Origin of the sequence: Chelativorans salis (assembly GCF_025336525.1) — a bacterium.
In the GTDB taxonomy this organism is placed as follows: Bacteria; Pseudomonadota; Alphaproteobacteria; order Rhizobiales; family Rhizobiaceae; genus Chelativorans; species Chelativorans salis.
The window spans coordinates 286,989-343,694 of sequence record NZ_JAOCZP010000005.1 but is presented as its reverse complement, the minus strand read 5'-3'; the positions used below and the strand labels follow the sequence as shown (position 1 = coordinate 343,694).

53 protein-coding genes and 2 pseudogenes (1 of these 55 cut by a window edge) are annotated in these 56,706 nt (G+C 60.8%); 36 read left to right on the top strand and 19 right to left on the bottom strand.

Translation table 11 applies throughout. From position 1 onward, the window contains the following. A protein-coding gene (locus N5A92_RS18010) for a GDSL-type esterase/lipase family protein (protein ID WP_260905170.1) crosses the window boundary here: on the bottom strand, positions 1-1,089 show its 5' portion. The gene continues 333 nt to the left of window position 1, outside the view; the window shows 1,089 of its 1,422 coding nt (coding positions 1-1,089); the start codon lies at positions 1,087-1,089; its stop codon lies off the left edge, out of view. Positions 1,090-1,139: 50 nt separating this feature from the next. After that, on the bottom strand, positions 1,140-2,639 hold the full coding sequence (locus N5A92_RS18005; protein WP_260905168.1) for a pectate lyase: 1,500 nt from the start codon (positions 2,637-2,639) through the stop codon (positions 1,140-1,142). Between the two features lie 254 nt (positions 2,640-2,893). Between N5A92_RS18005 and N5A92_RS18000 the strand changes: the two genes are divergently transcribed. The 8 genes from N5A92_RS18000 to N5A92_RS17965 all read left to right on the top strand — a co-directional run bounded on the left by N5A92_RS18000 (position 2,894) and on the right by N5A92_RS17965 (position 12,958). Beyond that, positions 2,894-3,388, top strand: coding sequence for a hypothetical protein (locus N5A92_RS18000; RefSeq protein ID WP_260905166.1), 495 nt, complete (start codon positions 2,894-2,896; stop codon positions 3,386-3,388). A 308-nt stretch (positions 3,389-3,696) separates the two neighbouring features. Further along, positions 3,697-4,989, top strand: a complete 1,293-nt coding sequence (locus N5A92_RS17995; protein ID WP_260905164.1) for a DegT/DnrJ/EryC1/StrS family aminotransferase — start codon at positions 3,697-3,699, stop codon at positions 4,987-4,989. A 30-nt stretch (positions 4,990-5,019) separates the two neighbouring features. After that, the gene (locus tag N5A92_RS17990) at positions 5,020-5,982 is read left to right on the top strand and encodes an ATP-grasp domain-containing protein (RefSeq protein WP_341850071.1); all 963 of its coding nucleotides are present in this window, start codon (positions 5,020-5,022) and stop codon (positions 5,980-5,982) included. 6 nt (positions 5,983-5,988) lie between these two features. Continuing rightward, on the top strand, positions 5,989-6,714 hold the full coding sequence (locus N5A92_RS17985; RefSeq protein ID WP_260905160.1) for an HAD family hydrolase: 726 nt from the start codon (positions 5,989-5,991) through the stop codon (positions 6,712-6,714). A 201-nt stretch (positions 6,715-6,915) separates the two neighbouring features. Then, positions 6,916-8,325 carry a lipopolysaccharide biosynthesis protein gene (locus N5A92_RS17980; RefSeq protein WP_260905158.1) on the top strand — a complete coding sequence of 470 codons (1,410 nt, stop codon included), beginning with the start codon at positions 6,916-6,918 and terminating at the stop codon, positions 8,323-8,325. A 166-nt stretch (positions 8,326-8,491) separates the two neighbouring features. Beyond that, positions 8,492-9,703, top strand: coding sequence for a glycosyltransferase family 4 protein (locus N5A92_RS17975; RefSeq protein ID WP_260905156.1), 1,212 nt, complete (start codon positions 8,492-8,494; stop codon positions 9,701-9,703). Further along, positions 9,700-10,539 (top strand): sulfotransferase family protein, encoded by an 840-nt coding sequence (locus tag N5A92_RS17970; protein WP_260905155.1) that lies wholly within the window; start codon positions 9,700-9,702, stop codon positions 10,537-10,539. Before N5A92_RS17975 ends, N5A92_RS17970 begins: the two co-directional genes overlap by 4 nt. 442 nt (positions 10,540-10,981) lie before the next feature. Continuing rightward, the gene (locus N5A92_RS17965) at positions 10,982-12,958 is read left to right on the top strand and encodes a polysaccharide biosynthesis protein (protein WP_260905153.1); all 1,977 of its coding nucleotides are present in this window, start codon (positions 10,982-10,984) and stop codon (positions 12,956-12,958) included. A gap of 194 nt (positions 12,959-13,152) precedes the next feature. On the opposite strand, the gene N5A92_RS17960 is transcribed toward N5A92_RS17965, so the two are convergent. Next, positions 13,153-14,520, bottom strand: a complete 1,368-nt coding sequence (locus tag N5A92_RS17960; RefSeq protein ID WP_260905151.1) for a UDP-glucose dehydrogenase family protein — start codon at positions 14,518-14,520, stop codon at positions 13,153-13,155. A 346-nt stretch (positions 14,521-14,866) separates the two neighbouring features. Between N5A92_RS17960 and N5A92_RS17955 the strand changes: the two genes are divergently transcribed. Genes N5A92_RS17955 through N5A92_RS17930 form a run of 6 tightly spaced genes read left to right on the top strand, consistent with a single transcriptional unit; the run spans position 14,867 to position 20,569 of the window. Further along, entirely contained in the window at positions 14,867-15,892 is a 1,026-nt protein-coding gene (locus N5A92_RS17955; protein WP_260905150.1) for a LacI family DNA-binding transcriptional regulator, read from the top strand. 31 nt (positions 15,893-15,923) lie between these two features. Further along, entirely contained in the window at positions 15,924-16,877 is a 954-nt protein-coding gene (locus N5A92_RS17950) for a substrate-binding domain-containing protein (protein ID WP_425248602.1), read from the top strand. Further along, entirely contained in the window at positions 16,874-17,692 is an 819-nt protein-coding gene (locus N5A92_RS17945) for an ATP-binding cassette domain-containing protein (protein ID WP_260905148.1), read from the top strand. Before N5A92_RS17950 ends, N5A92_RS17945 begins: the two co-directional genes overlap by 4 nt. Next, positions 17,689-18,693 (top strand): ABC transporter permease, encoded by a 1,005-nt coding sequence (locus tag N5A92_RS17940; protein ID WP_260905146.1) that lies wholly within the window; start codon positions 17,689-17,691, stop codon positions 18,691-18,693. The genes N5A92_RS17945 and N5A92_RS17940 overlap by 4 nt, the downstream gene beginning before the upstream one ends. A gap of 3 nt (positions 18,694-18,696) precedes the next feature. Continuing rightward, positions 18,697-19,761 carry a phosphotriesterase family protein gene (locus N5A92_RS17935; RefSeq protein ID WP_260905144.1) on the top strand — a complete coding sequence of 355 codons (1,065 nt, stop codon included), beginning with the start codon at positions 18,697-18,699 and terminating at the stop codon, positions 19,759-19,761. 31 nt (positions 19,762-19,792) lie between these two features. After that, positions 19,793-20,569, top strand: coding sequence for a glutamine amidotransferase (locus tag N5A92_RS17930; RefSeq protein ID WP_260905142.1), 777 nt, complete (start codon positions 19,793-19,795; stop codon positions 20,567-20,569). A 20-nt stretch (positions 20,570-20,589) separates the two neighbouring features. Here the strand turns inward: N5A92_RS17930 and N5A92_RS17925 are convergent, their stop codons facing one another. After that, a complete protein-coding gene (locus N5A92_RS17925) occupies positions 20,590-21,489 on the bottom strand; it encodes a ribokinase (protein ID WP_260905140.1) in 900 nt (299 codons plus the stop codon). Between the two features lie 26 nt (positions 21,490-21,515). Between N5A92_RS17925 and N5A92_RS17920 the strand changes: the two genes are divergently transcribed. From N5A92_RS17920 to N5A92_RS17895, 6 genes and pseudogenes are all read left to right on the top strand, one after another. Next, complete coding sequence (locus tag N5A92_RS17920; protein WP_260905139.1) at positions 21,516-22,358, top strand: BtpA/SgcQ family protein; 843 nt, start codon at positions 21,516-21,518, stop codon at positions 22,356-22,358. A 3-nt stretch (positions 22,359-22,361) separates the two neighbouring features. Then, positions 22,362-22,863, top strand: a pseudogene (locus tag N5A92_RS17915) (TenA family protein); the annotation flags it as partial. 427 nt (positions 22,864-23,290) lie between these two features. Further along, positions 23,291-23,461 (top strand): hypothetical protein, encoded by a 171-nt coding sequence (locus N5A92_RS17910; RefSeq protein WP_260905138.1) that lies wholly within the window; start codon positions 23,291-23,293, stop codon positions 23,459-23,461. 11 nt (positions 23,462-23,472) lie between these two features. Continuing rightward, positions 23,473-23,847, top strand: a pseudogene (locus N5A92_RS17905) (DUF6985 domain-containing protein); the annotation flags it as partial. An 88-nt stretch (positions 23,848-23,935) separates the two neighbouring features. Further along, the gene (locus tag N5A92_RS17900; protein WP_260905134.1) at positions 23,936-24,307 is read left to right on the top strand and encodes a hypothetical protein; all 372 of its coding nucleotides are present in this window, start codon (positions 23,936-23,938) and stop codon (positions 24,305-24,307) included. Beyond that, positions 24,304-24,636: a hypothetical protein gene (locus N5A92_RS17895; RefSeq protein ID WP_260905132.1), complete on the top strand. Its 333-nt coding sequence runs from the start codon at positions 24,304-24,306 to the stop codon at positions 24,634-24,636. The genes N5A92_RS17900 and N5A92_RS17895 overlap by 4 nt, the downstream gene beginning before the upstream one ends. A 131-nt stretch (positions 24,637-24,767) precedes the next feature. Here N5A92_RS17895 and N5A92_RS17890 read toward each other — a convergent pair whose 3' ends face one another. Next, entirely contained in the window at positions 24,768-25,163 is a 396-nt protein-coding gene (locus N5A92_RS17890; RefSeq protein WP_260905130.1) for a hypothetical protein, read from the bottom strand. A 289-nt stretch (positions 25,164-25,452) separates the two neighbouring features. On the opposite strand from N5A92_RS17890, the gene N5A92_RS17885 reads away from it, so the two are divergent. The 3 genes from N5A92_RS17885 to N5A92_RS17875 all read left to right on the top strand — a co-directional run bounded on the left by N5A92_RS17885 (position 25,453) and on the right by N5A92_RS17875 (position 30,193). Next, on the top strand, positions 25,453-26,859 hold the full coding sequence (locus tag N5A92_RS17885; RefSeq protein WP_260905128.1) for an alpha-L-fucosidase: 1,407 nt from the start codon (positions 25,453-25,455) through the stop codon (positions 26,857-26,859). Between the two features lie 281 nt (positions 26,860-27,140). Next, complete coding sequence (locus N5A92_RS17880) at positions 27,141-27,533, top strand: VOC family protein (RefSeq protein WP_260905126.1); 393 nt, start codon at positions 27,141-27,143, stop codon at positions 27,531-27,533. 560 nt (positions 27,534-28,093) lie between these two features. Continuing rightward, positions 28,094-30,193, top strand: coding sequence for a CHAT domain-containing protein (locus tag N5A92_RS17875; protein ID WP_260905125.1), 2,100 nt, complete (start codon positions 28,094-28,096; stop codon positions 30,191-30,193). Between the two features lie 345 nt (positions 30,194-30,538). On the opposite strand, the gene N5A92_RS17870 is transcribed toward N5A92_RS17875, so the two are convergent. After that, positions 30,539-30,991: an Lrp/AsnC family transcriptional regulator gene (locus N5A92_RS17870; RefSeq protein WP_260905123.1), complete on the bottom strand. Its 453-nt coding sequence runs from the start codon at positions 30,989-30,991 to the stop codon at positions 30,539-30,541. Positions 30,992-31,111: 120 nt separating this feature from the next. Between N5A92_RS17870 and N5A92_RS17865 the strand changes: the two genes are divergently transcribed. Next, positions 31,112-32,092 (top strand): nucleoside recognition protein, encoded by a 981-nt coding sequence (locus tag N5A92_RS17865; RefSeq protein WP_260905121.1) that lies wholly within the window; start codon positions 31,112-31,114, stop codon positions 32,090-32,092. Between the two features lie 347 nt (positions 32,093-32,439). Here N5A92_RS17865 and N5A92_RS17860 read toward each other — a convergent pair whose 3' ends face one another. The 6 genes from N5A92_RS17860 to N5A92_RS17835 form a co-directional block, all read right to left on the bottom strand. Continuing rightward, complete coding sequence (locus N5A92_RS17860; RefSeq protein ID WP_260905119.1) at positions 32,440-33,153, bottom strand: DUF899 domain-containing protein; 714 nt, start codon at positions 33,151-33,153, stop codon at positions 32,440-32,442. A gap of 640 nt (positions 33,154-33,793) precedes the next feature. Beyond that, positions 33,794-34,882, bottom strand: coding sequence for an ABC transporter ATP-binding protein (locus N5A92_RS17855; protein ID WP_260905117.1), 1,089 nt, complete (start codon positions 34,880-34,882; stop codon positions 33,794-33,796). A gap of 8 nt (positions 34,883-34,890) precedes the next feature. Then, positions 34,891-35,310 carry a RidA family protein gene (locus tag N5A92_RS17850; protein WP_260905115.1) on the bottom strand — a complete coding sequence of 140 codons (420 nt, stop codon included), beginning with the start codon at positions 35,308-35,310 and terminating at the stop codon, positions 34,891-34,893. A 6-nt stretch (positions 35,311-35,316) separates the two neighbouring features. Next, complete coding sequence (locus N5A92_RS17845; protein ID WP_260905113.1) at positions 35,317-36,207, bottom strand: carbohydrate ABC transporter permease; 891 nt, start codon at positions 36,205-36,207, stop codon at positions 35,317-35,319. Beyond that, on the bottom strand, positions 36,204-37,085 hold the full coding sequence (locus N5A92_RS17840; protein WP_260905112.1) for a carbohydrate ABC transporter permease: 882 nt from the start codon (positions 37,083-37,085) through the stop codon (positions 36,204-36,206). Before N5A92_RS17840 ends, N5A92_RS17845 begins: the two co-directional genes overlap by 4 nt. 76 nt (positions 37,086-37,161) lie before the next feature. Then, positions 37,162-38,442 carry an ABC transporter substrate-binding protein gene (locus tag N5A92_RS17835; RefSeq protein ID WP_260905111.1) on the bottom strand — a complete coding sequence of 427 codons (1,281 nt, stop codon included), beginning with the start codon at positions 38,440-38,442 and terminating at the stop codon, positions 37,162-37,164. Between the two features lie 146 nt (positions 38,443-38,588). On the opposite strand from N5A92_RS17835, the gene N5A92_RS17830 reads away from it, so the two are divergent. The 5 genes from N5A92_RS17830 (at position 38,589) to N5A92_RS17810 (ending at position 45,000) form a co-directional block, all read left to right on the top strand. After that, the gene (locus N5A92_RS17830) at positions 38,589-40,040 is read left to right on the top strand and encodes an aldehyde dehydrogenase family protein (protein WP_260905110.1); all 1,452 of its coding nucleotides are present in this window, start codon (positions 38,589-38,591) and stop codon (positions 40,038-40,040) included. 11 nt (positions 40,041-40,051) lie between these two features. After that, positions 40,052-40,837: a creatininase family protein gene (locus N5A92_RS17825; protein ID WP_260905109.1), complete on the top strand. Its 786-nt coding sequence runs from the start codon at positions 40,052-40,054 to the stop codon at positions 40,835-40,837. Then, on the top strand, positions 40,834-41,832 hold the full coding sequence (locus N5A92_RS17820; RefSeq protein ID WP_260905108.1) for a Gfo/Idh/MocA family protein: 999 nt from the start codon (positions 40,834-40,836) through the stop codon (positions 41,830-41,832). The genes N5A92_RS17825 and N5A92_RS17820 overlap by 4 nt, the downstream gene beginning before the upstream one ends. A gap of 83 nt (positions 41,833-41,915) precedes the next feature. Further along, positions 41,916-42,653, top strand: coding sequence for a FadR/GntR family transcriptional regulator (locus N5A92_RS17815; protein ID WP_260905107.1), 738 nt, complete (start codon positions 41,916-41,918; stop codon positions 42,651-42,653). A 1,117-nt stretch (positions 42,654-43,770) separates the two neighbouring features. After that, positions 43,771-45,000 (top strand): hypothetical protein, encoded by a 1,230-nt coding sequence (locus N5A92_RS17810; protein WP_260905106.1) that lies wholly within the window; start codon positions 43,771-43,773, stop codon positions 44,998-45,000. A 229-nt stretch (positions 45,001-45,229) separates the two neighbouring features. Here N5A92_RS17810 and N5A92_RS17805 read toward each other — a convergent pair whose 3' ends face one another. From N5A92_RS17805 to N5A92_RS17795, 3 genes are all read right to left on the bottom strand, one after another. Then, the gene (locus N5A92_RS17805) at positions 45,230-45,616 is read right to left on the bottom strand and encodes a cupin domain-containing protein (protein WP_260905105.1); all 387 of its coding nucleotides are present in this window, start codon (positions 45,614-45,616) and stop codon (positions 45,230-45,232) included. Between the two features lie 725 nt (positions 45,617-46,341). Further along, complete coding sequence (locus tag N5A92_RS17800; RefSeq protein WP_260905104.1) at positions 46,342-46,788, bottom strand: VOC family protein; 447 nt, start codon at positions 46,786-46,788, stop codon at positions 46,342-46,344. Between the two features lie 34 nt (positions 46,789-46,822). Then, complete coding sequence (locus N5A92_RS17795) at positions 46,823-46,981, bottom strand: VOC family protein (protein WP_260905103.1); 159 nt, start codon at positions 46,979-46,981, stop codon at positions 46,823-46,825. Positions 46,982-47,086: 105 nt separating this feature from the next. On the opposite strand from N5A92_RS17795, the gene N5A92_RS17790 reads away from it, so the two are divergent. Together N5A92_RS17790 and N5A92_RS17785 are read left to right on the top strand one after the other, a co-directional pair. Next, positions 47,087-47,539 (top strand): MarR family winged helix-turn-helix transcriptional regulator, encoded by a 453-nt coding sequence (locus N5A92_RS17790; RefSeq protein WP_260905278.1) that lies wholly within the window; start codon positions 47,087-47,089, stop codon positions 47,537-47,539. A gap of 278 nt (positions 47,540-47,817) precedes the next feature. Beyond that, positions 47,818-48,141 (top strand): YciI family protein, encoded by a 324-nt coding sequence (locus N5A92_RS17785; protein WP_260905102.1) that lies wholly within the window; start codon positions 47,818-47,820, stop codon positions 48,139-48,141. A gap of 298 nt (positions 48,142-48,439) precedes the next feature. On the opposite strand, the gene N5A92_RS17780 is transcribed toward N5A92_RS17785, so the two are convergent. Beyond that, positions 48,440-48,871 carry a winged helix-turn-helix transcriptional regulator gene (locus tag N5A92_RS17780; RefSeq protein WP_210328580.1) on the bottom strand — a complete coding sequence of 144 codons (432 nt, stop codon included), beginning with the start codon at positions 48,869-48,871 and terminating at the stop codon, positions 48,440-48,442. A 90-nt stretch (positions 48,872-48,961) separates the two neighbouring features. On the opposite strand from N5A92_RS17780, the gene N5A92_RS17775 reads away from it, so the two are divergent. After that, the gene (locus N5A92_RS17775) at positions 48,962-49,777 is read left to right on the top strand and encodes an oxidoreductase (RefSeq protein ID WP_260905101.1); all 816 of its coding nucleotides are present in this window, start codon (positions 48,962-48,964) and stop codon (positions 49,775-49,777) included. Between the two features lie 92 nt (positions 49,778-49,869). After that, on the top strand, positions 49,870-50,871 hold the full coding sequence (locus N5A92_RS17770; RefSeq protein WP_260905100.1) for an NADP-dependent oxidoreductase: 1,002 nt from the start codon (positions 49,870-49,872) through the stop codon (positions 50,869-50,871). Between the two features lie 457 nt (positions 50,872-51,328). Here N5A92_RS17770 and N5A92_RS17765 read toward each other — a convergent pair whose 3' ends face one another. Then, positions 51,329-51,751, bottom strand: a complete 423-nt coding sequence (locus N5A92_RS17765; RefSeq protein ID WP_260905099.1) for a RidA family protein — start codon at positions 51,749-51,751, stop codon at positions 51,329-51,331. A 121-nt stretch (positions 51,752-51,872) separates the two neighbouring features. After that, positions 51,873-52,721 (bottom strand): SDR family oxidoreductase, encoded by an 849-nt coding sequence (locus N5A92_RS17760; protein WP_260905098.1) that lies wholly within the window; start codon positions 52,719-52,721, stop codon positions 51,873-51,875. A gap of 98 nt (positions 52,722-52,819) precedes the next feature. Here N5A92_RS17760 and N5A92_RS17755 point away from each other — a divergent pair, with 98 nt between their 5' ends. The 3 genes from N5A92_RS17755 to N5A92_RS17745 all read left to right on the top strand — a co-directional run bounded on the left by N5A92_RS17755 (position 52,820) and on the right by N5A92_RS17745 (position 55,235). Continuing rightward, complete coding sequence (locus N5A92_RS17755) at positions 52,820-53,722, top strand: LysR family transcriptional regulator (RefSeq protein WP_260905097.1); 903 nt, start codon at positions 52,820-52,822, stop codon at positions 53,720-53,722. Positions 53,723-53,850: 128 nt separating this feature from the next. Then, complete coding sequence (locus N5A92_RS17750; protein ID WP_260905096.1) at positions 53,851-54,801, top strand: NAD(P)/FAD-dependent oxidoreductase; 951 nt, start codon at positions 53,851-53,853, stop codon at positions 54,799-54,801. Beyond that, positions 54,798-55,235: an Rrf2 family transcriptional regulator gene (locus N5A92_RS17745; RefSeq protein WP_260905095.1), complete on the top strand. Its 438-nt coding sequence runs from the start codon at positions 54,798-54,800 to the stop codon at positions 55,233-55,235. The genes N5A92_RS17750 and N5A92_RS17745 overlap by 4 nt, the downstream gene beginning before the upstream one ends. A gap of 271 nt (positions 55,236-55,506) precedes the next feature. Here N5A92_RS17745 and N5A92_RS17740 read toward each other — a convergent pair whose 3' ends face one another. Next, positions 55,507-56,526, bottom strand: a complete 1,020-nt coding sequence (locus N5A92_RS17740; protein ID WP_260905094.1) for a nucleotidyltransferase family protein — start codon at positions 56,524-56,526, stop codon at positions 55,507-55,509. Between the last annotated feature and the right edge of the window lie 180 nt (positions 56,527-56,706).

The following is a 56,706-nucleotide window of genomic DNA, read 5'->3' as shown; positions in this document are numbered from 1 at the left end:
TATGTACAGGAGGGAGAAACATCCGCCCCAGCTTTCGGTGAGTTCCCTGGCACGCCTCAATGCCTGCTGGAATTCTGGGATCTCCACAGAGATCTTCGGATACAGGAGTCCGAGCGAGGTTCCCGTCATCTGGAGAGCGGCGAAATTGCGCAGGAACGATCTCCGTGCGACCAGGTCCGCCATCGTCACATCATCCTTGTTGATCTGTTCCATGACGGAGCGGGCTTTATCAACAGTCTGAGCCGCGCCTTCCGGTGAGCCGAATCTGGCGTTTGCCCGGAGCGCTGCGCGAAGCCAGGGCTCGTTCAGCGAACGCTCAAGATTTTCCCAGTCGTTCCCTTCGAAAAAGGCCATCACCACATGCGCAGGCTTGAGCAACGGGCCATAGCGTCCGACCGTGGCAAGTTCGATCAGTGGACCGTTGCCGCGTATCCCCATGCTCACGGTGTTCGGGCCGCGCTGCCGCAGCCGCGACGCCAAATCCTCACCTGATTTGAGACAGAAGCCTTCCACGAACGAGTCGCCGAGAAGCATGAGATCGACAGGAGCTTCATAGACAGTGTTCGGATTGTTGAAGCCGTACCGATCGGCCTTGTAGGTGATGGCCTGCCCAGGCGGTGAACATAGCAGCGTTGTTGAACCTGGAAAGCCAGCCAGCATCGATTCCGGCAAGTCCTCCACGCCGGCAAGAAGATTGAGCCGTCGCAGAGTGAACCCGCGAACAAAATCCTCTTCGTGCGCCAGTATGGCGCGCTGATGTTGATCGAGCCGGCCGAGCGAGGCGAAGTGCACCGACAGCTGGCGGATTGTCAGAAATCCCTCAAAAAGGAAGAGCCCTATCAAAAGGCTCAGCCCGTATATGCCGATCGGTCTCGACCACCGTGGCTTTGCCAAAAGACCGATCACTAGGAAACTCGCTCCCACCAGGGCAGGTGCAAGCACATAGCGCAGAAACTGCGGTTTGGCGGAGGCGAACGCATCGAGGTTCACCAATGCATAAAGCGTGCTTGCCAGGAAATAGAGCGCAACAGTTGTGCAGGCGGCAAGGGCAAGCCGTTTCCCTCCTTCCCGTTCCTCTTTTCCGGGCACTCTCCCCTCCTTGGACACCGGCTCCCGTGGCGAAGCCCGAACTTGCCTGGCTACGGCTCCGCAGTTGGCAGCGGCAAAAGCTTCGTTGGGTCCGGTATCGGGCGGCCCCTTGCGTGAGCGATAAACTGGGCGAGGCGGCCGAGATTGCCGACAAACGTCTCGGACCTTATTTTCCCGTCCTCCACCCACCGGCCTTGGCGATCGGTCGTTGCCAGGATTTCTTCTATCTCGGCTTCTGGGATGCCATGCCGAGCGTTAGGCGACTTGCCGGTATCCACGTCGTCACGGCCGACATCCTCCATGCGCTCCAGTACGTGCGCGATGTCGAATCCTCCTTTGAAGCTGTAGTGGTCCGGGGCCTCCCGTGCCGAATAGGAAAGGTTGTATTCGGCATCGAAATAGAGCGGGGCGCCGGAGCCAAGCTCGTAAAAGCGTGCCCAATCTTCGTCCGGAAGTTGCACGTTGCTCAGCCACTTGGCCGCACTCTGGGCGCCCTCCAGGTAGCGGCGTTTGCCTGTCAGCTCGTAAAGTTCGAGCAGTGCATCAACAGCACCCGCAGTCTCGTTCGAGGCTATGGAAGGCGGTTCGAACTTGCGTCCCCAGATCGGCTCGAGATCGGCGTTATAGGTTTGAGCCCAGCCCGGCTGTGCGCCCGGCATCTGAGCCCGCAAGAGAAACTCTCCGCCGCGCCGCGCGGCTGCGAGGTACTCCGGCTCTCCATAGAGGCGATACGCAAGGATGAACAGTCTGATCGCGTCCCGCTGCAGATTATCGTTGAGAATGTAAACTTCTCCCTCAGGTTCTACATATTTGCGCGACCACCTGTCAGGCATGCGTGCGCGCCAGGCCGATACCGTGAGCGCGTCCGCTGTCCTGCGGTCGGATCGCACGGGCCAGGCACCATTGGGATGCTGCATATCGAGGAGGGCCCCAAGCCCGTAGACGACAGCCTCACGTACACCCTCGTGCCCTCCTTTCAGCGTTCCGTCGACAAGCATCAGGAACGCCAATGCGCTCTGGGACATATTGTCGTCGAGGATCGTCGCGTTGCGTTCCTTGTTGCCCTCGATTTCGTCGCAGGGCGGACGTTCTGCACGGTTTTCGCGATAGCACCAGGACAGACGGGACACCGGATCGAATTCGAGCAGCGCCCACCAGCCGCCGGATTCGAGCTGTGTTGCGCGTAGCGCTTCGGCGGTTTCGATTGCTGCCTTTAGATAACGCCGGTCTCCCGTCGCGTGGAATGCGGCAAGGTACGCCCGGCCCACAGCCGGCGTGCCCGGCGGCTGGAGCCAGCCCTGCGTGTCCGCCGTCACGCCTTCGCCAGACCGCCACTCAAGATCACTCGAGACTTCCCAGACATAACTGCCGTAGCGCGCAACCCGTTCGGAAAAATAGAGGGCCGCCCTCCGCATCTGATCTTCTGCGCGCGCAACAAGGTTATCCGTGGTGCTCGTTTGAGACCAGGAAGGCTGTGTCAGACCAGCCAAGACAATCGGAACCAACACCCATCGCATGACACACTGCCGGTGAGATTTTTCCTCCGCCAAAACCCGCACAGCCTCGCCCCGGCCGACCCTATGGGATGCGTGGCGAAAGGCCCCTTCATCAGGCGAAGTCTAGTGGAGCTGTCCGCGCGCTTGCAGGGAGAAAAAACCTGACATAGTGCGCCGCTGATCCCATGGGTGCAGGCTTCCTTCCTTGTGGCACGCTCCGGCTGGTCTGCCGATCCTCGGCAGCGAAGGGGAAGACACAGGCGGGTATCGCGGGGTCGGATGCAGCACAACTCGATATAGAGGCGTCCATGCATATTCACGACATCGTAGAAATCAGCAGATCGAACGACTGCGTGCCGGCAAAGTTGATCGAGGTGAGCTACCGAGCCAGCCAGGACCATCTTATTGGCCTTGTCCTTCACGGCATTTCGCCACAAATGGTCAATCTCATCCTGGATCCCATTGTTCCGACATTGCCGCTGAACATCCCAGGCGTCCTTTACATCGATGCTGGCGACGAAAAGCGCGTGCGTGAAGCCGTTCTCTCCGCCGAAACGATCTTCGTGGCGACCGCGACCTTCCGCGGGCTGGTGCGCAGGTGGGGGGTCGCACCGAGGATGATCGTGCCGGTCAGCCATGTCGGCCAGCGCCGTCGCTGCGTTGCCAAGCGCATAGGGAATGGCCGTGCGGCAAAGGGTTCGGAACCTGCCGGCAATCAAAGCGCGCACGGTACCGAGCCCGCCGTTTTCCCTTCGAACTCCCAGGCAATTCACTCGGACCCGGGGCCGCCCTTCGCACTTTGATCCCGCGAAGGCAATGGTCGGCGCACTGCCGGGCTACCGGAGCGTGTTCGGTTCGCGCTGTCTGACGAAGGCACGCCCTGAACCGGTCTACCGGCAACTGCGCAAAACCGGAACCTGAGGCGGGGTTTAACTGACAAGCCCTGGGTATCACGCGCATTTGCAACACAAGTCTGCCCTCTCAGGATACTGGAGACGGGAATGCACCAAGGCTGTCTGCTTGGTCCTCGGCAACAGGGCGGGTTCTCGGCAACGGAGTAGCGTGTGAAAGCACACCTTCATCCTACCGCTGTTCGATAGAGGAGTTGGTCATGATGGACAACAACTTGGCTGCCAAGCGAGTACAGGCGCGTAAGTTCGGCGCCGGCGCGGGGCAGCCGGTGCGCGACCCGGCGGTTGGAAACCGGTGGCCTCACTATGACGAGGAGCAGATCGAGGACGTCGTGGCCGTACTGCGGTCCGGTAAGGTCAATGCGTGGACAGGTGGCAAGGTGGCCGAGTTTGAGGCTGCCTATGCTGCGCTGCTCGGCCGTCGCCACGCGATCGCCCTGGCGAACGGAACCGTGGCACTTGATGTCGCGCTCCATGCGATTGGTCTTCAGCCGGGCGAGGAGGTCATCGTCACGCCACGCAGCTTTGTCGCCTCGGCCGCCTGCGTGCCAATGGCAGGCGGCGTACCCGTATTCGCCGATGTCGACCCTGAATGCCAGGCCATAACCGCGAGCAGCATCGCGGCGGTGCTGACGCCGCGCACCCGGGCCATCATCGTGGTTCACCTGGCAGGGTGGCCCGCCGACATGCCGCCGATCATGCGCCTTGCGCGTAAGCATGGTATCGTCGTGATCGAGGATTGCGCCCAGGCGCACGGCGCTGCATATGCCGGCCATCCGGTCGGGAGCTTCGGCGATTTGTCGGCCTTTTCCTTCTGCCAGGACAAAATCCTGAGTACCGGCGGGGAAGGCGGGCTTCTGGCGATGGACGACGAAGCGATCTGGAACCGGGCCTGGAGCCGAAAGGACCACGGCAAGGCTTATGAGGCAGTGATCCACAGAGGCCATGCACCCGGCTTTCGTTGGCTTCATGAAAGTTTCGGCTCCAACTATCGGATGACGGAAGTCCAGGCGGCGATAGGCCTGAGGCAGCTCAACCGGCTGCCTGAATGGCAATCGCGGCGCGCAGCGAATGCGGCCATTCTGATCGATGCCCTGCACGACCTCCCCGGGTTGAGAACGCCGCAGCCGCCGCCGCACATCCGCCACGCGTGGTACCGCTTTTACACATTCGTGCGTCCCGAGAGGCTCAAGAATGGCTGGAACCGGGATAGGATCCTGTCGGCACTCAATGTCTCGGGTGTTGCCTGTTTCACTGGGAGCTGTCCCGAAATCTATCGGGAAAAAGCCTTCATGGATTCCGGTATGGCGCCACCCGAGCGGCTTCCGATCTCTGCCGCACTCGGTGAGACGAGCTTGGCGTTCCTGGTCGATCCGTGCCAGAGCCCCGCCGCCATGCGCAAGGCGGCCGGGATCATGCGCAAGGTGATGCAGACGGCTACGGCCGATGTGGTGCCTGGCATCGCACAACGGCGCGCGGCCCTTGCGTGGTGACCATCAACGGAGCAGGGTGGCACGAAACAGATGCATATTACGATCCTGCTTTCGTCAGCGGGGCGACGGGTCGAACTCATCAAGTGTTTCCGCAGATCCGCAGCGGCGATGGGAATCGAGCTCGAGGTGCTTGCATGCGATCGGGAGCCGCACCTTAGTGCCGCCTGCCAGGTGGCCGATCGGGCGTATACTGTGCCAAAGTGCGATGACTTCGCCTTCGTGGATGCTATGTTGGGGATTGTGCGCGAGCGCGGTGTCCAGCTTGTCGTCCCGACGATCGATCCGGAACTTGCCCCGCTTGCCGCCGCCGCGGAACGATTCGAGGCAAGCGGCGCGCGCGTGCATGTCAGCCCGCCCTGCGTCATCGACGTGGTCCGCGACAAGCTCAAGACGGCTCAGGTGATGGCAGCAGCCGGCGTCCCGGTGCCTCGGACCGTACCGCTCGAGGCGGCACACGCCTACCCCTATCCGATCGTTTGGCCGATGTTCCTGAAGCCCTCGGGTGGCAGCGCAAGCCGCAACGCCAAGGTGGCGAGCAGTTCCGCGGATCTGCCTGATGCCCCCGAGGAACCAATGATATTGCAGCAGTTGCTCATCGGCCCGGAATATACGGTCAACATATTTATCGACCAGGCAGGCGTGTTGCGCAGTGCTGTGGCGCATCGACGTTTGCGCATTCGGGCCGGAGAAGTTGAGAAGGGGCAGACGGAGCGCGATCCGATGCTGCGTCGATTAGCAGAAGACGTCGCGCGGGCGCTACCGCTGGCGCGCGGCGTCCTTTGCTTCCAGGTGATCGTGGACAACAGGATCGGGCCTTGCGTCTTCGACATAAATGCGCGCTTTGGCGGAGGTTATCCACTCGTTCACTATGCGGGTGCGGAATACACGCGCTGGCTGCTGGAGGAGGTGGCCGGCCTGCCGTCGACCGTACATGACGATTGGCGCGCCGGAGCGTTGATGCTGCGCTACGATGCAGCGATTCTATGCGGGTAGCAGGCTATGGTCACGCCAGCGCTGATCGTTTTTGACCTCGACGACACCTTGTACCTGGAGCGCGATTTCGTGATAAGCGGTTTTGCCGCCGCAGATGCTTGGTTCCGCGCGACGGCCGGAGTGGAGGGGCTTGGCGAGGTGTGCCTTAGGCTGTTTGCGGCCGGAGAACGGTCCCGCGTTTTCGACCAAGGACTGAAGACCCTTGGCCTGGCCCCAGATCACCGGCTGGTTGTCCAACTCATCGAAGTTTACCAATCGCATCGACCGAGCATCAACCTGACCGCTGACGCAGCGCGCTATTTCGGTTCGCGCTCCCGCGAGATTCCATGCGCGATGATAACTGATGGCCGGAGCACCGTGCAACGGGCGAAAACGCAAGCATTGGGGATCGAGGAATTCATCAGCTGCATCATCTGCACCGGGGCGCTGGGCCAGGGCTTCCACAAGCCGCATCCGCGCGCCTTCGCCCGCATCGAGACGTGGGCAGCACCTATGGGCCTCCCACTCGCTTACGTTGCGGACAATCCGGTCAAGGATTTCGTCACTCCTCGCGCTCGTGGGTGGTGCACCGTACAGATTGTACGTCCGGAGCGGATTCATCATCTCCCAGCTCCCAGTGCCGCTCATGAGCCTCATGCACGTATCACTAGTCTGGACGCACTTGACGAGTGCTTGGCTTGGCTGCAGCGCGATCGCGATAATCGGTCCAGCCATGCTTCGACGGGAATGTAGGGTTTTTCCTGTCGAGGAAGTGCCGTCATCCGGCTTCAGCGGACGTGCAGCGCGCCATACGGCTGCTACAGTGTCTCACAGGCCGGGAGCCATCCCAGCCGAGCAGCGAGCGGGGTTGCCCGTACCAGGCGGTCGCCACGTTGCTATTTTGTCGCGTCGCTCAGCCGCAATAGGGCTGCGCGCTTTGGTGGAGGGCATTGCTTGTCCTTACCGGCCACCGTTCAAACTCTTGGCCGGCGTGCCTGCAGGTTTTGGCACGACGAAGCCTCGCTGCGCGCGCGGCTCATCAGCATCGGTCATTTGATTACCGGCAACATGATGGGCTCCATGGTGGGCCTCCTGGCCTTTGTGGTGACTGCCCGTGCCCTCGGTCCCCACGACTTCGGCATCCTCGCCCTCACGCTCAGCTATGCCCGGTCCGTTCAACTCCTGATCGCGTTTCAGATTTGGCAACCGCTCATCAAATATGGCGCCGAGGTGCGCGGAAAGGAAGATGGCGGCGCCTACCGGGCCTTGATGAAATTTGGCCTTCTTATCGACCTCTCGGCGGCACTGACGGCATATGTGACGGCGGTCGGCTTTGCTCTTGTCTTTGGTCCGCTCGTCGGCGTCAGCCAGAGCGGTATTCAGCAGGTATTCATCTACTCGACCGTCCTGTTGTTTCAGATCGAAGGGTTTCCGACAGCTGTTCTGCGTCTGGCTGGCCGGTTCAGGCTCGTGGCATACAGTTCGCTGATCAGCACGACACTTCGACTCGCGCTCTGTACCGCAGGTCTTCTGGCGGGCGCCGATCTTGTTTATTTCGTGGTCGCATGGGCGGTGAGCCAAGTTACCGGTTCGCTGATCTTTCTGACCTTGGCCCTGATCGAACTGCGTCGCCAGGGGGTCCGGCGCCTGTTGATGGCGCCACTGGCCGGGGTGACGAGGCGTTTCAAAGGCCTGTGGGCTTTCACCCTAGGCAGCAAGGTCGAACTGATGGTACGTTCCAGCACAACGGAGTTCGACACGCTGCTCGTCGGGGCGCTTGCCGGGGCGCCTGCCGCCGGACTTTATCACGTCGCCAAACGTCTGGGCCGCCTCGTGCTGCATATGGGCGTTCAAGTGCAGGCGGTGGTCTATCCTGACATCGCTCGGCTGTGGGCGCAACAAGCCGTATCGGAGTTTCGCAGGATCATTCTGCAGACCGAGATTCTGCTGCTGGCTCTCGGCGTGGCGGTGTTCGCCGCTGTAGCCCTCTGGGTGGGGCCGGTGCTCTCCTGGACAGCCGGTCCCGAATTCGAGGCAGCAGCTCCCCTGATTGTGGTGCAGATGATCGCGGTGGCGATGATGTTGAGCGGCAGCGCGGTACGTTCGGCACTCCTTGCCATGGGGTGTCAACCCGTTGTGCTGAGAATCGTCATCGTTTCGACCTTGGTCTTCTATGCAGTGGCTCTTGCAACGATCCCGGTCTTGGGCGCCATGGGGGCGAATATCGCACATACGATAATGGCCGGGCTTTGGCTTGCCGGATTGCTCGTAGCCTTCCATAGAGAAATAAGATCGCATTCCAGTACGTTGCCTCCAGACACGCCTGACCCGACCCCTCCAGTAGAGGAACCGGCACGCCCCTGAGGCACGGCGGAAACTCTATCTCGAAAGTATAGCCACGAGCTGCTGATTTTCCTGACCGAGCAATGGTTTCGGCTGGAATGCATTATGGATATCTTTCAAACGCAGGCATCGGTGCGTTTGCCTCCAGAAACCGTCTGTCGGAACCCGCCGTTCCCCGCGAGGATTCATGCTTGATCGACCTATCTCCGTTTGCTTCCCATTCATTGGCGATGAGATCGGCGGCAGTCACGTGTCGGCGGTCAGGTTGATCCAGGCTCTGGATCACCGTTATGTCAGGCCGCTCGTGGTACTGCATTCCTTCGACGGGCCGTTAGCGGACTACTTGGTGGAGCGAGGCGTGCCCTTTGTCCAAGCGCCCGCTGGGCCGCTTCCCCGCCGCTATCCCCAAGCCGCCCGACGGACTATGGGCTACGCCATTCACGCACTAGCGCCATTGACCCGATTTCTGAAGGCGAACAGCATCGATCTAGTGCATACCAACGACGGTCGTATCCATGTGGTCTGGGCTCTACCGGCGCGGCTGTCCGGGACGCGTCAGGTCTGGCACCATCGTGGTGATCCGAATGCACGCGGGGTGAACTGGCTGGCGCCTCTGGTGGCAAGCCACATTGTGACGGTTTCCCGGTTCGCAAAGCCGCAACGGCCGGTGATCGACGTTACCCGAAAGCTTTCCGTCATTCACAGCCCGTTTGACGCGCCGTCCGATCGTGGTGACAGGCACGCCGCCCGAGCCATGCTGATCAAAGCGCTCGGCTGCTCTCCCGAAACTCGGGTTCTGGGCTATTTCGGCCTCCTCATCGAGCGCAAGCGGCCACTGGGTTTCGTCGAAGCCGTTGCCGCCTATGCCCGGCGCTATCCGGACGTTCCAGTCGTAGGGCTGTTGTTCGGCGCGCCCGGAACTGACACGCCCGACCTCGGGCGGGCGGTCACCCAAAGGGCCGAAGCACTCGGAATCGGTGAGCGGATCCGGCTGATGGGCTTTCGCACACCGGCGGAACCATGGATGCAGGCGATCGACGTCCTGCTGATCCCCGCCGTTCGCGAGCCCTTCGGCCGCACGGTGATCGAAGCCATGCTTCTCGGCACACCGGTCGTGGCAACCGACGACGGCGGCAATCCCGAAGCCATCGAACACGGTGTTACGGGGCTTCTCGTGCCGCCCGAGGAGCCGGAGCGCTTCGTTGACCCGGTGCACGCGCTCCTGACCGATCACGATTACCGCAATCGGATTGCCGACGCCGCCCGAAGACGCGCTTTCGCCAGTTATGGCGTTGAAACCCATGTTCGGAAGGTGATGGCTATCTATGGTGTGCTCCTCAGCGGCCAAAAACAAACTTGCAATGTTCACCATGGTTCCGATCAAAGGACGGTTCCATGAGGCTCGACGACATCGACTTTCTGATCATCGGCGCGACCAAGAGCGCTACCACTTGGCTGCAGAAATCTCTTCAGGCAGATCCTACGGTCTCGATGCCGGATCCCGAGCTGCACTATTTCAGTCGGGAATTCGCCAGGGGCGACGACTGGTATCTCGCACAGTTTCCGCCGGATGCAGACGTCCTCGTGGCTGGCGAGAAGTCGAACTCCTACCTGGAAAAGCCCGAAGCGGCCGAGCGCATCGCCCGAAAAGTACCGAACGCCAAGCTCGTGGTGCAGCTGCGCGACCCAGTCGAACGCGCCTATTCCGACTATTGCATGCTGTACCGGCGTGGGGAGGTCAGCAGCGATATTGAGCGCTATCTCGACCCTACCAGATCGCCAAATACCCGCCCGATCAGCGCTGGCCTCTACCATCGCCAGCTGCATGCCTATTTCGATCTCTTCCCGGCCGAGCGGATCTTGGTGACCTTTTACGAAGCAGTGACGGCCCGGCCCGAGGAGCAGTTCGCCAGGGTCAGCAATTTCTTAGGACTGCCCCGTGGCGAGCCACCGTCATGCCACCTGCTGCGTAGCAAGGTGAAGGACAAGTCCGTTCCGATGCTGAACCCCACCATGCGCCGCCTGCTTCGCCCGCTAAAGCCGGTCATTGCACCCTTGCGGGAGACGCCCTCGTTCCGTCGTGTGCATGCCGCGATTGCAAAGGAGATATCCTACCCGCCATTTCCAGACTCTCTGCGGCAGCGGCTGATCGACCACTACGAGCCGGACGTCGAACTATTGGGACGTCTCCTCGGCCGCGACCTGTCGCACTGGCTGCGCCGATCGGCCGTTTGAAATGACGACCCTCGTTCGAGAGGGCAAACGGAAACCGGCCGGCGACAATTGCGCAAAACCGGAAGCAGTTGCGGGGCATTAACTGACACGCTTTGGGCTTCCCGCTTCTTTGATGGCCTCCTCACTTCCCCCAAAATAGCTGCAGTTACAAAGGCTTCGAGGAACGCTGCCTTACGCAGGGCAGGTTCATCCACCTACGCAAGGCATTCCGAAAGCGAAATGGATCCAAGGCGGGACCTTCACCACCGCGCCGCTAGCTGATCGGGCGCCGAAGTCCTTTCGCTCTATGCTTCGAGGGCTGTCTACCATGGACAACGACTTGGCTGCTAAGGGGGCGCATTCGCGGAATTTCCAAAAGGTTCCGGCACCCATTCCGACGCTTGTCGTAGGTCCCGGCAAGCATATCCTCTATCGTAGGGTTCGCTGCAAATTCGACACTCTCGTGAAGTCGACCATTCGCAACCGCCTCCTTTATACAGTGGATCTGGGGTTGAGTGCGGTGGCACTCGTATTGGCGATCTGGCTCCGGCTCGGTTCGCAAGTGATCCTCGCCGACTCCACGATAGCAAGCGCCGTCGGCGCAATAACGGCACTGTTCGTGATGATTTGTGCGGTCACCTTTCCGGCCGCTGGTCTTTACAAGCGGAAATGGGAATTTGCCTCTATCCTGGACTATATCGCCCTTGTGCTGGCCATTCTCTTCGCTTCCGCGATCCTTACGGCGTGCCTGTTCTTCTACTCGGGGCTGACTCTCGTGCCTGGCTCCGTTATCGCCATTGAGGTGGTCACGCTTGTGCCGCTGCTGGCGGCGGTTCGGCTCAGTTTTCGCCAGGAGGATTTCAAGTTCCGGATATCGACTGCAAGCGGACCATCAGAGAATTCCGGTTGCATGCTGCCCGTCCTGCTCGTCGGCGCAGGACACGAAGCCGACCTCTATCTGCGCGCGCTGCAGCGCGACCGCAATTCCACATATTGGCCGGTGGGGTTTCTCGACAATTCACCGGCCGAGATCGGAACGATGCTCCGCGGCGTCCCCGTGCTCGGCACCACTGCAGATTTCGAGACCGTGATGGAGGATCTCGAGGCGCGCGGACAAAGACCACGCCACCTCATATTCACTTCCGCGCCGTCCTCCTTCAAGGGGAAGGCGGCCGAACAGCTGATCGAACAGGCCGATCGCACTGGCATGGCAATTTCCCGACTCAATCCCGTCACGGAACTGCGCAATACCTACTTCACCAAGGAGTTCGAATTGCGTCCCATTGAACTCACGGATCTGCTCGAACGGCCGCAAGCGGCACTCGACATCGCCGCGCTTCAGCGCTTCATCTGCGGCCGCCGCGTGCTCGTGACCGGCGCCGGCGGATCGATCGGCAGCGAACTGACGAAGCAGGTGGCGGCGCTCGGGCCTTCACATCTGGCCGTCATCGACAATTGCGAATTCAACCTCTACTCCATCGATCTCGAACTCTCCGAGCAGTTCGCCCGTGTCCCGAGAACGGCGCATCTGTGCGACGTGCGCGACCAACACCGGGTGAACGAAGTCTTTCTCCGGCACAGGCCCGAACTCGTCTTTCATGCTGCCGCCTTGAAACATGTGCCCATGGTGGAGCTCAACCCGTGTGAAGGGGTGCTTACCAATGTCTGCGGCACGCGGAACGTGGCTGATGCTGCGCTGCGATGGGGCGCGCTCGGCATGGTGCAAGTCTCCACCGACAAGGTGGTGAATTCGACCAGCGTCATGGGCGCGACAAAGCGGCTTGCCGAGCTTTATTGCCAGGCCCTTGATCTGGAGGGAGTGAATCGCTCTGGCGCTCCACGTTTCATGACAGTACGTTTCGGCAACGTGCTCGGTTCAAGCGGTTCCCTCATTCCCCTATTCAAGCGCCAACTGGTGCATGGTGGGCCGTTGACGGTGACCCATCCCGAAATGAAGCGCTTTTTTATGACGATCCGTGAGGCGGTGGAACTCACCCTCCAGGCCTCCGCCTACGGTCTGGAGAAGGAACTGGGGCAGGGCGAAATCTTCGTGCTCGACATGGGCGAGCCGATCAAAATCGTTGACATCGCCCGGCGCATGATCCGTCTGGCAGGTTTCACTCCGGACAAGGATGTGCACATCCAGATCATCGGCTGCCGCCCTGGGGAAAAGCTGTTCGAGGAACTCTTCGACGAGACGGAAAGGAGAGTTTCGCCGCCCGTTCCGCGAGTCCTCGGTGCAGTGCCAACCCCCGTTCCCGTTCCGGTGCTGCAGGAGATCTTCGCCAGACTAGAGGTCTGCGCCATGGAAGGCGAGACGGACGGTCTCTTCGCCTCGATCCACACGGTTCTGCCAAGCTTTCGTGGAAACCAAGTCGACAGCTTTCATCCAGTAGACGATGCTCCGGGTGCGGGATTCAAGCGCGCAGCGACTATGTGAGGCTAGTCCGGTTCGCCTCTGGTCATGAAACTGGAGCCGCGCATGCCGGACACGCACGATGCCGTTTCCAAACATTTCTTCGTTTTGGGAAAGCTTGGCCGGGTTGGCAGGTTCTTTGGGGAAGGGCTCGCGGCATCAGGCCGACATCGCCCGCAAGAGCGATGTCGGCCGTCGAGCGCACCGCCCGCTCCTGGTCACACGGCCTCGACCAATCTTTCGCGTGCGGCCGCTAAATCGGCAATGTGCGCCGGTGTCCTGGACCTCGAGCCGATCGCCGAATAGGCGAAGCCGAAGCGCTTCACTTCCTCTTCAGAGTAAACATTGCGCAGATCGACTAGAACTGGCTGTGCGACGATCTTTTCCAACCGCTGCAGATCAAGGGCGCGGAACTGCTCCCATTCGGTGAGAATGCAGATCGCGCTGGCATTCTCGGCAGCTTCATAGGGACTGGCGTGGAAAGACACGTCGGGCCACAATTCACGGGCCTGATCCATGCCTTTCGGATCATAGGCGCTGACATGGGCACCAGCATCCTGAAGCGCCTGGATAATCGAAATTGACGGAGCCTCGCGCATGTCGTCAGTGTTGGGTTTGAAGGTCAGCCCGAAAATAGCGATCCTCTTCCCGCGCACATTGCCGCCGGCGGCATAGATGATGCGGCGCGCCATGGCGCGCTTGCGGACCTCATTGATCGCGATTGTCGTTTCGATAAGACGCACCGGTGAGTTGTGGTCCTGTGCGGTCTTGACGAGAGCCACCGTATCCTTGGGAAAGCATGAGCCGCCGAACCCGGGGCCGGGATGAAGAAACTTTGGCCCTATGCGGTTATCTGCGCCCAGTCCCAGTGCCACTTCCCGAACATCCGCGTCGACCTTTTCACACAGATCTGCAATCTCGTTGATGAAGGTCACCTTCATGGCAAGAAACGCGTTGGAAGCGTACTTGATCAACTCGGCCGAGCGGCGCGAGGTGAACAGGATTGGCGACTTGTTGAGAAACAGGGGCCTGTAAATTTCAGTCATCACGGCGCGTGCGCGTTCATCCTGCACGCCGACAACGATTCTGTCGGGATGCTTGAAATCCTGAACGGCGGAGCCTTCGCGCAAGAACTCCGGGTTGGAGACAACGCTGAAGGCGCTGCCTTGCCTTGTTTCACGGACGATGCACTCGACCTCGTCTCCCGTGCCGACGGGAACGGTCGACTTCGTCACAACGATTGTGTCACCTTGGAGGGCCATAGCGATTTCGCGCGCAGCCTGGTAAACATATGAGAGATCCGCATGGCCGTCGCCACGCCTGGAGGGCGTGCCGACCGCGATGAAAACGGCATCCGCGCCCTTCACCGAACCCGTGAGATCCGTTGTGAACGATAGACGGCCGTCACGAACGTTGTGGGCAGCGATCGTTTCAAGTCCGGGCTCATAGATCGGCATTGCCCCGCGTCGCAGCGTCTCAACCCTGGATGCATCCTTATCCACACAGCTTACCATGTGGCCGAAATCAGCAAGGCACGCTCCCGTTACAAGTCCGACATAGCCGGAGCCGATCATGACCAGTCTCAAGGCGCTCCTCCAATTCCGTGATAGGGTTCAATTCTCGCGCGAACGGCAGAATTCCCGTGAATTGGTGCATTTGCGGCGACATTTCATGGCCGCCGTATGCCGGGAGCTCCATTGAAGAACAGGTTGCCCACCAACGCTGCCGGTCGCTTCATAATCCTGAGCAACTGCTTGATTTTAGCGTTAATTCGGCGACTTTGGAGGATTAAAACCCTGACGTAGTTTGCGGCAAAGCCGTAGCGACGGAGGCGGGTGGTCGGAGAGGACAGATTTCATCCTTGACTCGGAGTGATTGGTCGGCAATCTTGTAAAGCGCTTTACTAAACCGCTTTACAAGGCATGCCTGTTCATGGTGCAACCGAGCAAGCCCGGCCTGAAGGATGTGGCACAGAGGGCGGGGGTCTCCGTCACTACCGTGTCCCGGATGCTGAACGGCTCGCTCGAATTGCCGGTGCGGACCCGGCAGCGCATCGAGAACGCCATAGATGAGCTGAACTACCTGCCGAATCCGCATGCGAGACGGCTCAGCCGCGGGCGATCCGATACGGTCGGCCTTGTCGTGCCGGATATAGCCAATCCCTTCTTTGCCATGCTTGTCGCTGCAGTCGAAGAGGCTGCCGATGAACAGACGCTGGCGCTGTCGCTTTATGCCACGCTGAACCGACAGGGCAGAGAACTGGCCTACCTCGAGCTGATCGAGCGCAACCATGTGGATGGTCTCATCTTCGTAACCAACCACCCTGACGATGGACGGCTCGCGGAAGTCATCAACCGCACCGGCAATGTCGTCATCGTCGATGAAGATGTGCCCGCTGCGCGCGTGCCAAAACTCTTCTGTGACAATGAGCAGGGCGGACGGCTCGCCGGGGAATTGCTTGCGGAGAACGGCCACAGGAACGTGTTGTTCATCGGCGAGTCCGATGAGATGATCAGTGCCCGCAGGCGCTATCAGGGTCTAGCGGGCGCGCTCAGCAACCGCTTCGGGACAGAAATCCGGCCGCAGCGCTATGAGGGTGGCTACACCGAGGAATTCGGTCGCGAGGCCGCGCGAAGGTTCATTGCGGAAGGTTCGGGCGCAACCGCCATATTCGCCAGTTCTGACGAGATTGCCATCGGCTTCATCGAAGTGGTGCGCGGTCAAGGCATTTCCATCCCCGGCGACGTATCGCTCATCGGCTTCGACGATGTCGGGCCGCTTCACCTGTTCGCGCCGCCTTTGACTGCCATACGCCAGCCCGTCCGCACCATCGGCAGGCGGGCGCTGTCACTGCTCACCGAAACCGATTGGAAGGCAAGGGGCGAGGCTTCGTCAGAAGAACTGCTTCCGGTCGAAATCGTCGTGCGGGAGTCCGTTGCCCTGTGCGCGAAACCCTAACCGCAGCGGAGAACCGAAAGAGGAGAACATCATGACCACGAAATTCACGTACACATTGGCGCTCGGGCTCGGTGCCGCCATGGCCCTGCCATTCGGCATGGGGGCGGCGCAAGCGCAGGACGAAAAGACATTTGCTCTTATCCAAATCAACCAGCAGGCGTTGTTCTTCAATCAAATGAACGAAGGCGCGCAGAAGGCTGCTGACGAGGCCGGCGTGAAGCTAGTCATCTTCAATGCCAACAACGATCCGGCGGAACAGAACAGCGCCATCGAAACCTACATCCAGCAGGGGGTGGACGGGCTGGCTGTGGTGGCCATCGATGTCAATGGCATCATGCCGGCAGTAAATCAGGCCGCTGAAGCAGGCATTCCCGTCGTGGCGATCGATGCGATCCTGCCCGATGACGGCCCGCAGAAGGCGCAGATCGGTGTCGACAATGCGGCTGCCGGCGCAGGCATGGGCGCCTATTTTCTCGATTATGTAGAGGCAAATATGGACGGCAATGCCAAATACGGCGTCGTCGGCGCGCTCAACTCCTACATTCAGAACATCCGTCAGAAGGGATTCGAAGAGGTCGTCGATGCCGCCGACGGCATCGAGAAGGCGGGCGTTGTCGATGGCCAGAACGTCCAGGACACCGCGCTTTCGGCTGCCGAGAACCTGATCACCGCCAATCCCGACATGAACGCGATCTACGCAACGGGCGAACCGGCACTCATGGGCGCGATCGCTGCGGTGGAAAGCCAAGGCAAGCAGGACGATGTGAAGATCTTCGGCTGGGACCTGACCGCCCAGGCGATCGCCGGCATCGATGCAAGCTATGTCGCCGCGGTGGTTCAGCAGGATCCGGCTGCGATGGGCGCTGCGGCCGTCGACGCGCTCAACACGCTGGCTGACGGCGGCAACGTCGAGAAGAACATCTCCGTGCCGGTCACCATCGTCACCAAGGAGAACGTCGACCCCTACAGGGCGACCTTCCAGTGATGCCGAACGGGCAGCAGGAAAGCGCTGTCGCCGAACCCGGGCGGGCAAGTTCCGCCCGGGACAGTACGGGAAGCAGCAGAATGAAACCGCGCATTTCGCTCAGGAACATCCGCAAGAACTTCGGATCGCTGCAGGCGCTGCGCGGCGTCGATCTGGACATCTTTCCGGGCGAGTGCCTCGGTCTCGTTGGCGATAATGCGGCGGGAAAGTCGACGCTCACGAAAATAATATCCGGAACCTACATTCCCGACGACGGAACGATCCACCTCGACGGCGAGCCGGTTCGCTTCAGCGGTCCGGCGGACGCACGCCGGCGCAACATCGAAATGGTGTTTCAGGATCTGAGCCTGTGCGACCACATCGATGTGGCCGGTAACCTGTTTCTTGGTCGCGAGATCACCAAAGGGCCTTTCCTCGATCGCAAGACGATGCTGTCGGAAGCACGAAAGATGCTCGACGCACTGGAAATTCGCATTCCTCGGTTAGGCAGAAAGGTGGCGCAGCTTTCGGGCGGCCAGCGCCAGGCCATCGCCATCGCCCGCGCGGCTTCGTTCGATCCCAAGGTTTTGATCATGGACGAGCCGACATCGGCGCTCGCCGTGGCCGAGGTCGAAGCGGTCCTGTCGCTGATCAACCGTGTCAAGGCGACCGGGGTTTCCGTCATTCTCATCACGCACCGTCTTCAGGACCTGTTTCGCGTCTGCGACCGCATTGCCGTCATGTATGAGGGCACCAAAGTGGCGGAACGTTCGATTGTCGAAACGGATCTCGAGGATCTCGTCAAACTGATTGTCGGCGAAAAGGACGAAAAATGAGCGCCTATACCGAGCGAAGCCAGGGCTCGCCGTGGGCCGACTTCCTGTCGGAACAGGCTCAGGTGCTTTCGATCGCCTTCTTTTTTCTGCTCTGCGTCGTGTACTTCGCCGCCACGACGGACACCTTCCTGACACTGGGCAACCTGCTCAACGTGATCAGGCAGGCTGCTCCCATCCTGATCGTCGCGGTCGCCATGACCTTCGTCATCATCACCGGCGGCATCGATCTTTCGGTCGGATCGCAGGTGGCGCTGGTGAACGCCGTCGCCGCCATTGTGCTCTCCGCCGGCCTGCCATGGCCTATGGCGGTCGTGGCGATGCTCTGCTTTGGCGCTTTGATCGGTCTCGGCCAGGGCTGGTTTGTGGCTTATCAGGGTATTCCGGCCTTCATCGTCACGCTGGCCGGGCTCTCCATGTTACGGGGCGTCGCGCTTTATTTGACGCAGGGCTATTCGATCCCCATCCAGGGGGTGCCGGGTTTCTTCGCGCTCGGGCGTGGCCAGCTTCTTGGCATTCCGCTGCCGGCTCTGATCGCCATCGCCGTCGCCATCCTGGGCTATGTGGTGATCACCGCCACCCGTTATGGACGCCAGGTCGTCGCCGTGGGATCGAACATGGAAGCAGCACGGCGCGTCGGCATGCCTGCGCGTTGGACGATCGCCTCCGTCTATGTAGTGTCGGGCGTCGCTTCTGCTCTGGCAGGGCTGCTGATCGCGGCGCGCCTCGGCTCCGGCTCGTCCAATGCGGCCGTCGGCTTCGAGCTGCAGGTGATCGCCGCCGTTGTCCTTGGTGGAACGTCGCTCATGGGCGGCCGAGGCACCATCGTGGGAACCATTCTCGGCGCCCTTACCATCGCCGTGATCGGCAATGGCCTGATCCTGATGCACATCTCGCCGTTCTTTACCCAGATCGTCACCGGAGCGATCATCCTGATCGCCATCTGGTTGAACACGCGCATCTTCACGGCGAATTTCCGATTCGGATTCGGAAAGGGGAAATAGGCCATGCGTGATGAACGTTCGAAGGCCCATGTCGGCTCCGGCCTTGTTATGACGGTCGGCGGCACCACTCCGGCCGAACAGCTCGGCGTCACGCTGATGCACGAGCACATCCTGAACGACTGCCGTTGCTGGTGGAACGAGCCGAAGGAACCGGAGCGCCGCTACCTGGCCGGGCAGCCGGTCCGCATCGAGATACTGTCGGAGCTGCGCCAGGACCCGTTCGTCAATAAGCACAACATCGCGCTGGACGATGAGCCTCTGGCGATCGAAGAGCTGCGGCAGTTCGCCAAGGCGGGCGGCAACACGGTGGTCGATCCCACCTGCCGTGGCATCGGGCGGGATCCGCTTGCCCTGAAGCGGATCTCGGCGGCGACCGGTCTGCAGATCGTGATGGGCGCGGGCTACTATCTGCAGTCGTCTCACCCGCCTGAAGTGGCTGGCATGTCGGCAGATGAGATCGCCGACCAGATTGTAGGCGAGGCGCTCGAGGGGGTCGACGGCACCGGCGTTCGTATCGGTCTTATCGGCGAGATCGGCGTTTCGTCGCATTTCACCGGCGAGGAAGAGAAGTCTCTCCGTGGCGCCGCCCGGGGGCAGGTGCGTACAGGCCTGCCGTTGATGGTGCATCTGCCTGGCTGGTTTCGGCTCGGCCACAAGGTGCTCGACATCGTTGCCGAGGAGGGGGCGGATCTGCGCCATACGGTGCTTTGCCACATGAACCCTTCGCATGACGATTTCGCCTATCAGAGCGAACTGGCGGCGCGTGGCGCCTTCATCGAGTTCGACATGATCGGTATGGACTTCTTCTATGCCGACCAGCAGGCGCAATGCCCGAGCGACGACGAGGTGGCCCGCGCCATCGTGAAGCTGATCGAAGCAGGCCATCTCGACCGCATACTGCTGTCGCACGACGTGTTTCTGAAAATGATGCTGACGCACTACGGCGGCAATGGCTATGCCTTCGTGCTGCGCCATTTCCTGCCGCGCCTTGAGCGCCACGGCGTCGGCAAGGCGGCGCTGGAGACGCTGATGCGCGGCAATCCGAAACGCGTTTTTTATGCTGGCTGAGGCCGCCCATTCCTGAGAAAAGAGAAATGCAATGACGAAGAAAGTGCTGCTCGTAGGCGAGAGCTGGTTCAGCTCCGCAACCCACTACAAAGGTTTTGACCAGTTCGGAAGCGTGACCTTCCACCTTGGGGCGGAGCCGCTGGTGAAGGCGCTGGAGGGCAGCGAATACGAACTGACCTACATGCCCGCGCACGAGGCGGTGGAGAAGTTCCCGTTCGAGATGAGCGGCCTCGATACCTATGACGTGATTATCCTTTCCGACATCGGTGCCAACTCACTCCTCTTGCCGCCTGCCGTGTGGCTTCACTCGCGGACGGTTCCGAACCGTCTGAAGCTTCTCCGCAGCTGGGTGGAAAAGGGCGGCAACCTGCTGATGGTGGGCGGCTACTTCTCGTTCCAGGGCATCGATGGTAAGGCGCGTTGGCGGCGCACGCCGGTCGAGGACGTGTTGCCAGTCACCTGTCTGCCCCATGACGACCGTGTGGAAATTCCCGAAGGTGCGGTTCCCGATGTCGTCCGGCCCGATCACCCGACCATCGCTGGTCTTGAAGGCGAATGGCCCGTGCTGCTTGGAGTCAACGAAGTGGAACTGCGCGACCGCGATGATGTCGAGCTCGTCGCACGATTGCCGGAAGATCAGGGCGGACATCCGCTGCTTGTCACCGGCCGCTACGGCAAGGGGCGTACGGCGGTCTGGACCTCGGACATTGGACCGCACTGGTTGTCGCCGGCCTTCTGCGCCTGGAAGGGCTACGGTATCCTTTGGAAGAACATCCTGGGCTGGCTTTCGGAACCGGCCGGGCGGTGATGTGCGCCGGCGGGTCGGCCTTAGCGGGCCGCGAGTATCGCCTGCAACTCCCGACTGGAGGGGAAGGCGGAATGGGTGCCGCGGCGGCCGACGGTGATTGCCGCGGCCTTGCCGGCGTCGCTGATGGCGCGCCGGTCGAGCGCCGTTCCGCGCAGGGCCGCCGAGGCAAGCGCCACGGCCATGAACGTATCACCGGCTCCCGTCGTGTCTATCACGGCACATATCTCGGCGGGAACGTGCAGGGCGCCGTCGGCAACGACCAGAAGGGCGCCCTCCGCGCCGAGTGTCACCACGATGCTGCTCACGCCCTGGGCGAGCAGCCGCCTCGCGGCCTCGGCGTCGGTGGCGCCGGTCAGCGCCCGCGCCTCACCCCGGTTCATGAAGACGACATTGATCAGTGGCCACAACTGACCAAAATAGGGCCGCACGGGCGACGGGTTGAAGGCCGTCGTCATGCCTTTTTCGCGCGCCGCCTTGAGCGCGGTCGTCGAGGTTTCGCCGTTGAGATTTCCTTGGAAGACGGCGAGATCCCCGGCTGCGGCGTCATTCAGCGCAGCCTGTGTCTCCAGTGCGCTCAGGCGGCTGGCGCAGTCGGTGGTGGTGACGATCGCGTTCTCGCCGTCCGGCTTGGTGAGGATCATCGAAAGATCGCTGGCGTGGTCCTCGAGCTGGACCAGCCGGCAGGCAATGCGCTCACGGCCAAGCTGCTCGCGGATCATTGCCGCGCGAAAGTCGTCTCCAGTGGCCGCAATCAAGCTCGTCGGCAGACCGCAGCGCGCCATGACAATTGCCTGGTTGCAACCCTTGCCGCCCAGGTCGCGGGTCGTCTGCGCGCCGAGTATGGAGGTGCCCGGCTGCGGCCAGTCGTCGATAGCGATGGTTTCATCGACGGTGACATTGCCAATCACGAACGCCTGCATAACCTGCTTTCAGTAGAGGTGAGACGATGACAACGGTAGCGAACAAGTCTTCGAACGCCATAAGTGACATATTCGGCACTGGCAAGGTTCTGATCGGGATGATTCATTGCCCGGCCTTTCCCGGTGCGCCGCGCTATGCCGGCGGTGGCGTGGACGCGATCTACGATGCGTGCATGCGCGATGCGGAAGCGCTGGTCGAGGGCGGAATGCACGGCCTCATCATCGAGAATCACGGCGACATTCCATTCTCCAAACCGGAAGACATCGGGCACGATACGCCGGCCTTCATGTCGGTCGTAACCGATCGCATCAATCGCGCTTTCGGCGTGCCGGTCGGTGTGAATGTTCTGGCCAATGCCCCGATCCCGGCTTTTGCAGTCGCCATGGCAGGCGGGGCTAGGTTCATCCGGGTAAACCAGTGGGCCAACGCGTATGTCGCCAACGAAGGGTTCATGGAAGGGCGGGCTGGCGAGGCGATGCGCTATCGCTCACTCCTGCGGGCCGATCACATAAAGGTGTTCGCCGACAGCCATGTGAAGCACGGAAGCCACGCCATCGTCGCCGATCGGTCGATCGAGGAACTCACCCGCGACCTCGCCTTCTTCGACGCCGACGTGATCATCGCCACCGGGCAGCGCACCGGTAATGCGGCGACCATCGAGGAAATCGAGGACATTGGCTCAGCGATGCATCTGCCGGTGCTGGTCGGCTCCGGTGCGACCAAGCAAAATATCGTCGAGATCCTTAAGCGCACCAGCGGTGCCATCGTCGCTTCCTCCCTGAAGGAGGACGGCGTCTGGTGGAACCCGGTGGACATCGAGCGTGTGCGCGCTTTCCGGGCGGCCGCCGAACCCGCGCTGAAGGCTTGAGTCTTGATAGCCGAAACCCTCAGCGAGCAGATGCTGCGCGAGAATGCTACGGTATTCGATGCGATGGTGAACCACCGCTTCGTTCGGGACATAGAGCAGGACCGCTTGGAGCCCCGTGTCTTCGAGCGCTATCTCGTCTATGAGGCTGCATTCGTCGATATGGCGATCTCGATTTTCGCCTATGCGGTGGCGAAGGCGGAGAATATCGCGCAGAAACGCTGGCTGATTGGCGTTTCTTGACACTCTTGCGAACCAGCAGATCGCATATCTCGAGCGGACCTTCGCCGCGCGAGGCATAAATCCTTCAAGACATGTGCTGGACCGGATGGAGGTGAACGCCTTTCGCACAGGCATGCTCGATATCGCCCGGCAAGGCGGCTTCCTCGATATCGTCGCGGCGATGTTCGCGGCTGAATGGATGTACGTGACCTGGTCGAAGCGCGCTGCTGAGACGGATACCTCGGATCTGCTTGTGATGGATTGGACGGAAAGCTCAAAGGAGCCTGTCTCACATCGGCTCGCGGGTAGACTTCTGCGGCGTGCGTCTTCGTTCGGACAGATGTGCAACGATGGTAGCGCAGGTCCGCTACCACCGACAGGAAGAGCCGGTGTTTTCTCTCGAATTGGAGCGAATCCAAACGACTTGATCGTTAATCGTCTGGCCACCGAGTTGCAACTTGCCGGACTCGGCGCAGTTGATCGCCGCGGGGCAGGATACGTCCCCATTACAGCAGTCCGACTCGGCCAACGCGACGGCGCAAGTGTCCGCATTGCGATCCTTGGATACCCGAGGTACGAACGTCGTGCTTGGGGCCGGTAGCTGACCGTCTGCTCTCCGCCTCATGAGCCTGAAAGCTGACACGAGGCCGGTCAGGCTGCCCACGTTCGCTAACGCCATTTGCGGTCATTCGGAAGTATCGTGGAACACGGTCATGGATCTTTCGATTAGAGACGATCTATGGTGGGGGGCCGACCTGCGCTTGCTGTCGTGGGCTGGCTACCAGAGCCGTCTGGGGCCGTATGGTTCCAAGGACAAGCCGGCACCGTCGAATGGCACGGCGACGCTCATCTTCGCGCCCGAGGGCCGGGGTGTGGGCCACTAAGTGAGCGCGAAGGGCGCTTGATCACCTGGTTCGAAGAGAACGAGCCAATGATCTCGCAAGCCGTAAAGGCGGGCATCATCAATTGGTGCTCGCCTGAGTCGATCGAACGCAAGACGAGGTTTGATTTTTCTGACGACTTTCCGGCTATATCGGATGAGCAAAGTCTAAAGGAAAATGTCGGTCTCTATGCCGTTAACGTCCATCAGCTCGATGTCGGCGGGGTGCCATACGTCGGTTACGAGTTCGGCTGTGAATGGGATGAGGAGCACGGGCTTGGTGTCCTGATGCACGGGGCGCGGGTCGTGGAAGTCGGCTTTGCAGATACCGCCTTCAATCTCTGGATTGCGCAAAATGATGCCGATGCTTTGAGCACGAAGTCGACATGACCCCTGTTGCCGATATTATCAGGTGTGGAGGAACACACCTGCAAACCTCCCTGCACGACGGCTAATCCCGGCCAGCGAGGTACCCCAAATGCCAGAGCATTTCCAAGTCGACGAGGTAATGACCGAAAGCGGTGACCGACTCGCCCTGTCACTCGGATTCGTCTCGCCGAACGACCCGTTGGACACCTTGCATTTTGTGGCAGGGAACAACCCGGAGCGGAAAACGCCGCTTTATGTTGAGCGCACTGACCAAAGTCTGTCCTGCATTGGTCAAGTGATCCGGTTTGCCTGCGAGGGGGGCGGACTTACCCTGTCGCTGACCGAGCAAGGAGCGAGGTCGCTCGGCCTCAAGCCAATGGTCCGCTTCGGTTTCGACGCGCATCCCGAGCTCCTGGTCGTCGCAGCGCGCCAACTTGCCGCCATCGGACGCGCGGGTTACTCCGATGTCGTAGAAGTATGACTGGCCCACTGATGAACGGTCAGTCCACGCCTGCGGAGTTCGGTGCCTGGCTCCCGGCCTGCGAGGAGTATTTCCGCGATTATAGCGAGGGCTATTTCGATGAGGGCGGCCAGATGTGGTACATCCGGAAGCGAAAAGGCGTCGAAATTGCCCCACAGAGAAGCGCTCTCATCATCGGTGATGCGGGAGTCGACGGAGTGGACTTTTGCTTCCGCGTGGGAATGATGGGCGTATGGGCCTATTATCCGTACGAGGCCGAGCACCGCAGGCTTGCGCCAAGTGTACGGCAATTCCTGGATGAATGGCTGAGCGGATCGATCACGGTCTAGACGCTCTGGATTGCCGGCCCGTGCGGCATGGCGCCGAGGAACGGCAGAGCGGTATCACCGCGCTGCTGTCGGATGCGGAGTTGTCGGGGATGGAGGCGGAGCTGCGTCCCACCCGCAAGCGCGCGGGAGCTTCAGCTGCGCGGCCAGTGCCTGCGGGGCAAGGCTAAAGCCCTCGCCAATGTTGTTTCGTCTCCGCCGTCAATGTCGATCACGTGCCGGGCGGAAAAGGGAAGCTCCACACCGCTCCACAGCTCATCATTTTCGTCAATGGCATACGGATCATTATCGAGAATGCCGAGATACTGATCGCCCACGCGACCACGAACAAGCACCCACATGCGCTCGATGGCGACAGGCTTTTTCTCATTGTCCACGGAGATGCGAAAGATCAATTTGACAAGATCCCCCGGTCGAAGGGCCTCGCGCTCCTCCAGAGGTGGGATCCAGAATGTATCTGGCGCTTTCCGATTTGCTTCTTCGGCATCGTCGAGGGACCAACCATCGTTATCAAAGTCGGGCTCTCGCATCGCGGGAGCTTAACCGGTCGAATGTCAGCTTTCCACCCCCTTCCGGACCTTCCCAAGCCCATTTTGCTACCGGATAGCGGACGTTCGGGTGAACCAGCCACTTGAGCCCTAAGGAGCCTCAGATCCGGCCCGTCCATTCGTCCGTTTTGCGCGAACCTCCGGAACATGCGGTCCGAGTTCTTCGTTCCGAGGAAAGCGGCGACGATATGAGGCGGGTGCACGCGCGGCCGATGCAGCCGCTGCGGACAGTCAGCAGGGCGCGGGAAACCAAGAACAGAGGAGCGAGACAATGGGAACGATCTCGCGCGACGCGACCCGTGCGGTGCCGGCGTGGTTCGACGATGCCAAGCTGGGTATCTTCATCCATTGGACGGCGGCCGCGATCCCCGCCTTTGCGCCGGTGCCGCAGTCTCGGGCCCTGGATTCTGCGGGCGTCAACCCGGAGAATTTCGATCCCGACGATCCGGACAAGCTAGGCAGCCCACAGATGTGGCGCTCGCTGCCGTTCGCCGAGATGTACCAGAACGCGATGGCGATCCCGGATAGTGCTGCGGCCCGATATCACCAGGAGACCTACGGCGATCTGCCCTATGATGCCTTCGTCGAAAAGTTCCGCACCGAGATGATCCCAGGGTGGGATCCCCAACCTTGGGTCGATCTCTTCGCTCAGGCGGGGGCGAGATATGTGGTCCTGTGCACGAAGATCGAAGACGGGTTTCTCTTGTGGCCGAGCGACCACCGCAACCCGCACAAGGGGAACTGGCAGTCCGATCGCGACGTCGTGGGCGAATTGGCCGCCGCCGTGCGCAAACACGATCTGCGCTTCGGGACCTACTACAGTGGGGGGTTTGACTGGACCTTTGGCGGGCTACCGGTCCATGATGGTTCGTCCTACACCAAGGCGATGCCTCAGGGTGAGGATTATCGCATCTATGTCGACGCCCACTGGCGTGAACTCGTCCTTCGCTACCAGCCCAGCATCCTTTGGAACGATTACGGGAAATCGCCGCGCGGGGCCGATCTGGCCGGGCTCTTTCGCTGGTACCGGGAACAAGTGCCCGATGGGCTTGTCAACGATCGCTTCGACACGCGACGACAAGGCAAGGGGGAACTGCCCGTCGATTTCGTCACTCCGGAATACGCCACGGAAGGTCCTGCGGATCGGAAATGGGAAGCCTGCCGTGGGATGGGCAACAGCTTCGGCTACAACCGGCAAGAAACCGACGACGACTATCTCAGCGCCACCGAACTCATCCACTTGTTCGTTGATATTGTTGCCCGGGGCGGGAACCTGTTGATCAACGTCGGTCCGACAGCCACCGGCGCCATTCCCTGGGCGCAGGCCCAGCGGCTTCTCGCCTTGGGGCAATGGCTGCGTGTCCATGCAGATGCGATCTACGGTACAAGGCCCTGGGCGCAGGTCGGTGGGATGACCGACGAGAGGCTGCATATCCGCTATACCGCTGGGCGAGATGCAGCCTACGCCATTGTCCTTGGGACGCCGAGAACGGCAATGGTCGAGCTCAATGTGCAGTTGGACGACGGCGCAGAAGTTTCGCTGGTGGGCAGGCATGGGCCTCTGCGCTGGCGACGGAGTCCGAGCGGGATTCTCGTGGAGCTGCCCGAGCCGCCCGACCAGCGACCAGGCCTGAGCCTGCGACTGTCGCCCGCCCTCAGCGTGCGAGCACCGTCGTAGATATTCACGGCTCGAAGTTATGGCGTTGAAACTACGCCAAAGAACATCGAATGCCCGAACGTCGAACGGATTGACGACAGCTTCGCGGCCTCAACCAGCTGTTTGACGGACTCGTATCGAGCTTCCGCCTTGTCCGCGATGGAGGCGGCTACCCCGCTCACCCCGGCTCTACGGCCAAGACGCATTCTACGTCGTGGCTGGGTGGCGGAGCGGTCAGTCGACTTTGAGGGAACAAAGAGCGGAAGCTGCCATTATCGAACAAGGTCAGACCGGAGGCTGTTGTGATACACCATGTTTCGGTAGGGACTAATGATGTCGGGCGCTCGAAGCGTTTCTACGACGCCGTTTTGCCCATCGTCGGCATTATGCCGATGGCCGAGGACGAGGGCGGATTAGGTTACGGAAGCGGCACATTTCACTTCAGCGTACAAGTGCCGATCGACGGGAAGCCTGCGACCGTCGGCAACGGAACCCACATCGCTTTTGCAGTGGAGGATCGCGCGATGGTCGACCGCTTCTACGCGGTGGCGCTGGATCACGGTGGTAGCGGCGACGGGGACCCGGGACTCCGCCCCGAGTACGACGCGAATTATTATGGTGCGTTCGTCCGCGATCCAGACGGGCACAAGATCGAGGCTTTAACCTACTCGGCCAAATCAGCGCAATTCGGTTAGCGGACGACGCCGTGAGGGCAGCTTTCCAGATCAGCTTGGGAATTCCCGAAGGTCCGCAGCGAGGTCGACCACGTCGTACAGCGAACGGCCGCTATTGGTCAGCCGCGCGAACGACCGGTTTGTCCGCAACCACGACCTACATTTTCTTTCCGCGATGTCCGGTTCCGGGTGGAGGCAAAGTTTGCCCCAACGGCTGAAGTGGGGGCGCCTTGCCGCCTGTCAGACCGGGCCGAGATCGGAACGTCGGCAATTGATCGCCTGATTGTGAAAGCGAACATTGTCATTTTGAGCGGAACGACAACATGGTCGTAGCTGTAAATCGCCGGCACGTTACTGAAGCCGTCCCACCATCTGGGTAGACGGCGGATTCCGCTCAGCGCACTACGAAACCCGTTGCGCCCTTGTCGGCACGTCATAGGATGCACCAACACTCGTGCGACATGAGAGCCAATGGATTTTTCCGACCCGCTCAAGATCTATTACATCGTCGTTCTTGATGACGCCCCTATCGAGGATGCATCGCCGTTCCAGGGTTTTTCGCCCGGTTGGGAGGATGTACTTTGGACATTGCCGCTGATTGCCAACTTCCCGCCGATGTTTTGGAGGGCGCATCCCCGCGCGATGGCATCATTGCGCAGCGCATGGGTGGCGCGCGCCAACTGTCGTGGCTGCCGCTAAATCTCGGTGCCCTGCTTCAAACCCACGTCGAGCAGTTCGGCTATTTCCTGGTGTGCTTTTCCGGATCGGCCACTGTAGGCTCGGCAGTGCAGGATTGGGTCAATCGGCAAGTACATCCTGTCATGCATATAGCGGCAGTGGCAACGGAAGGCGCTTTGGCTGCTGCCGATTTCACCATGGACCAGCTCCGGGATTACTGCCGGATGGTCTTGGAACGTCGCGGCAACGCATTCACCCCGGATCGACAAGCAGCGGCAGCCCGGCAACTTGCGGAATGGCAGGAACATGAACCGGTCCCCAGCGGCCTGAAGGGCTGGGCACACAATGTGGTTCTTCCAAACCATATGGTTTTGACGCGCGCCGGGCGTTCGCTGGAACCGGGCGAAGCCTTTGTCGGCCGGAGCGAAGCGGACTACGCGTCTCTTATTGTCGAGAGCGCACAAGCCGTCCGCAATGTGCGCCAAAAGGTTGGGTTATGGCGATTTCACCGGGCGATGCTGCTGCATCCCGCGCTTATTCTGACGGAGCCCGCCCTCTATCGCCAGGCCTATGCGCGGCCACAAAAGCGTTCCGCACGCGAGGAACGGGAACTGTTTCGGGTCCTGCGGCTTCTCCAAACACAAACCGGACATCTCGCCACTGCTCACAGCGATTTTTTCGAAATCCTCCAGAACAGGCCGGGTGCGCGATTTCTGCTGCACCTGCGCCAGTGGGAGCTTGAAGCGCACACGCTCGGCGTCGGCCTCAAGGCAGCGCAGACCTGTTCGGCCGTCCTGCGCCTCTCGCCGGCGGTCAATCACGTATTTCCGGCACTTTCTGCCTATGCCCGCAATATCCGCTCGGCCAATGCGCAATCGCGGCGCAAGGCCCGCCGCCTGTTCGAGACCGTTCAGCAGCAGCTTGTTTCGGCTATCGGCCCCGAGCGGTTGGCGTTCATTGCCGACGCCGAGCGCCCCATGAAGATTGTCGCCGATGCGCCTATCGAGTGGCTTCCCGTCAACGGCCTGCCGTTAGGCTTGCGCTTCGATTGCTCGCGCATCAACGCGACTCCCGGCAATCTCATGATGGGCTTGCTGACGCAGCCGGACGTGGTGACAGTGCCGCCCGCCGGGCTGCAAAAGGTGCTCATTCTCTCATGCCTTACGGCGGACGATCCTTTGCGCAATGCCTTGCTGGGCTCAGTCAACGCCATCAGGCACCAATGGGAGGGGAAGGTCGAGGTTGTCGTCAAACGCGCTCTGACGAAGCAAGCCTTCATCGATGCCCTCAATGAATTCGACGGCAGCATCCTCATTTTTGACGGCCACGGCGCGATCAACAATGTCGATCCGGTCGGCTATCTCGTCGTTGGAAACGAGAAAATGGATGTTTGGAGCCTACGCGGCCATGTCAAAATCCCGCCGATCGTCATCCTGAGCGCATGCGATACGCAGGGCATCGATAGCGGCTCGCACGCCACGGTCGGCAATGGCTTCCTCGCGCTCGGCGCGCGCGCGGTCTTGGCAACGTTGTTACCCGTCGGCGGCTTGGCATCGGGCGCGTTCATCGCGCGGCTGATCTATCGTTTGGCCGACTTTCTTCCGGCAATGATCGCCACCCGCGCCCGCGTCCTCAACTGGACGGAGGTGATCGCGGGGATGCTGCGCATGCTGTTCGCATCGGAAGTGCTTGATGCCCTGGTCGGCCCGCCCGCTCCACTCGCTAGCCCGCGCGGGCAAATTCAGCGGCAGGCGAACATGGACATCAACAGCGGCGATCCGGCGTGGTTCGAGAATCTCGTTGACCACGTAAGCGCCTTTCGAAACGAGGACCGGACCATGGTCGAGGGGCGCATAAGGGATGTTATTGCGCAATGCGAAGCCATTCGCTACGTGCAACTCGGCAATCCGGAGACAATCCTGATCGATGACGGGACGATCCGCGATGCGGTGTTGGGTACTATGGGAGATAGCGCTCCTGACAGTGAAGTGACGGCTTCATGAGCTCTCACGCCTGCGGCAGAGAAAAATTTGATCTCCAGGCATAGGGGAAACGGGGCAGCAGCCCTTGTTGACGCGGTACCGGTTAGCGACATCAGGTCTAGTGGTCGACGTCGGCTTTCAAGCAGCAGCCAAGACGCCGTGGACGGTCAATTCGGGGGCGCAAAGGAGCCTCTCGCGTGGCTTGCCGGCAAACTCGCTGGAATATCATCTCCTGCGGCCATTGCGGGGCCGGGTTGCAGTCTGGCAGCTTCCTAGTTCTCAACGGCGATTTCAGACGTTCAACATGCTGGGATTGAGGTCGCGAGCCCATAGCCGTCATACGCTATTGCATCGACCCAGCGCCTTTTATAGTGGGATTGCAGTTTCATCTTTGGCGGTACGGATCACCATCATCGTCCAGTAGCGTGCAACATTCGTCCGGTCCTGGAACAGCCGATGGCAAAGTGCATCATATTCTTCCATATCGCGCAGGCGCAGCATCAAGACGGCATCAACGTCCCCTGTGACGGCATGAGCTTGGGCGACTGCATCCTCCCTGACCGCTGAATCGAGAAACTGCCGCGTATTCGGTTCACCGTGAAGCCTCAGTTCCACTGTCACCACGGCTCTCAACGTGCGCCCGGCCTTGGCAGGGTTTAAAATTGCGGCAATCCGGTCGATGACACCCGCCTGACGCAGCCGTCGAATCCGCCGCAAGCAGCTCGAAGGGGACAGGCCGACCTCATCGGCCAAGTTGGCGTTCGTTCGTGAGGCATCGTGCTGCAGCAGGTTCAGCAGTTTCCTGTCGATCCGATCCATCCGCATCTCCAAAATCGCAAAGTCCAGTATGCAATAAAAATGCACGGAGGCGCAATTTTTGACCGCAAATGCGAATGGGAGCAGGCTAGGTAATGACGGCAACAATTTGGGGAGACCGAGATGTCAGCGCTCAGATTCGCCGTCCACAAAACCCGCGAAACACTGCAAATTTACTGGGAACTCGTGCGCATCATGGTTCCGGTTACAATCGTGACCGAGGTGATGTCGCGAACCGGGTTGATCGACCTCGCCGCTCCTGCCCTTGCGCCGGTCATGGAGCTTTTTGGGCTGCCGCCGGAATTGGGCCTTGCCTGGCTGACGGGAATGCTTGTGGGGATATGGGGCGCGATTGCGATGATCTTCACGCTGGTGCCCGCCACATCGATGACCGTTGCCGATATTACCGTATTTTCGGCGCTTGTGCTGATTGCGCACGGCCTGCCGATCGAACAGAAGATCATCCAGAAGGCCGGGCCGGGATTTGCGATCACCACGATGATCCGGATTGCCGGTGCAATCGTCTACGCAATGATTCTCCACCATCTGTATGCCACAACCGGTTGGCTGGCGGAAACGCTGGATCCAACCTGGATACCGGTGGCTGCCTCCACTGATTGGATCGGTTTCTTTGGCGGGCTCATGGAGGCGCTTATCTACATGCTCGCCATTCTCCTGGCTCTTGCCTGGGGGCTGGAAGTGTTGAAGCAGACAGGCATCATGGCGCTGTTGATGAAGATCCTCGCCCCGGCACTGCGCCTCGCCGGAATAAAGAGCGAAACGGGTCAGTTTACCGCCGTCGGTTTGTTTCTTGGCATATCCTATGGTGGCGGATTGCTGATCCGCGAAGCGCGATCAGGCAACCTGCCGCCCCGCCAGGTCTTCATTTCATGCGTCTTCATGGGATTTGCACATAGCATTATTGAGGACACTCTAATCGTGATGGCTTTGGGCGCGGACGCCCTCGGCGTGCTCGCCGGGCGGCTTGTATTCGCGGTCGCAGCAACTGCTCTGACTGCGCACCTCCTGCGGTCAATCCCGGATGAGGCCTTCTTTGCACTGGCGTTTCGGCGCGCGAATTGCCAATCAGCGGCAAGCTTGTAGATTGGAATTTCGGATAATTTGAACGGTTGTATTTGTGCTCTTTAAGGCCGCTGGCCCCCTCGTGTCGGCAACTGTTCCAATGCCATCTTCTTCCGCTACTAAGCCGTTCGGCCGATCCACGCCGAACGGCGATGTTCCACGTGCGCCGCGCCAAGGCGGCGCTTCCCAGTGGGTGCAAGTCCCAGCCGGCAAACGCTCCAGCCGGAAGCAACCGGGCGGGCATTGAGGTGACAAAATGCCCGAAGCCCCCGGATAGGGGTCACAGTTTGGTGGCCGCGCGAGCATGCAGGCCGTAACGAGAGTGAACGCTGAGTGTTCTGGAGCTGCGCCTTTTGAATCCTGGCTGCTTAGCGCATGTCGTACTCGTCGTGGCGGCGCCACCAGTTTTCTTCGAGTCCGTCCTCGTTCCTGCCCCACGGGGCAAGGTCGAGGAACCGGTAAGTCCCCATGAAGGGCTCGGTGCCACGGGCGTAGGTGGAGTAAGTGTGGTGGACAGCACCGTCCTGGAGAGCAAAGACGCTTATGCCCTCCTTTTGCGGCTCGGCTTTGTCGACATGCTGGTAGTTATATTCGGCGCCATTCCTCTGCTGCTCATCGGTGAAGGCCGCGCCAAAGTCGTACTTGAAGTCGCTCCCGAGCGAGGAAACCCACGGGAATCGCCAGCCCATTTGCAGCTTGTAGTCCTGGAGTTCCTGCAACGGGGCGATCGACTCGCAAACGAGGGTGATGTCGCGGCCGTTCAAATGGGGGATGACACTGTCGAAATGATCGGCGATCAGGGAGCATCCGGTGCATCCCCGGCGCTCGTCAGTGAGCCGGAATCCGTAGCCGAACATGAAGTGATAGACGAGGAGCTGCGAGCGCCCTTGGAAGAGATCTGCCAGCGAGGCGCTTCCATCTTCGGTCTCGAAGCGGTACTCCTTGTCGATCCGCACCCACGGCAGGTCCTGCCGCTGCCGTGCCACTTCGTCACCGCGGCGCATATGCTGCTTCTCAGCCTCAAGAAGTTGGAGCCGGGCTGCAAGCCACTCTTCACGTGTTCCGGTCTTATGTGTCTTCATCGCTTCTGTCTCCTTCCTTCGGATCTTCATTTCGCCGTTCGAAGCAGTTGGTGCGTTGCAGGATAAACTTAGCGCAGCATGGCAAATCCATGGGAGTGACAAGTGTGACGTGATTGTCCGCAAATCAGGCGTTCCGCGTGCCAGCCCTAGGTGACCGTTCGTCTGCAACTGCGACCTCCAACGTCTTCGCCGGCAATGTCTGCTTTCAGGGAACGGCAAAGCTGATCTCTACGGCCGAGATGGAGGCGCGAAGCGGTCATCCGCGGGCCCGTCTGCGGAAGTCGAGTTTGGGTCAATTCGGCCGGGGGCGATGATGTTGCTCTGGCGTGCTCCAGCGTAGGAGATAAAACGAGAGGGTATTGAGTCTAGGGAGCGCATCCACCAATACAGTGCGACGACTGAATTTGCGTGCTGAGGTGCATCAAATGTCTCGCTGCTGCAGTGATATCTACAGGTCCAAATCCTGCCCCCAATTCCAGCTCGCGCTGCGGCCGCAGTCGACCTTCGCTGCCCCTTGCTTCGCAGCAATCCATCGTCGTCGAGAACGGTATCCGCGGGCTGTCGCGTAGCTTCGGTCTGAAGGTTGGCATCCTCGGCGCCAGCAGGGCAGACGCATTCATCCTTCGTCACTGGAAGCAGGCTAGCGAATCCGTAATCCCCTGTGGTCGAATAAGAGAACCCGTTTCAGATCGAAGGTGATCCAGCAGTTTGCTCCCTTTTTGAAGCGCTTGCTTCCTGGCGCGGCGACGGTGACCAGCTCGGAAATTTCCGGCAGGCGGATATGCATCAACGTTTCGCTTCCCAGATGCTCGACCAATTCAAGTTTGCCGGGGATGGCGCCTGCCGTTGCTCTGCTCGAAACGGTTATTGCGTCGGGCCGTATGCCGAGCACCGCCGCCGCGTCCGGCGTGACTTTGCCGGACAGGCCACTTGGAAGTGTCACCTCGTGTCCGTCGGAAAGGCGGAGAACGGTCGCACCCTGCTTCGCTTGCATTGTGACGTCGAGGAAGTTGATCTTGGGCTGTCCGAGGAAACTCGCCACGAACATGCTGTCGGGGCGCTCATAAAGATCGAGGGGCGCGCCTTGCTGCTCGATGCGACCCTTGTTCAGGACGACGATCCGATCGGCAAGAGTCATCGCCTCCACCTGATCATGCGTTACATAGATCATGGTGGCGTTGAATTCGGCGTGCAGGCGGGCAAGCTCGACGCGCATCTGTGCGCGCAGGCCGGCATCCAGGTTGGACAAAGGCTCGTCGAACAAGAAAACATCCGGGTTGCGGGTGATCGCCCGGCCGATGGCGACACGCTGGCGCTGGCCACCGGAAAGCGCCCTCGGCTTGCGCTCCAGCAATTCCCCGATCTGCAATATGGAAGCTGCTTGTGCGACCTTGGCCTTCACCTCTTCCCTTGGCACACCGGACATCTTCAGGCCGAAACCCATGTTTTCACCCACCGTCATATGCGGATAGAGTGCATAGGACTGGAACACCATAGCGATGCCACGATCGGCCGCCGGTATGTCATTCACGCGCCTGCCGCCGATGCTAATCTCGCCCGCGCTTATTTCTTCCAGTCCGGCGATCATCCGGAGCAGGGTGGACTTGCCGCATCCCGAGGGCCCGACGAAGACCACGAACTCGCGGTCCGGGATCGTCAGAGAGACGTCCCGTACGGCTTTCACATTGCCGAAGCTCTTGCTGACCGATTTCAATTCGACGGATGCCATGAACGATCCTATTTCCCGGCCTTTACGGCCCACATCTCGATTTCCACCAGGAAGCCTGGAAGAAGCACCGCCTGAACCGCCGTCCTGACGGGGCGGGGTTCGGGCAGAATCGCTTCGTAGACCATGTTGAAACGATCCCAATCGGCAAGGTTCAGAAGGTAGATGTTGGCCTTGAACACATCCGCCAAACCGCAGCCGACCGTGGCCAGCTGCCGCGCGCAATTGTCGAGCGTAGTACGCGTCTGCTCCTCTATATTCGCGCCGATCACATGGCCGTCCTTGTCCACCGCCACCTGGCCCGAGATCACCACCAGCCGGCGGGCATCGACTTCAAGAACCGGTGAGTAGGGACCGGCGGTCTTGTGCTGCGCAGCCCCTGCCGGCAGATGCTTGAGCGGGTGGGGACGGTTCTGGTTTCCTGACTCCATTGTCTCCTATCCTTTGACCGAGCCCGAGAGCAGACCCTCGACGACGAAGCGCCAGACCAGGACCACAAGCACGAGCGTGGGGATGATAGCGATGAAGATGCTGGTGTTGAGCAGGCTCCACGACACGTCCGTGTTGCGCGCAAGCGCGGCCATGACCACTGAGACGGGGCGCGATCGCGCCTCGCCGGACAATACCAGGGAGAAGATGTACTCAGAGTAGGAGAGCATGAAGGCAAAGAGGCCCGTCGCCCCTATGGAGGGCAGGGCCAGCGGCACGGCGATGCGGATGAAGCCCTGGAAGCCGGTGCAGCGGTCGAGCATCGCCGCCTCGAACAGTTCCGTCGGCAGCTTGCGGAAGAAAACTGACAAGATAAGCACCGTGAAAGGTAGCGCCTGCGCGGTATGCACGAGGATGATACCGTAGATGGAGCCGATCAGCCCCAGCGACTGCATCAGCATGTAGATCGGCACCACGAGCGCCGTCGTTGGCACCAGCGGCGAGAGGATGATGAACATGAAGCTCAGCTTCTTGGCCGGAAAGGCGTAGCGGGCGAAGACATAGGCTGCCGGCGCGCCAAGCAGGATGTTGAGCGCCATGGCCGAAAGCGCGATGCGCGCGCTGTTCCACAGGCTCTGCGGCACCTGCCGGGCGGCATCAGAGATCATCGACCGGTTGGCGCCCTCCACCAGATAGGAGGGCGGTAGCTCGCCGAAGAAGACATAACGATAGCTCTCGAGCGAAAGCCCGTAGTCGAAAACGGAAGTCTCCCGGCTGAGCAGGACCCGGTCGGGAACAAGGCTCCCATAGAGCGCCAGAAGCACTGGCCCGCCCGTGAACATCAGGATCAGCGTGGCGATGAGGAAGGTGGAAAGGCGGTTGCCGCGGCCGGCCATCATGGACGCTCCCCGAACAGATCCGACGGCAGGGCGCGGGTGATGAGGACGATCAGCAGGGCCGCCACGGCCACCATGACGAAGGCGAGCGCCGAACCCGCGCCGAAATCATACATCGCGAAGCTCTCGCGCCAGATCTGGAAGGCGAGCAGCGTCGTGGCCGTGCCCGGCCCGCCGCCGGTCATCGCATAGACGAGATCGTAAGTGGTGAAGGCGATGAGGGCGTTATAGATCAGAAGCACGACGATCATCGCCTTGACCTCCGGGAAGACGACATACCAGAAGCGCTTCCAGCCGTTGCGGCAGTCGATCGTTGCCGCCTCCAACGTCTCGGAATTTATGGCGGAAAGTGCGGCCATGGTGAGCACCACCGCGAAGGGAATTTGCGTCCAGACATGGGCGACCAGGACACAGGCGAAGGCCAGCCGCGGCGTGTTCAGCCATTGGATCGGCGTATCCACGGCGCCGACCCCCAGAAGTACGCCGTTTATGATGCCGAAGCTGGGGTGGAAAACCCAGATCCAAAGGACCGCACTGATCGCGCCCGGCAGCACCCATGGCAGCAACACGACGGAGCGGACCAACATCGAGCCGGCGAAGCGCCGCTGCAGGAACAAGGCCGCAGAGACCCCCAGGATCACCACAAGGGGCGCGGCCAGGAGCATGAAGACGACGGAATTGAGAAATGCGGTCCTGAAGTAGCTGGAGGTGAGCACCCGGGCGTAGTTGTCGAAGCCGACGAAAGGCTCGCCCGGAAACAGGAGCATCACCTGATGCAGGCTGGTCCAGAACGCGTAAGCCACCGGGTAGACGATGAAGGCCGCGACCGGCAGGAGCGCGGGCAGCAGCCAGAGCAGCGGATAACGTTTGATGGCCCACATCGGCGGGATGGCATCCTGGAAGTGGAGACTGAGCGGGTATGGAGGGCCTGTGAACAAGCCGCCCGTGAGCTAACCGCTAGCGGTTGGCAAACTGCTCGCGCAGCGTGTTCCAGCGCTCGGCGCCGTCGTTCATGGCCTGCTCGACGCTGATCTCGCCCACCATGGCGCTCGCCAGCAGCGGCCGGAAAAAGGCCGACCAGACGGCCGTCCACTCGGTCCAGGTGCCGGCTCTTGCGTTCTCTATCTGATTGGAAAGCACGTCCATGTCGACCCACTCGCCCCACGCTTCTCTGACCTCCTGGTCCTCCAGGAGCGGCAGTTGTCCGAAGCCCAGCCCGTGCTCGACTGCCCAGCGCTTGGCGACATCGTAGGGCTGGCCTGCCATGAACTCGATGAACTTCCAGGCAGCCTCTGCCCTTTCGGGATCGTCGGCCGTCGTGGCCGTGACGGCGTAGAACTTGGCGAAGCCCAGCGTCGAGTGTGCCTCGCCCGGCATCGGGGCCAGCGAGAACTGGCCGGCAAGCGGTTGCTCTGCCTTGTTGTTCATGGCCGCCAGCACGTAATTGTAGACGATGGTGAAGGCATGCTGGCCGGTGTTCATCGTCGTGATGATGTTGGATTCGTGGTTCTCCGGCTGCACCAACTCCTTCTCGAAGGCATCGCGCAGCCATTCGAGGTGCTGGTAGGCGGCATTGTCCGGTTGGTTGAACACCGCGTTCAGATCCTCATCGAAGAGATCGCCGCCGCGCCCATAGACCTGCGCCACGAATGCATCGAAGAAATTGGGCAGTTCCTGATTGTATTCGTAGACGATGGGGCGATTCATGCCGGCCGCCTTGAGCTTCTCGGCTGCCGCCGTCGCGTCCTCCCAGGTCTCCGGCACCTCGATGCCGTGCTCCTCGAGAATCTCGGAATTGTAGAGGAAAGAGATCGTGTCGGCGTAGTAGGGCAGGCCGTAGACCTGGTCCTCATAAGTGACATCGGAGAGGGCGAAACCGGCCATCTCGCCACTCAGCGTGTCGATCATGCCTTCCGGCGCGATCTTGTCGAGCGGCGCGATCCATCCGGCCGAGGCCCAGGCCGGCAACCAATCCTGACCGCCATAGAGCAGGTCTGTCTGCGTGCCGCCACGGAAGCGCAGCACTAGACTGTCCTGATAGTCGGGCCAGGTATAGTCGGTAACGTTGACCTTGATGCCCGGATTGGCCTCCTCGAAGCGGCGAACATTGTCCTGGATCGTGTCCAGCGCATAATTCCAGACGACGAATTCCAACGTGATATCCTGCGCGGAGGAGGGCTGGGCCGCGAGGGTCGCGCCTACCAACATGGCCGCTGCGGAAAGCTTCTTCAGTGACATTCTAGTCCTCCCTTGGCTCACCCCATTGGGCATGGCGTGCCGGCCGCAATCGCGGCCAAAGATCATTGACAGTTTACCCATCGGCTGCACTATAGAGACCATTCCAAATCAATTGCAACCTTTACTGCGAGCTTTGGAGTGCGCCCATGAGTTTCACATTCGACGGCAGGACGAACTTCATCGCCGGGCAGTGGCAGGGCGAAGCGTCGGGCGCCACCAAGGAAGCGCTAAGCCCCATCGACCGTAGGCCGATTGGCCGCATGGCGTGGAGCAGCCGCGAGACGGCACGGCAGGCGATCGCGGCAGCGCGAAACGCGCAAGCCGCGTGGGGGCGCACGTCGCTTTGGGACCGCGCGGCGCTGCTGCGCCGCATGGCAGACCGCATCGAGAAGAGCGCCGAGCCGCTTTCGGCCTTGCTGACGCTGGAGCAGGGCAAGCCCATCGCCGAAGCGCGCTTCGAAATCGGCAAAGCGGCCGACGGGTTCAACCTCGCCGCCGACCTGGTCAAATATCTCGAAGGGCACACCATCCCGACCGAGGACCCCTCGAAGAGGGTGATGACATTCTATCGCCCGCGCGGCGTCTACGCCGTCATCACGCCCTGGAATTTTCCGGTCAACATTCCCGTGGAGTATCTGGCGCCCGGCCTGGCGGCGGGCAATGCCATCATCTGGAATCCAGCGCCCACCACCGCCCTGATTGCAACCGCCCTGACGGAGGTGATCGCCGAGGCCGATCCGCCCGCCGGCATTCTCAACCTCGTCACGGGCGCCGGCCCGGAAGTGGGCGACGAGATCGTCTCCAACCCGGGCACCGAAGCTGTGGGCTTCACCGGCAGCGTGCCGACCGGCCGGAAGATCGCCGCGCGCGCCGCAGGTAAGGCGCAGCTTCTGGAGCTGGGCGGCAACGGCCCGGTGATCGTGCTCGACGATGCCGATCTCGACAAGGCCGTGCGCGCGACCGCCTCCGGCTGCTTCGTGAATGCCGGCCAGGTCTGCTCCTCCTCCGAGCGCGTCCTCGTTCACACCGCCATTTATGACGCCTTCGCCGAACGCATGGTGGAGGAAGCGGGAAAGGTCGTGCTCGGCGATCCCCGCCGGGAGGATGTGACCATGGGGCCGCTCAACAACCCAGCCGTCGCGGCAAAGGTGGCCGAGCATGTCGACGATGCGCTGAAGCGCGGGGCGCAGGCATTGGCAGGCGGCGGCCCCGCCCAGGGCTTGCCAAGCGACCTCTATTTCCAGCCCACGGTGCTCGGCAATGTTGGCCGCGACAGCCTCCTGAACCAAGAGGAAACGTTCGGTCCTGTCGCACCGCTCATCCGGGTGGAGAGCGATGAGGAAGCGCTCGCCGCGGCTCACGACAACCGGTTCGGGCTCGTCGCCTCCGTCTTTACGCGCGACATAGACCGCGCGTTCCGCTTCGTCGAAGAGGTGCAGGCGGGGATCGTGAATGTCAACGACACCAGCAATTACTGGGAGCTGCATATTCCCTTCGGTGGCGCATCCGGTAAGGAAAGCGGGGTTGGCCGCATCGGTGGGCGCTATTCGCTGGAAGCCATGTCCGACCTGAGAACCGCAACCTTCACCATCGGATAGGAGGGCCGCAGGTGCGCTTCGAGGAGATGACCTCACCCCAAATCGACGCGCTCGACAGGGACAGGACCGTGCTCGTCCTGCCGATCGGGTCGGTGGAGCAGCACGGCAACCACATGCCGCTCGGTACGGACACGATGCTCTCCGAGGGCCTGTGCCTTGCCGCCGCCGAGCGGCTGGCGCCGCATGTTCTCGTGCTGCCGCCACCCTGGTACGGTTATTCCCCGCACCATATGCAGTTTGCCGGCAGCGTCACGCTCAGGGCGGAAACGCTGATGGCGCTCGGCGCCGACATCGTGGGAAGCGTCGTGAAGCACGGCTTCCGCCGTATCGCCCTTGTCAACGGCCATGGCGGCAATGCCGATCTCATCGGCATGATGGCCACGTCCCTCGGTCATAAGCACCGTGGTAAGGCGCGCATCGCCGGTCTCACCTATTTCCAGCTCGCCGCCGCCGAGATCGCCTCCCTGCGCAAATCGCGCAAGGGAGGAATGGGCCATGCCGGCGAGTTCGAGACGGCAATGATGCAGCACCTGCGGCCGGGCCTCGTGCGCATCGACGAGGCGGCTTCGATCTATCCGGAGACCGGAACACCCTATCTCTCCACGGATCTCGTGGAAGGAAGCCGGGTCAGCACCTATCTCGACTTCGCCGACCTCTCGCCCACCGGCACATTGGGCGACCCGTCGCTCGCCAGCGCCGAACAAGGGGAACGGTTCTTCGCCGCCTGCACCGAAACGCTGGTGCAATTCCTGAAGGATTTCGCGCAGTGGCCGATCGAAGGGGGCAAACAGGCATGAAAGAGCTTGGCGTCGGCGTCATCGGGCTCGGCTATTTCGGGGCGCGGCACGCACGCCTTTATGCCCGGCACCCGGCGGCGAAGCTCGTCGCTGTCTGCGACAAGGACCCGGACGCAGCCGCGGCAGTGGCAAGCGCCACCGGCGCTGAGGCCCATGCGGAATTCACGGAACTTCTGGCGCGTGCCGATATCGAGGCGGTGAGCATCTGCCTGCCGGACCGCCTGCACGAGGAGGCGGCAGTCGCCGCGGTCCGTGCAGGCAAGGCGATCCTACTGGAAAAGCCCATGGCCCATAACACGGCCACCGCCGGCAGGATCGCGGCGGCGGTCGAAGAGAGCGGCGCCAAGCTGATGGTCGGGCACATATTGCGTTTCGACCCGCGCTACGTGCAGGTTTACGAGGCGGCTGCGCCCGAGCGCCTGGGTGAGGTGATCCATTTGCGCGCCAAGCGCAACGGCATCCGCTCCACGGCCCGGCGGCTGGGGCCGGCGAGTTCCATTCTCTTCTACATTGGCGTTCACGACATCGACGCCATGCAGTGGATCGCCCGCTCGCGGATCTCGCGGGTCTATGCCCAGAAGCGCGAGGTGCTGGGTACCGGAAATGAGGATGCGCTTTACGCCGTCGTCAATTTCGAGAACGGCGCTATCGGCAGCATCGATTACAGTTGGGCCTGGCCGGACGGGCTGATGAACGGGTTCCGCGCCGCCCTGGAAGTCGTCGGCACCAGGGCCGCCACCTATCTCGATGTTACCGACCAGGGCTTTTATGCCGTCTCCGATGCCGGCACGACTGGCGGGGACACACATCTGTGGCCGGAGATCAACGGCCGGATCACCGGCGACCTTGCCGATGAAATAGACCATTTCGTCACCGCGACCCGCAACGGAACGCCCTATCTTCAGCCATGGCAGGAAGCCTTCGACGCGATCCCGGTGCTGGATGCGCTTGCGCATTCAGCGGCGAGCGGGGAACCAGTGACGGTCCAGAGGTAGAACGATCCGGATTGAACCGGAATGGTTGACTTCACGCATAAGACAGGGTTTCTCAAGCGCATTCGACTCGTTCAGAAGAGAAAATGGACACCAGCGCCCGCCCCATCGAACTCAATGTCGTGACCTCACAGGAGAGGGCTACGCCTTCGCTCGTCTATCGCGCGCTTCTGCGGGCGATCCGCGATGGCATCATGATACCGGGCTCCAAGCTGCCCAACGAGCGCGAGCTGGCGAGCCAGCTGAGGACGAGCCGCACCGCCGTGCGCAGCGCGCTTTCGATGATGGAGCGCGAAGGGCTGGTGCGCCGCCGCGTCGGGGCAGGGACCTTCCTTACCGAAGATGCCGACCAGGTCTTCGAGCGCATGGACCAGACCGACGCTGGCACGCATGACGCCGTACCCTCCTTCGTGGAAATCGTCGAGGGGCGGCTCCTTTTCGAGCCCGCCATGATGCATTTAGTGGTCAGCCGTGCCGATGAAGGCGATGTAGCAGCCATGCGGCAGATGCTCGAAAACGTCCTCGATGCGACGACCTGGGCCGACTTCAAGGAAAGCATCTATGCGCTCCACGAGCAGATGTTCGCGGCGACCAAAAACCGGTTTCTCATGCAGATCATGGAGAGCATCCTAGCCGACCGGCGGGCCGTTGCCTTCGATGGCAGGGAAACCGAAAAACCTGCGCCGCAGCCGGTGCGCACGCAGACACACAAGGACCTTTCGGCGATTGTCGAGGCAATCGCCGCGCGAGACGCGAAACTTGCCGAGAGCCTTCTCTCCGATCACTTGATGCGGACACTGGCCACGATCAACATCTGGCAGTGAGGGTTGTTCGCTTCGCAGAAGCATCCGGTATGATGAACGACTGACCGATTATGGCTGCGGCGTCAGTTGCATTGTCGATGCGGTCAAGAGGGGTCACTCATCAATAGCGCATCAGCGTCGAGCAAAAATGCGCCGGCATCGGATCGCGTGGTCGACTTCCGCGCCCCGGCGTCAGCGCCTTCCAACCCTCATCTCGGATCCGGCAGTCACGATGGCACACTGAGCGGTAGGGAGTGGGCAAACCAAGCCGCACTCTGGGACGAACTATTGAGAGCATAATTGGACTATCTTGGCCCATCATGCCGCCACCTCGAAAAGCCCTTTCTGATATCGACGGTTGCGCGCCCCCGCAACCACTTTCGTCATAAATCACTACATATCAAGATATAACAAATGGCTTAGCGCCGCTTCCCGCCCTCGGGGAGGCGCATCACCGCACTTGCGAGCTTGTTCCGCACTGCCAAGGCTTCGCATTCTGCAGAGCCCAACGGCCGAATGATGCGATATAACGCAGACATTGAAATCTGGAAACCCATGGGCCTGCTCGTACCGGACACTGACCTGAAAGGCAGTTCGAATCTCGTCTGGCGCGCCAAAATACGCTATCGAGACTACGCTCGTGCAAAGAGCGGGAAATAGCATGTGTGTGAAAAAGCGTAGAAACGGCGGCGTTCGGCGGTGAAAAAGTTCGAATCGCATACGGTCGTATGGCGAATTTTGACCTTTTTCAGGCTATCACTTGTTCTTATTATGTTCTATGGAATATTGCTTGCATCCGTTTGTCGAGCACACACGATAGCCGCTCCGCCTGATCTCCATGGAACACCGCTTTACCCGTCAAGAACTCTATGACCGCGTCTGGTCAAGGCCGATGTCGCACCTGGTCACCGAACTCGGGACCACCACGGCGATCCTCAGCACATTGCTGCGACGTGCCGATATCCCAACGCCGTCGTCCGGGCACTGGGTGCGGAAAGAGTTCGGAAAGCCCATAGAACAGCCCCCTTTACCGCCAACACCATCTGGATGTGTTGAGCCGCTAGTGCTGGATACCGAGAAGCAGGGGGTTAGGCGCAAACCTAAACATGTCACAGCGGATCCGGCGAGCGCCCTCGGCATGGCACAGAAGACTCCAATGGACGCGCCTGAGAATCCTGTGCAGACCACGCCAAAGCCACGTCCAACACAACCGACCACAATGACACGAGAGGAGCTCCATAGCGCGGTGTGGACGACGCCGATGTCGCGATTGGCTCAGGAATATGGGATCAGCGGCAATGGTCTCGCCAAGATTTGCGATCGGGAGGATATCCCGTATCCGCCGCGTGGATATTGGGCGAAGCATGCCGTGGGCAAAGCGCCGAAACAGACGCCATTGCCGAAATCGAGCAGCGCACGCTCCATCACTATCCGTCCGACACCTTTGCCGCCGCCTCTCATCGAGTTGCCACCGGAGGTGAAGCAACAGGCGGACAGAGCCCGCGCGAGCGCATCCGCCCTTGTAGTACCCGAGCGTCTTCTGAGACCACACACGGTGATCGCGTCATGGCTTGCTGAGTATGAGGAAAAGAAGCGGCAGGCCCGCAACGAACGCGATCCATGGATGCGCAATCTGTACCGTCCGAGCGAGTTCACCGAAACGGACCGTCGCAAGCATCGCATTCTGGATGCGCTTTTCAAGGCGATTGAGCGCCAAGGCGGAAAGGTCGCGCAGGGAGAGCGAGGCGTCCTGTATGCCGAAGTCGTGGGCGAAAAGGTGGAGTTCCAGGTTCGCGAGAAGCAAAGGCAGGAACGGCGGCCTCTGACCGACGACGAGAAGCGATGGCGCTCACCCGGCGACAACGGCTGGAGGAAGGAACTGGTGCCGACGGGATGGCTGGTTTTTGAGATCAAGACCTGGCAATGGCCGGCAGGCCTTCCACGCCAATGGCTTGAATCCGAAAAGCAGCCAATGGAGAGTATGCTGCCGGACATCCTGGCCACTTTCGTGGCAGCCGGGCCATTGCTCGTTCAACAACGCAAGGATCGAGAGGCGGCAGAGCGCGAGCGCCAACTCGCCGAGCAGCGCCGCTATGAGGAGCAGCAACGACGCAAGCGAGACGCTAACCGCTGGCGAAAATTCAGGGAGCTGGCACAGGATTGGCACGAACTCGCCGCCGTGCGCGATTTCCTGACGGCATTGCGATCAATGGACACCGAGTCCGCCGCCGAGATCGATGGACGCAGCGTTGAAGAGTGGATCGCATGGGCAGAGGAGTGGCTCCAGCGGGCCGATCCGACAGCCAATGGAGTCGATGGTGTCTTCAAGCAGGTCGCCGTCGTTACCGATTGGACCTACCGAGATTGACCGCCTAGATACCCAACATTTAGACCAATATGCGCCCAAAATCGGCCGTTGAGATCAGCCTATCCCTATCCTGGACGCAGTCAGGCTAGTGGCGATGCGTGGGTCGCTGTGCGCCCCACAGTCGATACTCCCGTCGCGGCCAATGAGTTCGGACCAACACCAATAACGTCAGTCAATTTGACCCGCTGCGATTTCATCAAGATGACCCTCCAATCTCATTTCCATCGCCCTAAATATCGGCCTGGAGCCATCGGGGAGACAGATGGACGTCGATTGTCTGGAGCCGACCAGGACCGAGGTTCTCAAATCGATGCGGTACACCTTTCGGGCCGAGCACAACATCGCCGGCTTCCGCATCTATCACCTTGTCTCCCACGAAGAAGCGCGCGTGCCCCTGTACAATGATGAAAATCTCATCATAGGGGTGAACATGCAACCTTGGTCCTTCCCCAGGCGTGCCATTGCCGTACGCCAAGACCGTGTTTGATGCGCCCAGCAATTCTCCGGCAATGTGACCGCGCCACGGACCAGGAAGTAAGGGATCGAAAAGTCGTTCTTTTGCCGCCTGGCGCTCGTCCGGCATGACGGTTGCGGGGTCAAAGTCATGTCGAGCCATTAAGGTGTCCCTTGATCGCTTATTCTGTTCGCTTACTCATAAGCAGGAGCAGAGTTCGGTGCAAAATTCAGAAGTTCTGCACCTTGCACGGCGTGCAACATGAAACTGGGCCAACTGAGCGCTACTGTGGTGCCAAATGGGTTGCTCTCGACCGTTCAAGCAGTCGCTCTGCCGCTTTGGCGAATGCCTGACGCTCATCAATAGACCAGTCTTTGGTGAGCAACAAGAAACCGCTGTTCTGTATAGCGAGCGCCGTGAAGCGGCGAACATCATCCGCTCGCTGGTCACCGGTATTGAGATCGTGCCAAAGGAGGGCAGGGGACAGGTTGGGGGTAAGAGTGCATGGCGCGCTCGCAGAGCTTATCAACCTGCCAAATCGCAAATCGGGTGAGGCGCCTAAGACTGTATTGATGGTAGCGGAGGAGCTGCCGCCAATACAGTCCTGCAACCGAATTCATTTGTTGAGGCATATCCACATGCGTTCGGAATCGCGCTGCAACACGCTCTCGCGCGATCGAGTACCCAAAGATGATCTGGACTTCCAGCTAAGCTATCGAACCGTAGGCAGCGCCAGGAGCGGCTATGCGGACGTGTTCCGGAATGGCTGCAGTGGGGCCGAAACTTGCCCGTCCGCTATCGGAACGAAGTTGCCAAAAGCAGCCGGCGCGCGGCGCCACCGGCGCCGCGGACATCCGGTTGCATTCTTCTATCGGCTTGGGATGGGATCAGCCCTGCGATGGCCTCCAGTCAGCCGATGGAATGACGTTGACCATCCACGGGACCCCGAACCTGTCGATCAGAGAGCCGAAGCCGGGAGACCAGAAGGTCTCGCCGAAAGGCATGACAGCTTTGCCGCCTTCGGACAGTTGATCGAACCAGCGTTGGGCTTCGGCCTTGTCCTCGGTATGGAGGGTAACGTCGAAGCCATTTTTGGGTTTGTCGACGTTGGGTGCCCATCCGGTGTCCATGTCGGCGCCCATCAGCGCCTGGTCCCCTACATCGAGCCAACAGTGCATCAGCCAGGTCTTGTACTTCTCGTCGGTAATCGGCATGTCGGGGGGGCCATCGCCATAAGGCATGGCGGCGGTGATCTTTCCGCCCAGGACCTTGGCGTAGAACTCGAATGCCTCGCGGCACTGGCCTTGGAAACTCAGGCTGGTCACGATCTTCATTATCGTCTCCTTTTGGTTGGTGCTTCGGCGCGCGTCAGTGATTGAGCTGCCAGGACTGCACTCCGCCCTGCTCGCCCTTCCGCCAGCGCGTGACATCGAGAACCTCGCTGCCGTCGAACAGCGAGACATGGAAGTTCATCGCCCTTTCGGGATGGCCGCCCTGGAATATGAGGAATGGCTGCACCGCGGGCATGGTCCGCTTCCTTCTAGGTTAGATCTTTGGGAAAGCAGCCGTCGATTGCCTTCCTTCATCTATGTTGATATCAACGTAACAAGTTTATGGATGTCAACCTTTCAGATGCACGCTCCTGCCAACCCTGCCTTCGAAACCACCCTCCTGGTACGTGACACCTGCCTGTGCCTGCATACGCAGAGGGCAGCGCGTGCGCTGGCACGCCGTTTCGATGTCGCGTTAAAGCCCGCCGGCATAACCAGCGGGCAGTTCTCTCTCCTCATGTCGCTCAATCGGCCGAAACCACCGAACCTCGGCAGCGTGGCGGCGCTGCTGGCGATGGACAGGACGACCTTGACTGCCAATCTCAAGCCGCTGGAGCGTCGTGCCCTCGTCGAGACGGCGCCCGATCCGACGGACAGGCGAGCCCGACTGCTGCGGCTGACGCCAGCCGGTCGGGCGGTTCTGGCCGAGGCGGTGCCGATCTGGCGGCATCTCCATGCGGCGATCGAAACGGCGCTGTCCGACCCGAATCATCTGCGCTCCGAATTGAACCTCCTTTCGAGATCTGGCGGTTAAGACCGCGTCGCCGGGTAAGGGGCCGGTTGCAGTCGGTCCGGTTTCAGATCGAGGACGAGAAAATCGGCCATTCGCTACCGCGGACGCTGCTGAAACCCAATTGGTAGTTCTGTTTCAAACGCGTCGTCGCAAGCTGCAAAGACGGGTGGAAAGCTGCTCTCTCAGGGCCAAGTGAAGGCCCGGAGAGAGCCGATCTAAGTTGCGCTTCAATTGGCGACCAAAATGCACGCCTTGCGAGCAAGGCTCGGCAGTTCACCAAGAACCTGAAGGGAGCGACTGTGCAAAAATTCGTGATGATTGGATATGGAGACCGTGAGGGATACGACCGCACCGCAGTGGCCGTTCGAGACGCAACCCATGCGCACGACGCGAAGTTGCAGAAAGACGGAGCGTTGATGGGTATCGCGGGCGCTCCTGTGCAAGTGAGAAACCCCAACTCCGCTCAGGTTGAAACGGCAGATGGCCCGTTTATGAAGTCGTCGCTGCCGGTGGCTGGGTTTTCTATCATCGAAGCCGCCAATTTGGCTGAGGCCGTGGATATGGCGTCACGAACTCCCTGCGCCGTTGCACACGGTGTTGTTGAGGTGTGGCCGCTGAAGTAACCGTCATAGCCCGCACGTCATCTTGACACATTCGGAGGTCGTCGAGGGCGACTTGGGGGGCCGGACGCTGACCGTCAGTTTCTGGCATCCAGAGCACGTTAGCAGACTTTTGACAAGTTTAGGTGCCGTTCCAATCTGACCCGGCGCAGACCTTTCCCCACCATGCACTTGCGAATGTTGCGAGCCCTTTGGCGTTGCCACAACTGCAGCTTTTTCCGCCGCTCAGGATGCCAACCTCGGGCATCGGCCGCGCCAGCGTCCGGACGCCAAAGGGAAAGTTCGACCAAAGGCGCTTAGGCTATTCCGCCGCGACAACCCTGATGGGACGGGTGCCGATTCTGGCCCCTGTCGCAGTGTCCACGGCAATCGGCTGGATTTCTTCTCCGGTCTCGGCGTCCACGAAACGCGTCAGTTTGCCCTTGCCGCGATGCTTTCGTCCCCAATCGCCGATCATGAACAGCACCGGCAGGAAATCCCGTCCGGCGCCGGTCAGCAAATATTCATCCCTTGGCGGGCGCTCGGAATAGCGCCGTTTTTCCAGCAATCCCTCCTCCGTCAGCGTCGCCAGCCGCCGGGTCAGCATAGTCGGCGCTATGCCCAGGCTTTTGCGGAAATCATCGAAGCGGGTGAGCCCGAGACTCGCGTCCCTAAGGATCAACAAGCTCCATGCGTCGCCAACAAAGGCGACGCTGCGCGCGATGGGACAGGTGGCTTCGGCAACATTTTTCATGTCGATACCATTTTGATAGTGACTTCGTATCAAAATGATAGTAACACGGCTCTTGGTAGCGTTCCACCCTGAAGAGAAGGAAAAACGAAAATGACCAGAACCGATCGTGGCGTTGCACTCGTCACAGGAGCCTCCTCGGGCATCGGCCGCGCCAGCGCCGAGGCCTTGGCGCGAGCGGGATTCACTGTATTTGGGACAAGTCGCCGCACGGTCGGCAGCGGCCCGAATGGGGTAACCATGCTGGTTTGCGACGTGACGGACGGCGCCTCCGTCGATGCGCTCGTTTCGACGGTGCTCTCGCAGGCCGGCCGGATCGACCTCTTGGTCAACAATGCCGGCATCGGTATGCTTGGAGGCGCCGAGGAATCCTCGGTCGCCCAGGTTCAAGCTCTGTTCGACGTCAATCTGTTCGGCGTCATGCGGATGACCAATGCGGTGTTGCCTTTGATGCGAAGGCACGGCGAAGGGCGCATCATCAACATAGGCTCGATCCTGGGATTGGTCCCCGCGCCGTACTCGGCTCACTATTCCGCCGCCAAGCACGCGCTTGAAGGCTATTCCGAATCGCTCGATCACGAGGTTCGTGCCTTCAATATTCGTGTCTCGGTCATCGAGCCGGCATATGTCCGCACCATCTTCGATCAGAACGGGATCGAGCCGGATTCGGTATTGAAGGAATACGATCGCGCTCGGGCCGAGGTCGACGCACTCCTTCGCGATGTGATGCCTAAGGCCGACCGGCCGGAAGTGGTGGCGGATGTGGTCGTCAGGGCCGCGACCGATGTTAGTCCGCAACGGCGCTACACCGCCGGCAAGGCAGCGCGGCAGGTCAGCATTCTGCGCCGCTTCGCCCCCTCAGAGATGTTCGACAAAAGCCTGCGTAAGCAGTTCCGCTTGCCGGTCTGAACACAACACGCCTCTCCGTGGGGCGGCTGTCCGGCGATTAGCTGGGTGTTCCTTGCCGGATCGCCCAACATCCTCTTTGGAAAGCAACTGCCATGAAGGCATTCGTTGTCGACAAGTATAATAAGAAGGGCATTCTGCGGTTGGCCGAGATGCCGGTGCCGGTTCTCCAGGACAGCGATGTCCTGGTCGAGATCCATGCTGCAGGAGTGAATCTGCTGGATTCCAAGGTCAGAGCCGGAGAGCTCAAACCCATCCTGCCCTATCGTTCGCCGTTCATCCTCGGCCATGACGTGGCCGGGACGATAGTCCGGGTTGGATCGAAAGTGCGCAAGTTCAAACCCGGCGACGAAGTCTATTCGCGGCCGCGCGACGGCCGCATAGGAACGTTCGCCGAATACATCGCCATCAATGAAGCAGACGTAGCGCTGAAGCCGAAAAACCTCAGCATGGAGGAAGCCGCCTCTATCCCTCTGGTCGGACTTACCGCTTGGCAAGTGATGGTCGACAGGGCCAATCTGAAGAAAGGCCAGAAAATCTTCATCCAGGCTGGCTCCGGCGGCGTTGGGACGTTCGCCATCCAGCTTGCCAAGCACCTCGGCGCAACCGTTGCGACGACGGCGGGCGCGGCGAGCGCCGATCTGGTCAAAAGTCTCGGCGCCGATATCGTCATCGGTTACAGGAGGGACGACTTCAAGAAAGTTCTCTCCGGCTACGACGTCGTCGTAAACAGTCAGGACGCCAAAACGCTCGAAAAATCGCTGCGGGTGCTGAAACCGGGCGGCAAGCTCATCTCCATCTCCGGCCCGCCGGATACCGAATTTGCCAAGAAGAAGGGGCTGAATCTGGTGCTCAAGCTGATTCTGCGTCTGCTGAGCCGCGGTATTCGGACCAAAGCCAAACGCGCAGGTGTCAGCTATTCGTTCCTTTTCATGTGGGCGCAGGGTGATCAGTTAAGCAAAATCACGAGCCTTATCGAATCCGGAACGATCCGCCCGGTCATGGATCGGGTCTTTCCCTTCGAAAAAACCAATGAGGCCCTGGCATACGTTGAAACAGGACGGGCCAAGGGCAAGGTTGTCATCAAGGTCAGATAGCAACGCTTGCGTTGTAAGAAAACCAAAGACCACCTCGCGTAATTTCCGCTCATGCGCGGCCGAGATCTCCAGCTCGGTCGCCTGCAATGTCTGCTTTCAGGAAAGGGCGCCGAAATGAGGGCGCGATCCAGTCCGACCGCTCCAAGGGTTCAACCGGGGCCGTTTGCTGCCTGTCCGGTTCTGGCCGAAAAATGAATAAGCCGCCGTTCAGCTGACGACCTCCTTGTGGTCATCTGGTTTGCTTCCGCACTAGCGAAGTTGGGTTAGCGCGGCGGCTCTGCGCCCCCGCGATAACTCAACGTTCCAGCTGCTTTACCCGCACATTCAATCGGATTGGGCCTCAACTTGCCCAGTTTGAGCAGCGTATTGGCTATTGGCGTTCTATGCTGCTTGCAGGGAAGCCTGAAAGCTCCCCTGCCGTCGTCGGGAACAATCGCGAAACTGCCGGGGTGAGCGATCAGCGCTTGTCCGCTGGCTGACTGCTGGTGGTCGAGGGGATGCGGGCGATGACCTTGATCTCGAAGTCGAAGCCCGCAAGCCAGTTGACGCCTACCGCCGTCCAGTTCGGATAGGGAGGCTCGCCGATTTCTTCTGCCCGGACGGCCAGCACCGTTTCGATCTGTTCGTCCGGGTTGGTGTGGAAGGTGGTGACGTCGACAACATCGTCGAAGCTGCAATCGGCGGCGGCCAGGACCTCGCGCAGATTGGCGAAGGCCCGCCGAACCTGATCCTCGAATACGGGCTCGGGCGAGCCGTCCTCACGGCTCCCGACCTGACCCGACACGAAGAGAAGATCGCCGGACCGAATGGCCGCGGAATATCGGTGAATATCGTACAACGCGTGGCGGTTGGCCGGATAGATGGCGTCACGTGTAGGCATTTCGTGTTCCTTGCTTTCATGAAAAGAGGGCCGGTTGGAGCCGGGGTGATCTATCGGGTTTCAAAGGGCGGAGAGCTGCACGACGGCGGCGTGCAGCTCTGGATCGGCGGGAAAGACTGGATCACAGCCGCGCCAGCTCCTCGTCGGTGAAATCCGCCGCGACCGCGATGTCCTTCTGCCTGTCGAGTTCCTCGATGCGCCCGCTAAGTGCCCTGCGGATGCCCGCATAGGCCTCGGCACCGAGCACCAGCCGCTTCGGAAGCGGCCGATCCCGGTCGGCCAGCCCGATCATCGCGTCTGTCATGCGGTTGGGGTCGCCCTTGATCACCCAGGAGCCACGGAGCGCCTCGCGGACTTGATCGGCGGGGGTTCCCGCATAGGCCGCGAGCGGCTCGGCCCGCGCGAGATTGCCGCCGAACCCGGTTCGCGCCGGCCCGGGTTCAACCAGGGTGAATTCGATTCCGAAGGGAGCGGCCTCCTGCGCCACGGATTCCACGAACCCCTCGATGCCCCACTTGGTCGCGTGATAGAGGCTGAAAGCCGGGTAGGCGATCTGGCCTCCCTCGCTCGACACCTGCTGAATCCGGCCACCACCCTGGCCGCGCAGATGCGGCAGCGCCGCCTGGATGAGTGTGATCGAGCCGATGAGATTGGTCTCGATGATGTCCCGGACCTGCACATCGCCGGCCTCTTCCGCAGCGCCGAGCAGGCCGTAGCCGGCATTGCTGACCATGATGTCGATCCGAGCGGACGCAGCGAAGGCGTGGTCGACTGCCGCACGGACCGAGCTCTGGTCCCTGAGGTCCATTGCGATGATGCGAAGCTGTTGGGGGTAACGTGCCCGCAGGTCGACAAGCGCATCCTCGCTGCGGCTGGTACCGACGACGCGGTCCCCCCTGATCAGGGCCTTCTCCGCCAGCAGCCGGCCTAGACCGGACGACACACCCGTTATGAGCCAGGTCTTTTCCATTTCTCATATCTCCAAGTTGTTCCAGGGAGGAGATAGGGCAATCGTATTGCGTGCATTAGACGTTGAAATCGGCATGAGATGATGCAAAATCCCCATCAATGTCCCGCCCGTCGCTCAACGATCTCACCGCCTTCGTGGCCGTTGCCACGCACCGCAGCTTCCGCCGTGCAGCGGATGAGATCGGCACGGCACCTTCCACATTGAGCCATGCGATGCGTGCGCTCGAAGAGCGCATGGGCGTGCGCCTTCTGAACCGCACCACGCGCAGCGTCTCGCCGACGGAAGCCGGTTTCCAGTTGCTCGGCCGCCTTCAGCCGGCGCTCGCCTCGCTGGACGAGGCGCTCGACAGCGTCGTGGGATTCCGGGGCAATGTCGCGGGCACTGTCCGCATCAACGCACCGCGATTGGTGGCCGCGTTTCTCGTTCGCGGGGTTCTTCCGCAGATGGCGGAGCGCCATCCGGACGTGACGGTGGATATCGTCGTCGAGGGGCGGCTCATTGATATCGTGTCCAGCGGGTTCGATGCCGGCGTGCGCCTTCTCGGATCGGTCCCCAAGGACATGATCGCCGTGCCGTTTGCACGCCCGTTGGCGTTCATCTGCGTCGCCTCGCCCGCCTATCTCGATCGCTTCGGCGACCCGGGAACGCCTGAGGAATTGCAGCGCCACCATTGCATCGGCCACCGCATGCCCAGCGGCAAATTCTATCGATGGGAGTTCGAACGCGCCGGCCAGGAACTCGTGATAGACGCAAGCGGCCCCATCGTCCTCGATGACGAGGAACTGATGGTCGAAGCCGCTATGGAGGGTCTGGGCATCGCCTATGTAGCGGATTGGGCTGCAGAAACGGCCCTGTCCGATGGCCGGCTGCGCAAGGTCCTGACCGCGTGGATGCCCGCTCCGGAAGGGGTTGCGGTCTACTATCCCGGACATCGAGCCGTGCCGCCGGCACTGCGGGCTTTTCTCGATGTCGTAAAGGACCTGCGGAAGAAAGGGCCTTAACTGGGTCGACGAAGCAGTCATCCGGAGCAATCGTAGTTTTTCGCATCGATTTGTAACATTTGATGTTGCGAATTTCGCTGTACGCTCTATGCTCGCGGCCCGAACGAAATCTAGAGCGAGACAGTGGTATGGAGCGTATTGTGGACGCGGCGATCGTCGGCGCGGGTGTTGGGGGCCTAAGCGCCGCTTTGTTTCTCGGCAGAGCAGGCCGGTCGACGATCGTATTCGATGGCGGAAAAACTCGAATCGAAAGCGTTGAGGAAGTCCGTGAATATCCCGGCTTCGATGGGTTGCCGCCCCAGGAGGTTCTTTCTCGAGCGCGCGCCGAGGTTCACAAATATGGGATCGAGATCAAACGCCAGCGGGTAGCGTCCGTGACGCCACGCGCCGACGGCCTTTTCGAGGTTTATCACGGCCATTCGGTAACGCTTGCTCGCACCGTTGTTCTTGCAACCGGGCTGATCGACAAGCTGCCTCCGCTTTCGGGATTACCCATGTCCTGGGGTCGAGATCTTCGCGTCTGTCCTTGCTTTGATGGCTATGAGGTGCAAGGAAAGCGCTTCGTGGTCTTCGGAGTGCCGAAGAGGCTGGTCCACATGGCATCATGGGTTTGGATGTGGTCTCGCGATGTGACAGTGGTTTCGGAGCATGCGTTCACCGACGTCGAGCTCGATCGCTTGCGGCTTCTGGATATCGACGTGATAGCCGACGAGGTGACGGGACTGGTTCACAGCGGCGAGCGCCTTGAAGCGCTCATAACACGCAAGGGGAACTCGATCGCCTGCGACGCCGCGTGGATTGCCGCTGATATGGTAGCGGCCTCAGATCTCGCCGCAAGCTTGTGCGATGTCGACGAAATGGGATTGGCGCGGGTCGACAGCGCCGGACGGACAAGCAGACCAGGGATTTTTGCCGTCGGAAACGCTGCCGATCCCGCCGCTCATCTCGCTCACGCATCTGCTGCTGGCACCAATGTTGGCCCGCACGTCGTCATGTATCTGCTGGAGAGAGAGATAGAGCGGCGAACCGCCAATCAGAAGAACGCCGATTCGGCTGACATTTCACAAAGGGTGTCATGAGAACCGATAGCCGCTTATCCCGCATGCTCCACGTCCTGCTGCACATGGCCCGCCATGATCGCCCGTATACATCCGAGCAAATCGCCGGAATGCTTCAGACGAACGCTGTTGTCGTTCGTCGGACCATGGCTGGCTTGCGCGCCCACGGCTATGTTCAATCTGTCACTGGACAGGGGGGCGGCTGGACGATTGCCTGCGACCTTAACAAAACGACTTTGCTGGACATTCACCGGGCGGTCGGCGGTCGCCATATCTTCGCGATTGGCCTAGACAACGACAATCCATCCTGCGCGGTCGAACGGGTCGTCAACAGCGCAGTCGCGGATGCGCTGGATCGAGCCGAACGGCTGCTGATCGGTAGTTTGGGTGAGATCACACTCGCCGAGTTGGCGGAACAGTTCTATGCCATCTGCCGAGCCGAACTCAAACAGTAGCGCTGATCGGTGCTGCCATCGAATGAACGCAACAAGCTCCAGCAGAAAGGAATGTCGCCACACGGCGAAAGTCTGGAAAGTACGCAAAACTCGCCTATGACCTCGGCACATGCGATGTCGGCTTTTGGTTCACGGACGGGCGCGTTGGAATGACCGACAAAGGAGGCGCGAAGCGGCCATTAACCTTAAGGAGAGCAAGGTCTCTTGGGTCAGAGAACGAACTCGCGCGCGCGGGAGGGGCGCGGCGCCAGACAGGAGCCTTCTCAGTGTATCAAACCAGGGCCGAAAGCCGTTCTGCCGTCTCGGGCATGCGTTTCAAACTTGCCTTGATCCGGTCACGCCAGCGAGGACCACGCGATAGCGCGTCCTCATAGGCTTCTGCGAGCTCGTCTGGACGGTCCTCGGAAAGAATCGCAATCAGGAACTCGGCCTGGGTCCGGTCCTTTCGAGCCTTCAACTGATCGGGCCCACCATGGCGCCGATCGGCCACGATCAGCTTATGAATGGCGAACCGCTCGGGCCTCGGGACTTGGACCAGAATGCCGGAGCGGTAGAGAGCGACCGCGTGAATCGGGTCCGCGATCAGAAAGTTCAGGTAGTTCAGGGCTTGGGCACTCACCCCCAATGCTGGCAGCGGCTTGACCGTTTCCTCGCCGAAGGCCGGTGTCAGGAACTCTACCATTGCTTCCGAATGGCTCTGCCGCCATTTCCAAACCTGCCGATCGTTTATACCCGGAACCGGGTCGAACTTGAGAAACTTGAGAATATCGGCTGGGTTCTCTTCAACCTCATCTTCCAGAACAACCGAGAGGCGCTCGAAACTGGCGAAATCAATGTCGCCGGTTTGGGCCAGTTCCTCGTAATCCATGCGCACGCCGAGGTCGCCCTGGTAAAAGCTGTAGGCCGATGTCCCCACGAGTGTGCCACCAAGCCGGAACACCCCTGCCCGAGAAAAAGCGAGAAGTAACGAACCGGTCTCGCGATCGGTCGTGATGAAGCCTTCGGCCCGGAGCGTCCTGGTAAGCCTCGCCATCTGCTTCCGGCGCGCGTCCGCGTCGGCTTTCAGCGCTTCCGCGCGTTCCAGACGCGCACGCAACTCCGGTTTGTCTTCGCCGAGATACCGGCTCATCATCTCGGTCCCGATCCGGAAGCGCTCATAGAGATAGGTTCGTCCGTTGCGCTGTCGCTCTTCGATGGTGCCAACCAGGCTGGAGGCCTTTTCGTCGAGGTGAAGCCGCAGCAGGTCCTGGTAGGCCACTACGGCCGGACGACTGTGAGTAATGATTGCCATGTCTCTTCATTTCTCGCTGCGTGTGCATCAAATTATATATTGATGCACCCAGCTTCAAGTGTGCATCAAAAAAACTATGGATGCACACATCAATCCCCGGTACCCAGCACGCGGCCCCCCCCGCCTTACTCCAGTGTCTTCAATGTCATACCGATCCGGGGAGGCTTGCAGGTTTCCAAT

What these genes read in the sequence shown, in the direction of transcription:
- N5A92_RS17970 (WP_260905155.1), top strand. Translation starts at nt 9,700, where the DNA reads ATGAGGCTCGACGACATCGACTTTCTGATCATCGGCGCGACCAAGAGC.
- N5A92_RS17850 (WP_260905115.1), bottom strand. Translation starts at nt 35,310, where the DNA reads ATGGAGTCAGGAAACCAGAACCGTCCCCACCCGCTCAAGCATCTGCCG.
- N5A92_RS17990 (WP_341850071.1), top strand. Translation starts at nt 5,020, where the DNA reads ATGCATATTACGATCCTGCTTTCGTCAGCGGGGCGACGGGTCGAACTC.
- N5A92_RS17955 (WP_260905150.1), top strand. Translation starts at nt 14,867, where the DNA reads ATGGTGCAACCGAGCAAGCCCGGCCTGAAGGATGTGGCACAGAGGGCG.
- N5A92_RS17940 (WP_260905146.1), top strand. Translation starts at nt 17,689, where the DNA reads ATGAGCGCCTATACCGAGCGAAGCCAGGGCTCGCCGTGGGCCGACTTC.
- N5A92_RS17835 (WP_260905111.1), bottom strand. Translation starts at nt 38,442, where the DNA reads ATGTCACTGAAGAAGCTTTCCGCAGCGGCCATGTTGGTAGGCGCGACC.
- N5A92_RS17890 (WP_260905130.1), bottom strand. Translation starts at nt 25,163, where the DNA reads ATGCGAGAGCCCGACTTTGATAACGATGGTTGGTCCCTCGACGATGCC.
- N5A92_RS17805 (WP_260905105.1), bottom strand. Translation starts at nt 45,616, where the DNA reads ATGGCTCGACATGACTTTGACCCCGCAACCGTCATGCCGGACGAGCGC.
- N5A92_RS17885 (WP_260905128.1), top strand. Translation starts at nt 25,453, where the DNA reads ATGGGAACGATCTCGCGCGACGCGACCCGTGCGGTGCCGGCGTGGTTC.
- N5A92_RS17815 (WP_260905107.1), top strand. Translation starts at nt 41,916, where the DNA reads ATGGACACCAGCGCCCGCCCCATCGAACTCAATGTCGTGACCTCACAG.
- N5A92_RS17820 (WP_260905108.1), top strand. Translation starts at nt 40,834, where the DNA reads ATGAAAGAGCTTGGCGTCGGCGTCATCGGGCTCGGCTATTTCGGGGCG.
- N5A92_RS17760 (WP_260905098.1), bottom strand. Translation starts at nt 52,721, where the DNA reads ATGGAAAAGACCTGGCTCATAACGGGTGTGTCGTCCGGTCTAGGCCGG.
- N5A92_RS17755 (WP_260905097.1), top strand. Translation starts at nt 52,820, where the DNA reads ATGTCCCGCCCGTCGCTCAACGATCTCACCGCCTTCGTGGCCGTTGCC.
- N5A92_RS17865 (WP_260905121.1), top strand. Translation starts at nt 31,112, where the DNA reads ATGTCAGCGCTCAGATTCGCCGTCCACAAAACCCGCGAAACACTGCAA.
- N5A92_RS17930 (WP_260905142.1), top strand. Translation starts at nt 19,793, where the DNA reads ATGACGAAGAAAGTGCTGCTCGTAGGCGAGAGCTGGTTCAGCTCCGCA.
- N5A92_RS17765 (WP_260905099.1), bottom strand. Translation starts at nt 51,751, where the DNA reads ATGCCTACACGTGACGCCATCTATCCGGCCAACCGCCACGCGTTGTAC.
- N5A92_RS17975 (WP_260905156.1), top strand. Translation starts at nt 8,492, where the DNA reads ATGCTTGATCGACCTATCTCCGTTTGCTTCCCATTCATTGGCGATGAG.
- N5A92_RS17870 (WP_260905123.1), bottom strand. Translation starts at nt 30,991, where the DNA reads ATGGATCGGATCGACAGGAAACTGCTGAACCTGCTGCAGCACGATGCC.
- N5A92_RS17740 (WP_260905094.1), bottom strand. Translation starts at nt 56,526, where the DNA reads ATGGCAATCATTACTCACAGTCGTCCGGCCGTAGTGGCCTACCAGGAC.
- N5A92_RS17985 (WP_260905160.1), top strand. Translation starts at nt 5,989, where the DNA reads ATGGTCACGCCAGCGCTGATCGTTTTTGACCTCGACGACACCTTGTAC.
- N5A92_RS17800 (WP_260905104.1), bottom strand. Translation starts at nt 46,788, where the DNA reads ATGAAGATCGTGACCAGCCTGAGTTTCCAAGGCCAGTGCCGCGAGGCA.
- N5A92_RS17935 (WP_260905144.1), top strand. Translation starts at nt 18,697, where the DNA reads ATGCGTGATGAACGTTCGAAGGCCCATGTCGGCTCCGGCCTTGTTATG.
- N5A92_RS17900 (WP_260905134.1), top strand. Translation starts at nt 23,936, where the DNA reads ATGCCAGAGCATTTCCAAGTCGACGAGGTAATGACCGAAAGCGGTGAC.
- N5A92_RS17995 (WP_260905164.1), top strand. Translation starts at nt 3,697, where the DNA reads ATGATGGACAACAACTTGGCTGCCAAGCGAGTACAGGCGCGTAAGTTC.
- N5A92_RS17810 (WP_260905106.1), top strand. Translation starts at nt 43,771, where the DNA reads ATGGCACAGAAGACTCCAATGGACGCGCCTGAGAATCCTGTGCAGACC.
- N5A92_RS17845 (WP_260905113.1), bottom strand. Translation starts at nt 36,207, where the DNA reads ATGATGGCCGGCCGCGGCAACCGCCTTTCCACCTTCCTCATCGCCACG.
- N5A92_RS17795 (WP_260905103.1), bottom strand. Translation starts at nt 46,981, where the DNA reads ATGCCCGCGGTGCAGCCATTCCTCATATTCCAGGGCGGCCATCCCGAA.
- N5A92_RS17895 (WP_260905132.1), top strand. Translation starts at nt 24,304, where the DNA reads ATGACTGGCCCACTGATGAACGGTCAGTCCACGCCTGCGGAGTTCGGT.
- N5A92_RS17925 (WP_260905140.1), bottom strand. Translation starts at nt 21,489, where the DNA reads ATGCAGGCGTTCGTGATTGGCAATGTCACCGTCGATGAAACCATCGCT.
- N5A92_RS17855 (WP_260905117.1), bottom strand. Translation starts at nt 34,882, where the DNA reads ATGGCATCCGTCGAATTGAAATCGGTCAGCAAGAGCTTCGGCAATGTG.
- N5A92_RS17830 (WP_260905110.1), top strand. Translation starts at nt 38,589, where the DNA reads ATGAGTTTCACATTCGACGGCAGGACGAACTTCATCGCCGGGCAGTGG.
- N5A92_RS18000 (WP_260905166.1), top strand. Translation starts at nt 2,894, where the DNA reads ATGCATATTCACGACATCGTAGAAATCAGCAGATCGAACGACTGCGTG.
- N5A92_RS17790 (WP_260905278.1), top strand. Translation starts at nt 47,087, where the DNA reads ATGCACGCTCCTGCCAACCCTGCCTTCGAAACCACCCTCCTGGTACGT.
- N5A92_RS17950 (WP_425248602.1), top strand. Translation starts at nt 15,924, where the DNA reads ATGACCACGAAATTCACGTACACATTGGCGCTCGGGCTCGGTGCCGCC.
- N5A92_RS17860 (WP_260905119.1), bottom strand. Translation starts at nt 33,153, where the DNA reads ATGAAGACACATAAGACCGGAACACGTGAAGAGTGGCTTGCAGCCCGG.
- N5A92_RS17750 (WP_260905096.1), top strand. Translation starts at nt 53,851, where the DNA reads ATGGAGCGTATTGTGGACGCGGCGATCGTCGGCGCGGGTGTTGGGGGC.
- N5A92_RS17910 (WP_260905138.1), top strand. Translation starts at nt 23,291, where the DNA reads ATGGATCTTTCGATTAGAGACGATCTATGGTGGGGGGCCGACCTGCGC.
- N5A92_RS17770 (WP_260905100.1), top strand. Translation starts at nt 49,870, where the DNA reads ATGAAGGCATTCGTTGTCGACAAGTATAATAAGAAGGGCATTCTGCGG.
- N5A92_RS17840 (WP_260905112.1), bottom strand. Translation starts at nt 37,085, where the DNA reads ATGTGGGCCATCAAACGTTATCCGCTGCTCTGGCTGCTGCCCGCGCTC.
- N5A92_RS17745 (WP_260905095.1), top strand. Translation starts at nt 54,798, where the DNA reads ATGAGAACCGATAGCCGCTTATCCCGCATGCTCCACGTCCTGCTGCAC.
- N5A92_RS17920 (WP_260905139.1), top strand. Translation starts at nt 21,516, where the DNA reads ATGACAACGGTAGCGAACAAGTCTTCGAACGCCATAAGTGACATATTC.
- N5A92_RS17775 (WP_260905101.1), top strand. Translation starts at nt 48,962, where the DNA reads ATGACCAGAACCGATCGTGGCGTTGCACTCGTCACAGGAGCCTCCTCG.
- N5A92_RS17780 (WP_210328580.1), bottom strand. Translation starts at nt 48,871, where the DNA reads ATGAAAAATGTTGCCGAAGCCACCTGTCCCATCGCGCGCAGCGTCGCC.